This window comes from Aminobacter sp. AP02 (genome assembly GCF_003148805.1).
Lineage (GTDB): Bacteria > Pseudomonadota > Alphaproteobacteria > Rhizobiales > Rhizobiaceae > Aminobacter.
Map to the genome: position 1 here is coordinate 1 of NZ_QGGX01000012.1, position 57,111 is coordinate 57,111.

General features: G+C 61.4%; 55 protein-coding genes and 2 tRNA genes (1 of these 57 only partly in view). 35 read left to right on the forward strand and 22 right to left on the reverse strand.

From position 1 onward, the window contains the following. Positions 1-319: 319 nt before the first annotated feature. Positions 320-393, reverse strand: a tRNA-Gln gene (locus C8K44_RS16155). 114 nt (positions 394-507) lie between these two features. Continuing rightward, on the reverse strand, positions 508-1,452 hold the full coding sequence (locus tag C8K44_RS16160) for a YbhN family protein (protein ID WP_109576841.1): 945 nt from the start codon (positions 1,450-1,452) through the stop codon (positions 508-510). Positions 1,453-1,744: 292 nt separating this feature from the next. On the opposite strand from C8K44_RS16160, the gene C8K44_RS16165 reads away from it, so the two are divergent. Together C8K44_RS16165 and C8K44_RS16170 are read left to right on the forward strand one after the other, a co-directional pair. Continuing rightward, complete coding sequence (locus tag C8K44_RS16165; RefSeq protein WP_109576842.1) at positions 1,745-3,097, forward strand: Ppx/GppA phosphatase family protein; 1,353 nt, start codon at positions 1,745-1,747, stop codon at positions 3,095-3,097. Further along, positions 3,094-3,813, forward strand: coding sequence for an RlmE family RNA methyltransferase (locus C8K44_RS16170; RefSeq protein ID WP_109576989.1), 720 nt, complete (start codon positions 3,094-3,096; stop codon positions 3,811-3,813). Before C8K44_RS16165 ends, C8K44_RS16170 begins: the two co-directional genes overlap by 4 nt. Here the strand turns inward: C8K44_RS16170 and C8K44_RS16175 are convergent. Beyond that, complete coding sequence (locus C8K44_RS16175; protein WP_109576843.1) at positions 3,808-5,217, reverse strand: MFS transporter; 1,410 nt, start codon at positions 5,215-5,217, stop codon at positions 3,808-3,810. The two genes, C8K44_RS16170 and C8K44_RS16175, sit on opposite strands and share 6 nt — an antisense overlap. Before the next feature lie 317 nt (positions 5,218-5,534). On the opposite strand from C8K44_RS16175, the gene guaB reads away from it, so the two are divergent. After that, entirely contained in the window at positions 5,535-7,037 is a 1,503-nt protein-coding gene (gene guaB / locus C8K44_RS16180) for an IMP dehydrogenase (protein ID WP_109576844.1), read from the forward strand. A 5-nt stretch (positions 7,038-7,042) separates the two neighbouring features. Beyond that, positions 7,043-7,582: a hypothetical protein gene (locus C8K44_RS16185; protein ID WP_199227113.1), complete on the forward strand. Its 540-nt coding sequence runs from the start codon at positions 7,043-7,045 to the stop codon at positions 7,580-7,582. A gap of 52 nt (positions 7,583-7,634) precedes the next feature. On the opposite strand, the gene rnd is transcribed toward C8K44_RS16185, so the two are convergent. Together rnd and C8K44_RS16195 are read right to left on the reverse strand one after the other, a co-directional pair. Then, positions 7,635-8,792 carry a ribonuclease D gene (gene rnd, locus C8K44_RS16190; RefSeq protein ID WP_109576846.1) on the reverse strand — a complete coding sequence of 386 codons (1,158 nt, stop codon included), beginning with the start codon at positions 8,790-8,792 and terminating at the stop codon, positions 7,635-7,637. An 85-nt stretch (positions 8,793-8,877) separates the two neighbouring features. Continuing rightward, positions 8,878-10,122: an MFS transporter gene (locus C8K44_RS16195; RefSeq protein ID WP_109576847.1), complete on the reverse strand. Its 1,245-nt coding sequence runs from the start codon at positions 10,120-10,122 to the stop codon at positions 8,878-8,880. 195 nt (positions 10,123-10,317) lie between these two features. On the opposite strand from C8K44_RS16195, the gene C8K44_RS27315 reads away from it, so the two are divergent. Together C8K44_RS27315 and aspS are read left to right on the forward strand one after the other, a co-directional pair. Continuing rightward, positions 10,318-10,500 (forward strand): hypothetical protein, encoded by a 183-nt coding sequence (locus C8K44_RS27315; protein WP_146203948.1) that lies wholly within the window; start codon positions 10,318-10,320, stop codon positions 10,498-10,500. Positions 10,501-10,599: 99 nt separating this feature from the next. Continuing rightward, positions 10,600-12,390, forward strand: a complete 1,791-nt coding sequence (gene aspS / locus C8K44_RS16200) for an aspartate--tRNA ligase (RefSeq protein ID WP_109576990.1) — start codon at positions 10,600-10,602, stop codon at positions 12,388-12,390. An 87-nt stretch (positions 12,391-12,477) separates the two neighbouring features. Here aspS and C8K44_RS16205 read toward each other — a convergent pair whose 3' ends face one another. Continuing rightward, a complete protein-coding gene (locus C8K44_RS16205; RefSeq protein ID WP_199227122.1) occupies positions 12,478-13,671 on the reverse strand; it encodes a hypothetical protein in 1,194 nt (397 codons plus the stop codon). A 266-nt stretch (positions 13,672-13,937) separates the two neighbouring features. Between C8K44_RS16205 and parC the strand changes: the two genes are divergently transcribed. Both parC and C8K44_RS16215 read left to right on the forward strand, forming a co-directional pair. Further along, positions 13,938-16,244, forward strand: a complete 2,307-nt coding sequence (parC, locus tag C8K44_RS16210) for a DNA topoisomerase IV subunit A (RefSeq protein ID WP_109576849.1) — start codon at positions 13,938-13,940, stop codon at positions 16,242-16,244. 145 nt (positions 16,245-16,389) lie between these two features. Beyond that, positions 16,390-17,616 (forward strand): AI-2E family transporter, encoded by a 1,227-nt coding sequence (locus C8K44_RS16215; RefSeq protein ID WP_245417511.1) that lies wholly within the window; start codon positions 16,390-16,392, stop codon positions 17,614-17,616. On the opposite strand, the gene C8K44_RS16220 is transcribed toward C8K44_RS16215, so the two are convergent. The 4 genes from C8K44_RS16220 to hemB form a co-directional block, all read right to left on the reverse strand. Further along, complete coding sequence (locus tag C8K44_RS16220) at positions 17,613-18,521, reverse strand: DMT family transporter (protein WP_109576991.1); 909 nt, start codon at positions 18,519-18,521, stop codon at positions 17,613-17,615. The genes C8K44_RS16215 and C8K44_RS16220 overlap by 4 nt on opposite strands. Before the next feature lie 61 nt (positions 18,522-18,582). Next, positions 18,583-19,338, reverse strand: a complete 756-nt coding sequence (locus C8K44_RS16225; RefSeq protein ID WP_109576851.1) for an arginyltransferase — start codon at positions 19,336-19,338, stop codon at positions 18,583-18,585. 140 nt (positions 19,339-19,478) lie between these two features. After that, positions 19,479-19,949 carry an RDD family protein gene (locus tag C8K44_RS16230; RefSeq protein WP_109576852.1) on the reverse strand — a complete coding sequence of 157 codons (471 nt, stop codon included), beginning with the start codon at positions 19,947-19,949 and terminating at the stop codon, positions 19,479-19,481. Between the two features lie 102 nt (positions 19,950-20,051). Then, on the reverse strand, positions 20,052-21,083 hold the full coding sequence (gene hemB, locus C8K44_RS16235) for a porphobilinogen synthase (RefSeq protein WP_109576853.1): 1,032 nt from the start codon (positions 21,081-21,083) through the stop codon (positions 20,052-20,054). 143 nt (positions 21,084-21,226) lie between these two features. Here hemB and C8K44_RS16240 point away from each other — a divergent pair, with 143 nt between their 5' ends. From C8K44_RS16240 to C8K44_RS16315, 16 genes are all read left to right on the forward strand, one after another. Further along, positions 21,227-22,264: an enoyl-CoA hydratase/isomerase family protein gene (locus C8K44_RS16240; protein WP_109576854.1), complete on the forward strand. Its 1,038-nt coding sequence runs from the start codon at positions 21,227-21,229 to the stop codon at positions 22,262-22,264. Positions 22,265-22,290: 26 nt separating this feature from the next. Further along, on the forward strand, positions 22,291-22,683 hold the full coding sequence (locus C8K44_RS16245; RefSeq protein ID WP_109576992.1) for a DUF6163 family protein: 393 nt from the start codon (positions 22,291-22,293) through the stop codon (positions 22,681-22,683). A 215-nt stretch (positions 22,684-22,898) separates the two neighbouring features. After that, entirely contained in the window at positions 22,899-23,414 is a 516-nt protein-coding gene (locus C8K44_RS16250; RefSeq protein WP_109576855.1) for a MarR family winged helix-turn-helix transcriptional regulator, read from the forward strand. Between the two features lie 412 nt (positions 23,415-23,826). After that, a complete protein-coding gene (locus C8K44_RS16255; protein WP_109576856.1) occupies positions 23,827-25,080 on the forward strand; it encodes a L,D-transpeptidase family protein in 1,254 nt (417 codons plus the stop codon). Between the two features lie 187 nt (positions 25,081-25,267). After that, positions 25,268-26,569 (forward strand): serine hydroxymethyltransferase, encoded by a 1,302-nt coding sequence (gene glyA, locus C8K44_RS16260; protein ID WP_109576857.1) that lies wholly within the window; start codon positions 25,268-25,270, stop codon positions 26,567-26,569. A 196-nt stretch (positions 26,570-26,765) separates the two neighbouring features. Continuing rightward, a complete protein-coding gene (gene nrdR / locus C8K44_RS16265; protein ID WP_109576858.1) occupies positions 26,766-27,230 on the forward strand; it encodes a transcriptional regulator NrdR in 465 nt (154 codons plus the stop codon). A 3-nt stretch (positions 27,231-27,233) separates the two neighbouring features. Next, positions 27,234-28,355, forward strand: a complete 1,122-nt coding sequence (ribD, locus tag C8K44_RS16270; protein WP_109576859.1) for a bifunctional diaminohydroxyphosphoribosylaminopyrimidine deaminase/5-amino-6-(5-phosphoribosylamino)uracil reductase RibD — start codon at positions 27,234-27,236, stop codon at positions 28,353-28,355. Further along, positions 28,355-28,972: a riboflavin synthase gene (locus tag C8K44_RS16275; protein ID WP_109576860.1), complete on the forward strand. Its 618-nt coding sequence runs from the start codon at positions 28,355-28,357 to the stop codon at positions 28,970-28,972. The genes ribD and C8K44_RS16275 overlap by 1 nt, the downstream gene beginning before the upstream one ends. 115 nt (positions 28,973-29,087) lie before the next feature. Then, a complete protein-coding gene (gene ribH / locus C8K44_RS16280; RefSeq protein WP_109576861.1) occupies positions 29,088-29,552 on the forward strand; it encodes a 6,7-dimethyl-8-ribityllumazine synthase in 465 nt (154 codons plus the stop codon). Further along, positions 29,549-30,049 carry a transcription antitermination factor NusB gene (nusB, locus tag C8K44_RS16285; RefSeq protein ID WP_109576862.1) on the forward strand — a complete coding sequence of 167 codons (501 nt, stop codon included), beginning with the start codon at positions 29,549-29,551 and terminating at the stop codon, positions 30,047-30,049. Before ribH ends, nusB begins: the two co-directional genes overlap by 4 nt. After that, positions 30,046-31,248 (forward strand): MFS transporter, encoded by a 1,203-nt coding sequence (locus tag C8K44_RS16290; RefSeq protein ID WP_109576863.1) that lies wholly within the window; start codon positions 30,046-30,048, stop codon positions 31,246-31,248. Before nusB ends, C8K44_RS16290 begins: the two co-directional genes overlap by 4 nt. A gap of 154 nt (positions 31,249-31,402) precedes the next feature. Beyond that, complete coding sequence (locus C8K44_RS16295) at positions 31,403-32,314, forward strand: ABC transporter substrate-binding protein (RefSeq protein ID WP_109576993.1); 912 nt, start codon at positions 31,403-31,405, stop codon at positions 32,312-32,314. A 58-nt stretch (positions 32,315-32,372) separates the two neighbouring features. Then, positions 32,373-33,539: an ABC transporter permease gene (locus C8K44_RS16300; protein WP_109576864.1), complete on the forward strand. Its 1,167-nt coding sequence runs from the start codon at positions 32,373-32,375 to the stop codon at positions 33,537-33,539. Then, positions 33,536-34,474 (forward strand): ABC transporter ATP-binding protein, encoded by a 939-nt coding sequence (locus tag C8K44_RS16305; protein ID WP_109576865.1) that lies wholly within the window; start codon positions 33,536-33,538, stop codon positions 34,472-34,474. The genes C8K44_RS16300 and C8K44_RS16305 overlap by 4 nt, the downstream gene beginning before the upstream one ends. Next, positions 34,471-35,223, forward strand: coding sequence for an ABC transporter permease (locus tag C8K44_RS16310; protein ID WP_109576866.1), 753 nt, complete (start codon positions 34,471-34,473; stop codon positions 35,221-35,223). Before C8K44_RS16305 ends, C8K44_RS16310 begins: the two co-directional genes overlap by 4 nt. Positions 35,224-35,390: 167 nt before the next feature. Continuing rightward, positions 35,391-37,538 carry a sodium-translocating pyrophosphatase gene (locus C8K44_RS16315; RefSeq protein WP_109576867.1) on the forward strand — a complete coding sequence of 716 codons (2,148 nt, stop codon included), beginning with the start codon at positions 35,391-35,393 and terminating at the stop codon, positions 37,536-37,538. Between the two features lie 145 nt (positions 37,539-37,683). On the opposite strand, the gene C8K44_RS16320 is transcribed toward C8K44_RS16315, so the two are convergent. Beyond that, a complete protein-coding gene (locus C8K44_RS16320; RefSeq protein ID WP_199227114.1) occupies positions 37,684-38,217 on the reverse strand; it encodes an outer membrane protein assembly factor BamE in 534 nt (177 codons plus the stop codon). A 111-nt stretch (positions 38,218-38,328) separates the two neighbouring features. Here C8K44_RS16320 and C8K44_RS16325 point away from each other — a divergent pair, with 111 nt between their 5' ends. The 7 genes from C8K44_RS16325 to C8K44_RS16355 all read left to right on the forward strand — a co-directional run bounded on the left by C8K44_RS16325 (position 38,329) and on the right by C8K44_RS16355 (position 42,901). Continuing rightward, positions 38,329-38,871, forward strand: coding sequence for a ubiquinol-cytochrome C chaperone family protein (locus C8K44_RS16325; protein ID WP_109576868.1), 543 nt, complete (start codon positions 38,329-38,331; stop codon positions 38,869-38,871). 12 nt (positions 38,872-38,883) lie between these two features. Continuing rightward, complete coding sequence (locus tag C8K44_RS16330; RefSeq protein ID WP_109576869.1) at positions 38,884-39,438, forward strand: DUF177 domain-containing protein; 555 nt, start codon at positions 38,884-38,886, stop codon at positions 39,436-39,438. A gap of 105 nt (positions 39,439-39,543) precedes the next feature. After that, on the forward strand, positions 39,544-40,611 hold the full coding sequence (gene plsX, locus C8K44_RS16335) for a phosphate acyltransferase PlsX (RefSeq protein WP_109576870.1): 1,068 nt from the start codon (positions 39,544-39,546) through the stop codon (positions 40,609-40,611). Positions 40,612-40,623: 12 nt separating this feature from the next. Further along, positions 40,624-41,595, forward strand: coding sequence for a beta-ketoacyl-ACP synthase III (locus C8K44_RS16340; RefSeq protein WP_109576871.1), 972 nt, complete (start codon positions 40,624-40,626; stop codon positions 41,593-41,595). A 131-nt stretch (positions 41,596-41,726) separates the two neighbouring features. Then, positions 41,727-42,050: an integration host factor subunit alpha gene (locus C8K44_RS16345; protein ID WP_109576872.1), complete on the forward strand. Its 324-nt coding sequence runs from the start codon at positions 41,727-41,729 to the stop codon at positions 42,048-42,050. Positions 42,051-42,161: 111 nt separating this feature from the next. After that, positions 42,162-42,701, forward strand: a complete 540-nt coding sequence (locus C8K44_RS16350) for a MerR family transcriptional regulator (RefSeq protein WP_109576873.1) — start codon at positions 42,162-42,164, stop codon at positions 42,699-42,701. Positions 42,702-42,824: 123 nt separating this feature from the next. Beyond that, a tRNA-Pro gene (locus C8K44_RS16355) sits at positions 42,825-42,901 on the forward strand. A 174-nt stretch (positions 42,902-43,075) separates the two neighbouring features. Here the strand turns inward: C8K44_RS16355 and C8K44_RS16360 are convergent. From C8K44_RS16360 to C8K44_RS16390, 7 genes are all read right to left on the reverse strand, one after another. Beyond that, positions 43,076-43,327, reverse strand: coding sequence for a DUF1344 domain-containing protein (locus tag C8K44_RS16360; protein WP_199227115.1), 252 nt, complete (start codon positions 43,325-43,327; stop codon positions 43,076-43,078). A gap of 262 nt (positions 43,328-43,589) precedes the next feature. Next, positions 43,590-43,841 carry a hypothetical protein gene (locus tag C8K44_RS16365; RefSeq protein WP_109576874.1) on the reverse strand — a complete coding sequence of 84 codons (252 nt, stop codon included), beginning with the start codon at positions 43,839-43,841 and terminating at the stop codon, positions 43,590-43,592. 284 nt (positions 43,842-44,125) lie between these two features. Further along, positions 44,126-44,371: a DUF1344 domain-containing protein gene (locus tag C8K44_RS16370; RefSeq protein ID WP_109576875.1), complete on the reverse strand. Its 246-nt coding sequence runs from the start codon at positions 44,369-44,371 to the stop codon at positions 44,126-44,128. Between the two features lie 201 nt (positions 44,372-44,572). Continuing rightward, complete coding sequence (locus C8K44_RS16375) at positions 44,573-45,811, reverse strand: O-antigen ligase family protein (protein WP_109576876.1); 1,239 nt, start codon at positions 45,809-45,811, stop codon at positions 44,573-44,575. Beyond that, positions 45,808-47,343, reverse strand: a complete 1,536-nt coding sequence (locus C8K44_RS16380) for an undecaprenyl-phosphate glucose phosphotransferase (protein ID WP_109576877.1) — start codon at positions 47,341-47,343, stop codon at positions 45,808-45,810. The genes C8K44_RS16375 and C8K44_RS16380 overlap by 4 nt, the downstream gene beginning before the upstream one ends. A gap of 94 nt (positions 47,344-47,437) precedes the next feature. Then, positions 47,438-48,589: a glycosyltransferase family 4 protein gene (locus tag C8K44_RS16385; RefSeq protein WP_109576878.1), complete on the reverse strand. Its 1,152-nt coding sequence runs from the start codon at positions 48,587-48,589 to the stop codon at positions 47,438-47,440. Between the two features lie 6 nt (positions 48,590-48,595). Then, positions 48,596-49,162: a polysaccharide biosynthesis/export family protein gene (locus tag C8K44_RS16390; protein ID WP_109576879.1), complete on the reverse strand. Its 567-nt coding sequence runs from the start codon at positions 49,160-49,162 to the stop codon at positions 48,596-48,598. 201 nt (positions 49,163-49,363) lie between these two features. On the opposite strand from C8K44_RS16390, the gene C8K44_RS16395 reads away from it, so the two are divergent. Both C8K44_RS16395 and C8K44_RS16400 read left to right on the forward strand, forming a co-directional pair. After that, the gene (locus C8K44_RS16395; RefSeq protein ID WP_109576880.1) at positions 49,364-51,559 is read left to right on the forward strand and encodes an exopolysaccharide transport family protein; all 2,196 of its coding nucleotides are present in this window, start codon (positions 49,364-49,366) and stop codon (positions 51,557-51,559) included. Between the two features lie 136 nt (positions 51,560-51,695). Next, positions 51,696-52,226, forward strand: a complete 531-nt coding sequence (locus C8K44_RS16400) for a dihydrofolate reductase family protein (RefSeq protein WP_109576996.1) — start codon at positions 51,696-51,698, stop codon at positions 52,224-52,226. A gap of 32 nt (positions 52,227-52,258) precedes the next feature. On the opposite strand, the gene C8K44_RS16405 is transcribed toward C8K44_RS16400, so the two are convergent. After that, positions 52,259-53,455, reverse strand: coding sequence for a GNAT family N-acetyltransferase (locus tag C8K44_RS16405; RefSeq protein ID WP_109576881.1), 1,197 nt, complete (start codon positions 53,453-53,455; stop codon positions 52,259-52,261). An 88-nt stretch (positions 53,456-53,543) separates the two neighbouring features. Between C8K44_RS16405 and C8K44_RS16410 the strand changes: the two genes are divergently transcribed. Continuing rightward, the gene (locus C8K44_RS16410) at positions 53,544-54,590 is read left to right on the forward strand and encodes a polysaccharide deacetylase family protein (RefSeq protein WP_109576997.1); all 1,047 of its coding nucleotides are present in this window, start codon (positions 53,544-53,546) and stop codon (positions 54,588-54,590) included. A gap of 2 nt (positions 54,591-54,592) precedes the next feature. Here the strand turns inward: C8K44_RS16410 and C8K44_RS16415 are convergent, their stop codons facing one another. Further along, positions 54,593-54,811: a DUF2842 domain-containing protein gene (locus C8K44_RS16415; protein WP_109576882.1), complete on the reverse strand. Its 219-nt coding sequence runs from the start codon at positions 54,809-54,811 to the stop codon at positions 54,593-54,595. 168 nt (positions 54,812-54,979) lie between these two features. Here C8K44_RS16415 and C8K44_RS16420 point away from each other — a divergent pair, with 168 nt between their 5' ends. Then, positions 54,980-56,074 carry a COX15/CtaA family protein gene (locus C8K44_RS16420; protein ID WP_109576883.1) on the forward strand — a complete coding sequence of 365 codons (1,095 nt, stop codon included), beginning with the start codon at positions 54,980-54,982 and terminating at the stop codon, positions 56,072-56,074. Here the strand turns inward: C8K44_RS16420 and C8K44_RS16425 are convergent. Both C8K44_RS16425 and argC read right to left on the reverse strand, forming a co-directional pair. Then, positions 56,064-56,906, reverse strand: a complete 843-nt coding sequence (locus C8K44_RS16425; RefSeq protein ID WP_109576884.1) for an aminoglycoside phosphotransferase family protein — start codon at positions 56,904-56,906, stop codon at positions 56,064-56,066. The genes C8K44_RS16420 and C8K44_RS16425 overlap by 11 nt on opposite strands. A gap of 2 nt (positions 56,907-56,908) precedes the next feature. Next, positions 56,909-57,111 carry the final stretch of an N-acetyl-gamma-glutamyl-phosphate reductase gene (gene argC / locus C8K44_RS16430; protein ID WP_109576998.1) on the reverse strand. 736 nt of this gene lie beyond the right edge of the window, so 203 of the gene's 939 nt are visible here — the last part of the coding sequence; the start codon falls outside the window, past its right edge; its stop codon occupies positions 56,909-56,911.

Genomic DNA, 57,111 nt, shown 5'->3' on the forward strand with positions numbered 1-57,111 from the left:
TGTACGTCCGAAAACTTCGATGCCTTCATCGCTCTCCGCTCCTCTCCCAACCGGGAAACTACAGCGGAAAACTCCAATTCTGAACGGTCCAGTTTTCGGGGGTCAGAGCACAGGTCAATGGCCTTACGGGACCGCGTGGGGCAGATTCGTGCGGAACGGCGTTCCCGGTCAATACGAGAAGCTAAGTTGCGCCGGTAAATATCAGTGGAAGGTGGTTGAGTGAAACCCGTGAAGGTCCATGTGGGGCAACCACAGAGCTGTAACACTTAGCGTTCGCTAATGTTTTCTAAGTGTCTGATTCTATTAATAAAAAGAGTGCTGGCTGGGGAACCTGGATTCGAACCAGGACTAACGGAGTCAGAGTCCGTGGGTCTACCGTTAACCTATTCCCCAGCAGGCCGACTTTTCGCTTCGGCCGCGACGCTGTCTCGACAACGCCGCCGGTGCGCGCCTTGTAGCCACCGCCGGGAAATAGTCAACCCCGTTCGACGCGGCAATTTTCGGTTTTCACACTTCGCCTTGCTTATCGTTGCGTCCGAACTGCGAATGCTCGAAGGCAAGCACCGCGATGACGCCGAGGACAAGAGGGATGATGAGGTAGAAAAGCCGGAAAACCAAAAGGGCGGCCAGAACTGCTGCAGGATCCATTTCCGAAAGGCCGGTGAGAAAGACGACCTCGAGCACGCCGAGCCCGCCTGGCGCATGCGAGGCCTGCGCCACGGCAAAGGAAAAAAGGAAGATGCCAAGCACGATGATGTAGCCCGGATTGTGCTCGCTCGGCAGGGCGAAATAGATGATCGCGGCGGCCGCGAGAATCTCCAGCGGGCCGATGATCAGCTGGCGCGCCACGATTGGCAGTGCAGGATAGTGCAGGCGGAAGCTGCGGATGGCGAGCGGCTTCAGATGCAGCCAGCTGCCAAATACATAAGCGCCGACAAACGCCAGCATGGCGATGCCGAGTGCGATCCACCATCCTTCGTAATTGCCTTCGGTGTAGCGGTCGAGCAGGCGCGGTTCGAGCAGAATCACTACGGCGCCGACGAAAACGCTCGACAGCACGAAGGTGAACCAGCATATGCCGACCAGTATCCCGACTTCCTGGCCGCTGAGGCCCTTGGTGGCATAGGCGCGATAGCGGATGACAGCGCCCGAAAACACCGAACCACCGATGTTGTGCGACAGCGCGTAGGTGGTGAAGGAGCAGACGGTGACGAAGAACCACGATACGCGTTTGCCCAGATGCAGAAGCGCTATGTGGTCATAGCCGGCAAGGGCGGCATAGGCGACGATGGAACTGAGGGCCGAAAGCAGCCATCCATGCAAGGGGATGGCTGTGAGGCCGCTCCAGACATCGTCGAGGGAGATTTCGCGCCACTCGTGGTAAAGCAGCCAGGCAGAAACGGCGACGGCGCCAAGCCCGATGACGGGCCAGATAAAGTCTTTGATTCTCATGCGTAGCGCTAGGCAGTTCCTTTCGGTCTGGCGTTTCGATGCCTCGCGTTGGATATGCGTCCGCTCGCATGTCCGGTTCGTCTTTCAGCTTTGCCCCATCGACGCCGGCACTTCAACCCGAAGCACGGATTTCGGCTGCAGGGTCGGCGCGACGTGAATTGAGGCGACTTAAATTTCCGCCCGCGCGGGCCTTGGTGATCCGCCCGCGCGCTGATACTCTGCCGGCAACACAAGATGACATGCGCCTGCAGCGTCCGAAAAGGTTCGCGCGGCGCGAGAAGGAAGTTGCAAGGTGAAGGACCGCGAACCCGACGCTGGTGCGTCGGATGCGGGTGTCCCTGGGAATGTTTCGGCGCCTCACGGCGCGGGCCGATCTCAGAAAGGCCGCAAGGCCGCCGCGCGACCGGTAAACGGTCACGGCAATGGGGACGCTGCGCAACATAATGGAAAGACCAGGAAGAGGCGCAAGCGCCGACGCGGACGCAAGGTTTTTGCGCGCGATGGTGCTCAGGCCGGCGGCGCGCAGGCTGATCTGACCAGCCCGCAGGCGCTGACCCGGCCGAGCGTCGCGCCGGCCATGCCAAGCCCTGCTGCAAGGCAGGAGCAGGTCGAGCAACCGCGCCGTCTGCCGACTTCGGAGTTGCCGGTATTTGCCGCGCTGGATCTCGGCACCAACAATTGCCGGTTGCTCGTCGCCGTGCCCGGAAGACCCGGCCAGTTCCGGGTGATCGATGCCTTTTCGCGTATCGTGAGGTTGGGCGAGGGGCTGTCGGCCTCGGGGCGGTTGAGCCAGCCGGCGATGGACCGGGCGGTCGAAGCGCTCAAGGTCTGCAGCGACAAGTTGCGCAATCGCAAGATCAAGAAGGCCCGGCTGATAGCGACCGAAGCCTGCCGTACGGCTGCAAATGGCGCGGAGTTCATCGATCGCGTCGAGCGCGAGGCGGGGCTGAAGCTTGAGATCATCGACCGCCAGACCGAAGCACGGCTTGCCGTATCCGGCTGCGGCTCGCTGGTTGAGCGCGATACCGACGGGGTAGTGCTGTTCGACATTGGCGGCGGCTCATCGGAGATCGCGCTGATCGATGTGTCGCGTCATCGTTCGCCGCGGCTGGCGAATCACATCGTCTCCTGGACCTCGCTTCCGGTGGGGGTGGTCTCGCTCGCCGAACGTTTCGGCGGCCGCACCGTCACGCGCGAGATCTTTGCCGCGATGGTCGAGGACGTCGCTGGCCGCCTGCGCTCGTTTGACGGACGCGACCGGCTCAGCCATATCGTGTCGAGCCCGAAATTCCATTTGCTGGGAACGTCGGGCACGGTGACCACGCTTGCTGGCGTCCACCTCGAACTCGACCGCTACGATCGCCGTCGCGTCGACGGATTGTGGATGGACGGCACAAGCGTCGACCAGATGGTCGAAAAGGTGCTCGGCTGGGACTTTCACCAGCGCGTGGCAAACCCTTGCATCGGCGCCGACCGGGCCGACCTCGTTTTGGCCGGCTGCGCCATTTTGGAGGCCATTCGCGCGGTTTGGCCGTCGGAGCGGCTGCGCGTTGCCGATCGGGGCTTGCGCGAAGGCATTTTGAGCGAATTGATGGCCGACGACGGCGTGTGGCGCCGCAACTGGCGGAACGGACAGCGCACATGACCAAGAAACCAAAACCAGCGGTAGGTGCGGGCGCGACCCGTGTGCTCCGCACCAAGATCAAGAAGAAGCACGGGCTCAAGGAATCGTCGCGCCGGTGGCTCGAACGCCACATGAACGACCCTTATGTCCAGCGCTCCAAGGCCGATGGCTATCGCTCGCGCGCGGCCTACAAGCTGATCGAGATCGACGACAAGCATCATCTGCTCAAGTCCGGCATGAAGATCATCGATCTGGGTGCGGCCCCTGGTGGCTGGTGCCAGGTGGCGGCGGCCCGCACCAACTCGACGGCTGAAAATCCGCATGTCGTAGGCATCGATTATCTCGAGATGGACGCTGTGCCCGGCGCGCCCGTGCTGCTGATGGATTTCCTCGACAACGACGCCCCGGCACGACTGTCGGAAGCGCTTGGCGGCGCCCCTGACCTCGTACTGTCCGACATGGCCGCGCCGACGACCGGGCATCGCCGTACCGACCATATCCGTACCATGCACCTGTGCGAGGTTGCCGCCGATTTCGCCATTTCGGTGCTGAAGCCAGGCGGCCACTTTCTGGCCAAGACGTTTCAAGGTGGGACCGAAGCCGAGCTGTTGACGCTGCTCAAGCAGAATTTCCGTACGGTTCATCACGTCAAGCCGCCGGCGTCCCGCGACGAATCGGCCGAGCTTTACCTGCTTGCCAAGGACTTCAAGGGCAGGTCCGAGCCAGAAGCCTCATAGCTGCTGCGGCTCGTCTGCCGTGTTCCGCGGCAGGCGGTGTCCGGAGATGGCCTTGCCGGCGTCCGGAGCCATGCGCGCATACATGAACGCTGGCAGCAGCGAAATGGCGGCCACCGTCAGGAAGGCGAAGGTGAAGCCCGCGCCACCGATCGGTTGACCGGTAGTCAGCGACCAGATTTCAAGCGCGCCACCGCCCATTGCCACGCCCAGCGCAACCGATGTCTGTTGCGCCACCGCCGAGATGGCCGTGGCCTGGCCGCTCTGGGCAGCTTCTATGTCGCTGAAGACCAGGGCGTTCGACGAGGTGAAGAACAACGAGCGCAGGAAGCCTGCCAAAAACAGCACCGAAAGGATCACCAGATAGGGCGTCTGCGGCGTGAACAGCGCGTTGGCGGCCATCAAGCCCGCTGACACCACCGATGCGATCATCAGCACTGTGCGAAAGCCGACCGTCTTCAGGATCTTGGGCGCGACGAACTTCATCGACAACGCGCCCGCTGCGGTGGCGAAGGTGATCATGCCCGACTGGAACGGTGAAAGGCCGAAGCCGAGCTGAAACAGCAGAGGCAGGAGGAACGGTGCCGCGCCGACGCCGACGCGAAACAGCGAGCCGCCAACGATGGCGGTGCGGAAAACCGGGTTGGCGAAGAGCCTGAGGTCCAGCAGCAGGTAGGGAGCGGTGCGGGCATGGCGGACATAAAGCAAGCCCGAGACCACGCCGATGGCGATGGCGACGGCACCGACGCTCGGCGGCAATGCCGGCAGGCTGACCACCGACAGGCCGAAGACCACGCCCGATGCCGCGATCGCCGACAAGAAGAAGCCGGGCACGTCGATGGGCCGTGTCGCCTCGGGTGGTATCTCGGGCAGGAAAATCCCCGACAGCCAGATGCCGATGACGCCGATCGGAATGTTGATCAGGAAGATCCAGTGCCAGGTGAAGAAGGTGGTGATGAAGCCGCCGACCGGCGGCCCGATCAGTGGGCCGACAAGTGCGGGGATGGTCAGTGTCGCCATGGCGGCGACCAGTCCGCTCTTTTCCGTCGTGCGCACCAGAACCAGACGTGCCACCGGCGTCATCATCGAACCGCCCATGCCCTGGAGGAAGCGGGCGAGCACGAATTCGCCGAGTGAACCCGACATGGCACAGGCAATGGAGCCGAGCATGAATACGCCGATCGCCACGCGGAACACCAGTTTGGCGCCGAAGCGGTCGGCCATCCACGAGCTGATCGGAATGAAGATGGCGAGCGAAACCAGATAGGCCGTCAATGCGAGCTTGAGCGCTATCGGGCTCGTGCCTATGTCGGTCGCGATCGCCGGCAATGATGTGGCAATGACGGTCGAGTCCATGTTTTCCATGAACAAGGCGACGGCAAGGATCAGCGGCGTGGTTCTATTCAACGAAAGCGTCCGGCATCAAATCTATCACAGCGGCCGCTCGCTCAGCCGTCTTGCTGGGTTAGCATGGATATGCCAGCCTGTCCGCTGCCAGGACCTGCCGCTTCTGAAGGCCAGTCAGTCGAGCTACTGACCTCGCCTGCATAACGCAAGGTCTCGGCAGGGCGTTCCGGCGCGAACTGCGGCGATTGGCCTTCATCACGTGCTTTTCATCGGGGCGAAGACGTGTTACCAGCCACCGCCAATCCTGAAAGGGAAAAGACGAGTCGGCGCTGCATACCAATGGTTCCAGCGCCCTTTCATGCATTCCGAGGTTGGCCATGGCAAAAATCATCGAATCCTCCACCGGCGCTCTGGCGTTGACCTTTGACGACGTGCTGCTGCAGCCCGGTCATTCCGAGGTCATGCCTGGCGAGACCGACATCCGCACCCGCATTGCCGGCGATATCGACCTCAACATTCCGATCATTTCGGCGGCAATGGACACCGTCACGGAAGCGCGGCTTGCCATCGCCATGTCCCAGGCTGGCGGCATTGGCGTTATCCATCGCAACTTCACCCCGGCTGAACAGGCCGAGCAGGTCCGCCAGGTCAAGAAGTTCGAATCGGGCATGGTGGTCAACCCGGTTACCATCGGTCCTGACGCAACCCTGGCCGATGCTCGTGCGCTGATGCGGGCGCATGGCATTTCGGGTATCCCGGTCGTCGAAAACGGCGGTACCGGTGGACAAAAGACCGGGCGTCTCGTCGGTATCCTGACCAACCGCGACGTGCGCTTTGCCTCTGACCCGGCGCAGAAAGTCTACGAGTTGATGACCCGCGAAAACCTGATCACCGTCAAGGAGACGGTCGAGCAGGACGAGGCCAAGCGGCTCTTGCACCAGCACCGCATCGAAAAGCTGCTCGTCGTCGACAAGAACGGCAATTGCGTCGGCCTTATCACCGTCAAGGACATGGAGAAGTCTCAGCTCAACCCGAATGCGTCCAAGGACGGTCAGGGACGCCTGCGGGCGGCGGCCGCCACCAGCGTTGGCGATGACGGCTTCGAGCGTGCCGAGCGCCTGATCGATGCGGGCGTCGACCTGCTCGTCATCGACACCGCGCATGGCCATTCGCAGCGCGTGCTCGACGCTGTCGCCCGCGCCAAGAAGATCTCCAATTCCGTACGCATCATGGCCGGCAACGTCGCCACCGCCGACGGCGCCCAGGCGCTCATCGATGCTGGTGCCGACGCCGTCAAGGTCGGCATCGGGCCGGGCTCGATCTGCACCACGCGCATCGTCGCCGGTGTCGGCGTGCCGCAGCTGTCGGCTATCATGTCTGCCGTCGAGGCTGCTCAGAAGGCGGGCGTAACCGTGATTGCCGACGGCGGCATCAAGTATTCGGGCGATCTGGCCAAGGCGCTGGCCGCAGGCGCTGGCGCGGCCATGATCGGCTCGTTGCTCGCCGGCACTGAGGAAAGCCCGGGCGAGGTCTATCTGCACCAGGGCCGCTCGTTCAAGGCCTATCGCGGCATGGGCTCCGTGGGCGCGATGGCGCGCGGCTCGGCCGACCGCTACTTCCAGGCCGAGGTTCGCGACACGCTCAAGCTGGTGCCTGAGGGCATCGAGGGGCAGGTGCCTTACAAGGGTCCCGTGGCCGGCGTGCTGCATCAGCTGGCGGGCGGCCTCAAGGCTGCGATGGGTTATGTCGGCGGGCGCGATCTTGCCGATTTCCGCGAGCGTGCCACCTTCGTGCGCATTTCCAATGCTGGCCTGCGCGAGAGCCACGCCCACGACGTGACCATCACCCGCGAAAGCCCGAATTACCCCGGCGGGGTATGAGGCGAATGACCGTAAGGCTGCGGCGTCACGCGGCGGCTCTGAGTTTTGCCACGGCGGTGATGTTCATCGCCATGATCGCAATGGAGTTTCTTTATTTCCGCAGGCTGAGCGGCGGTTTGACATCGCTTGACCTGCGGTTTCTGGGCTTTTCCGAGACCGAAGGTTTCGCCTGGATCGCCGCGCTCGGACGTCGGGGTGCCGAGGCCATTCTTGTCTGGCACTACCTGACCTTCGATTTGGTGTTCCCCGCACTGCTGTCACTGACGCTCGCCAGTCTGATCCTGAAAGCCGGCGAGCAGCTGCCGCGCTTTGCAGCTCTGAGCCACACCATGCGCTCGGTCACGGCGCTCGTTTTGGTGTTGCCATACACGATTGCCGATTATGCTCAGAACATCGTTGTCGCGCGCATGCTTTCGGATCCGCCCTCGGCCGGCAGCAGGTCAATGGCTCTTGCCTCCGGACTGATCGTCGCCAAGTTCGCCTTGCTTGTTGTGCCAGTCGTGGCACTGGGGGCGTTCGTGCTGGCGGCACAACGAAGGCGGTAAGTCGATCCAGGCCTAGACGCAGTCGGTGGCGCGGCGAACGAGCCGCGCCAGTTCAGGCCTTGATTTCGAACACTGCGATTTTGCGTTTGTCGAAGCGGAGGGCGATTTCGCCGCGAACCAGCTTGAGTGCGGTCTCGCCGAATACCGAGCGGCGCCAGCCTTGAAGGGCCGGGACGTCGGCGGCCTCGCCTTCGGCGGCGATACGGTCGATGTCGTCGCCCGAGGCGAGCACTTTGGGGGCTACGCCTTCCTTCTCCGAAACCAGGCGTAACAGCACCTTGAGCAGCTCGGCCGCAGCGCTTGAGCCTTCCGGCGGCTGGAACGTCTTGGGCAGCCTGGGCATCTGCTCGCGCGGCATGTCGAGTGCCGCGGTGACGACGGCCAGCAGTGCCGTGGCCGATGACGACCGCTCCCAGCCCTTGGGCGTGGTGCGCAGTCGTGACAGTGCGGTGGCATCGCGCGGTGCCTGCTGCGCTATCTCGTAGATGGCATCGTCCTTCAGCACGCGCCCGCGCGGCACATTGCGTTCCCGCGCTTCGCGCTCTCGCCAGGCAGCGACCGCCTGGACTATGGCCAGTTCCTGTGGCTTGCGCAGGCGCATCTTCAGCCGCTTCCAGGCGTCTTCGGGATGCGGATCGTAGGTTTCGCGAGAGGTCAGCACCTCCATCTCTTCGTTGAGCCAGTGTGCGCGGCCTTCGCGCTCAAGCTCGGCGACGAGATGCTGATAGACTTCGACCAGGTGGGTCACGTCGGCGAGCGCGTAATCGAGCTGCTTTTCCGACAGCGGCCGATGGCGCCAGTCGGTGAATCGCGACGACTTGTCGATGCGTCCGCCGGTGATCTTCTGGACGATCTGTTCGTAAGAGACGCTGTCGCCGAAACCGCAGACCATCGCCGCGACCTGGGTGTCGAACACCGGATGGGGGATCAGGCCGCCAAGGTGAAAGACGATTTCGATGTCTTGCCGGGCGGCGTGAAAGACCTTGGTCACGGCCTCATTGGCCATCAGCGAAAAGAACGGCTTGAGATCAAGGCCGGGCGCGAGTGGGTCAATCAGCGCTGATACGCCGGGCGCTGCCATCTGGATGAGGCAGAGTTCCGGCCAGAAAGTGGTTTCGCGAATGAACTCGGTGTCTACCGTGACGAAGTTGGATTTTTCGAGAGCGGCAATGACGGTTTCGAGTTCGTCCTGGGTCGTTATTACATGCATAATATTGCTTTTGTCAGAACGCGTTATCTTTCCATTTCAGTCAGGCGACCTTTCGTCAAGGACCTGTAGCGCCAGCACGGAAAGTCTAGCCGGCGTCCGAACTGTTGGTTGGCCCGTTTCTGCGGGCAAGGCGCGCGAAGATAGGTGAAGTTCTCAGCAACGCGATGAAGCGGCCGCGATGGCCGGCAGGCACCGGTGAGCGCGATCCCATGCGGTAGACGATGACAGCCACGAACACGACATAGACCGCAGCGCTGAAGCTGAACAGCGCGTGCGGACCAAACTGCTCCATGACGATCGAGGCCACGAACGGGCCGGCAATGGCTCCGACCGAGTAGAACAGCATCAATGCGGCATTCACCAGGACGAACTCGCCCTTTTCGGCCCGGTCATTGGCATGCGCCGCCGACAGCGAATAAAGCGGCATGGCAAACGAGCCGAAGATGAAGATGAGCACAAAATTGGCCAGCGGTGAATTGCCGGCCAAAAAGACCAGCATCAGCGCCGAAGCCATCGCGCCAAACGTGGTGACCAGCAGCACCATGCGGCGATCCCACAGGTCGGACATGTAGCCGAGCGGATACTGGATCAAGGCGCCGCCAATGATGCCGACGCTGACGAAGGTGACGACATCGGTGACCGACAATCCGATTTGCTCGGCATAGATCGGGCTCAGGGTTCGAAAAGCGCTGTTGGTGATGCCGACGAAGATGCAGCCGATGCTGCCGAGCGGCGAGATCAGCCAGGCACGCTTGAGGTCGAGCTTGACGTCTTCTGGCGGTGTCGGATTGGACCGATCGCCGAGCGATACCGGCACGAGCGACAGTGTGATCATGATCGACATGATAGCGAAGATGGTGAAGCCACCCGCGCCGAAGACCGGTATCATGAATTGCGCACCGGTGACCGAACCGATGTCGATGATGCGGTAGATGGCAAGCACCCTGGCGCGGTCATGGTTGGAAACGCCCGAATTGAGCCAGCTTTCCATGACCGTAAACAGCCCGGCAAAGCAGAAGCCGGTGGCAAAGCGTATGACCGACCACATCACCGGATCGATGACCAGCACCAGCGTCAGGGTAGCCGACGCCGCGATGGCGGCGAGTGCCGCGAATGCCCTGACATGGCCGACAGCCTTCATGATGCGAGTGATGAACAGGCAGCCGAGCAAAAAGCCGATGAAGTAGAATGTGCCCATCAAACCGATGGTCGACGCCGTAAAGCCCTCCTGCGCGCCGCGCAGCGCAATCAAGGTGCTTTGCAGGCCGTTGCCGCCCAACAGGATGCCGGCGGTGATCAGGAGTGGGATGAGGGGGCGGATGGAGGACATTCGACAACGCGATAAAACGTGACTTGGCTATAGTTATGCTCATCGGTCAATGCCAGACAGCCACTGGCGCGACATAATCCGTCGGCTGCGCCAACGTATTGCCTCTGGAGCGACGATGGACATGCATCGGCGGGTCTCAAAGTGCACCGGAATATTCATGGCTGCTGAAAATGGCCGAGCAAGCAGCCTGCGAGCATGGTTATGCTGGTGTCTGCCACGATTCGCTCAGCTTCCAGCCAGGCACCGGACTTCCCCAACCGCCTGCGATATGAGGAGTTCGGGCGCATCGAGGATTTCCTGCCAGGACATTGCAGCGTCTGGCTGAAAAAAGGCTCTGTGCATAAGTCGATTGCCTGCTTGCCGGTGGCGCAACCTTGACAAAACCGGGCACGCATGCGCTTTTCGCGCCAAATTTCGGCCTGGGTGCAGCTGTCGCCCCGGCGTCACGTGACAACAGCCCAAACCGGAACATTTGCCATGCACCGTTACCGCAGCCACACCTGCGCTCAATTGAGGAAATCCGACGTCGGTTCAGCCGTTCGCTTGTCCGGCTGGGTGCACCGCGTGCGAGATCACGGGGGCCTGCTGTTCATCGACATGCGCGATCACTACGGCCTGACCCAGATCGTCGCCGATCCCGATTCGCCTGCCTTCAAGGTCGCAGAGACCGTGCGCGGCGAGTGGGTCATCCGCGTCGACGGCGAGGTCAAGGCGCGCATGGCGGAGGCCGTCAACGGCAACCTCCCGACCGGCGAGATCGAAGTCTTTGCCAAGGAAATCGAAGTCCTGTCGGCCGCCAAGGAGCTGCCGCTGCCGGTTTTCGGCGAGCCTGAATATCCCGAAGACATTCGCCTGAAGTACCGCTTCCTCGATCTTCGCCGGGAAACGCTGCACAAAAACATCGTCGCCCGCACCAAGATCATCGCCGAAATGCGCAAGCGCATGACCGACGAAGGCTTCACCGAATATTCGACGCCGATCCTGACTGCGTCGTCGCCGGAAGGCGCGCGTGACTTCCTGGTGCCCAGCCGCATCCATCCGGGCAAGTTCTTCGCGCTGCCGCAGGCGCCGCAGCAGTACAAGCAGCTTCTGATGGTCGCTGGCTTTGACCGCTACTTCCAGATCGCGCCGTGCTTCCGTGACGAAGACCCGCGCGCCGATCGCCTGCCGGGCGAATTCTACCAGCTCGACCTCGAAATGAGCTTCGTGACCCAGGAAGACGTCTGGAACACGATGGAGCCGGTGATGCGTGGCGTGTTCGAACAGTTTGCCGATGGCAAGCCGGTCACCCAGCAGTTCCGCCGCATTCCTTACGATACGGCGCTGCGCACCTATGGCACCGACAAGCCGGACCTGCGCAACCCGATCGAGATCCAGGAAGTCACCACGCACTTTGACGGCTCGGGCTTCAAGGTGTTCGCGGGCATGATCGCCTCGAACCCGAAGGTCGAGGTCTGGGCCATCCCGGCCAGGACCGGCGGTTCGCGTGCGTTCTGCGACCGCATGAACTCCTGGGCACAGGGCGAGGGCCAGCCGGGCCTCGGCTACATCTTCTGGCGCAAGGAAGGCGACAAGCTCGAAGGCGCTGGTCCCATCGCCAAGAACATTGGCGAGGAGCGCACCGAGGCGATCCGTCAGCAGCTCGGCCTGTCGGATGGTGACGCGGCGTTCTTCGTCGCCGGCGATCCAAAGAAGTTCGTCTCGTTCGCCGGTGCTGCCCGCACCCGCGCCGGCGAGGAACTGAACCTCGTCGACCGCGATCGTTTCGAGTTGTGCTGGATCATCGACTTCCCGTTCTACGAATGGCTGGAAGAAGAAAAGAAGATCGATTTCGCCCACAACCCGTTCTCGATGCCGCAGGGCGGTCTCGAAGCGCTGAACAATCAGGATCCGCTGACCATCAAGGCTTATCAGTACGACATGGTCTGCAACGGCTTCGAGATCGCTTCCGGCTCGATCCGCAACCAGCTGCCCGAACTGATGGTCAAGGCTTTCGAACTGACCGGCAAGTCGCGTGAAGAAGTCGAAGAGCAGTTCGGAGGTCTCTATCGCGCCTTCCAGTATGGCGCGCCGCCGCATGGTGGCATGGCCGCGGGTGTCGACCGCGTGATCATGTTGCTTGTCGGTGCAAAGAACCTGCGCGAAGTGACGCTGTTCCCGATGAACCAGCAGGCCCAGGACCTGTTGATGAACGCGCCCGCCGAGGCCACCCCGCAGCAGCTGCGCGAGCTTTCGCTGCGCATCGCGGTAGCTAAGAAAGAAGCTTAGGAAGTTCGCACAAGCGACTCTTTCGACTCACAAAAAAGCCCGGCATCGCTGCCGGGCTTTTTTCATTTAGGGGCGTAGCAACCAGGATCAATCCTGGTTGGCGGTAACCGTCAGGCCGAGCGTCTTGGGCAGGTCCTTTGGGTTCGACATGCCGCTTGCGGCCAAAAGTGCGAACGGAACCGGGGAGGCGGGCTTGGCGGCGATCTCGATCGACTTCGGGTTGTCGAGATAAGCCGTGACCGCCGACGTCACCTGGGTCGCCAGCTCCGGATTGTTGAGCTCCATCATCAGGAACGGCACGATCGCCTTGGCCTGGTTGGCAATGTCCTTGGCGGTCATGTTCTGCTGCTTGGCCAGATACTCCAGAACCTTGTTGGTCACCGAATCGTCGTCGAAACGAACGGTCGCGCCGTTGAAGGTCAACTGCTGCATCAGGCCGAGCATGGCGAGGCCCTGAGCCGAGTCGTCGCTGCCTTCCGGCTGCGCGGCCATCTTCTTTTGCAGTTCCTGCACCGACTTGAGGAAATCGAGCGTGTAGCCGCCCAGGTCGAAGGTCATGCCGAGCGTGCCGGCGTTGTCGACGGTGACGTCGTAGCTCGTCAGCGCCATGCGGCCGTCGGTCGGCTGCCAGCTACCCTCCATCTGGAAGTTGCCGCTGATGTTCTGGTAGCCGAGCGCATCGATGGCTGCCTTGGACTGCGGATCTTCGACAAGGCTGAGATCTGCGGTGAATTTCTCGGCCGAACCGGTGAATTCCATGGCTTTTCCATCGACGGGCGGCGTCACCTCAGCCTGGAAGTTCGTCATCTGGAAGGCTTGCTTGTCGCCGATCTTGACGCTGACATTGTCTAGGTTTGCGGTTTCGTACATCAAGAACGACGCGAGCAGATCGGTCGAGTCGGTGGCCGGCAGTGTTACATTGCCGAGCGTCAGCGGGCTGACTTCGATCTTAGCCGTGCCTTCGCTGAAGCTGTAGGGCTCGGTGGAGACGGTCTCGATCTTGTAGCCACGGTTCTCTTCGGTGATGCCGCTGAGGGTGACCTTGCCGATCGAAAACGGCTTGCCTTCGCCGACCACCGCAATGCTCGCCCCTTCGAGTACGGCGTTGGAAGCGTCTCCCGTTACGCTGGTCCAGCCGAGCGTCATGTTCTGCGCAGCCAGGACCGTCTTGAGTCGCTCGGCGACCGCGGTGGCGTCCTGAGCCAGTGCTGCATTGAGCGGAAGCGTGAAGAGGACTGTCGATAGAGCGAGCTTGCTGAATGCAGAGCGGTATTGCGTCATCATGGTTCCCTGAGACTGTGAGGATTCGTTCACGCCTATCCTGTCCGTCAGGAACTGGACTGGATAAAGGCATTGTTGCCACATTGGCCGCAATTCGCGCGAAAAGGCAATCGCTTGCGCGCAGCACACGCAAGAATGGTGAAGGGCTGGTTCTCCGCTTCCACGTCGTCGGCTTGAAACCAAATTTGTTCGCATGCGGCACCGCGACACTCTTGCATTCGCCAAATGCCCTTGTCGCGAATCAGGCGTTCCGCTAGTCAAAACCCATGGGAAAAGCGCTTTTGCCGCCCGGAAACGGTAGCGGCGACAACATTGAACCGGTCGATCTGAAGAAGGCGCTCGAAGAGCGCTATCTGGCCTATGCGCTGTCGACGATCATGCACCGGGCACTGCCCGACGTACGCGACGGACTGAAGCCGGTCCATCGCCGCATCATGCACGCCATGCGGCTGCTCAGGCTCAATCCGGACCAGGGTTTTGCCAAATGCGCGCGCATCGTCGGCGAGGTCATGGGTAAGTTCCACCCGCACGGCGACCAGTCGATCTACGACGCGCTGGTGCGCTTGGCGCAGGACTTTTCTGTCCGCTATCCGCTCGTCGATGGGCAAGGCAACTTCGGCAATATCGACGGCGATAGTGCCGCGGCCATGCGCTACACCGAAGCGCGCATGACCGAAGTGTCGGTCTCGCTGCTCGAAGGCATCACGGAAGACGCTGTCGACTACCGGCCGACCTACAACGAGGAAGACGAGGAACCCGTCGTCCTGCCGGGGGCATTCCCCAACCTGCTCGCCAATGGTTCTTCAGGCATCGCCGTCGGCATGGCGACGTCCATTCCGCCGCACAACGCGGCCGAGCTCTGCAGTGCGGCCCTCTATCTCATCGACAATCCGGACGCTTCCGTTACGGACCTGATGACGTCGCCGGGTGAGTGGGAACGTATCAAGGACGATCCCGAACTGCGCCTCGGCTGCAAGGTCCGCGGTCCTGATCTGCCTACGGGTGGCAGTATCGACGACGATTGGGTATCCATCGTCAACGCCTACGAGACAGGCCGTGGCGGCTTCCGCATGCGCGCCATGTGGCAGCAGGAAGACCAGGGCAGGGGCACCTGGAACTTGGTCGTCACGGAAATTCCCTATGGCGTGCAGAAGTCGCGGCTGATCGAGAAGATCGCCGAGCTGTTGATCGCCCGTAAGCTGCCGCTGCTCGAAGATATACGCGACGAGAGTGCCGAAGACATCCGCGTCGTGCTGGTGCCCAAGAGCCGCACCGTCGATCCGGGCCTGTTGATGGAATCGCTATACAAGCTCACCGAGCTCGAAAGCCGTTTTCCGCTCAACATGAACGTTCTGTCGCGTGGCAAGGTGCCGAACGTGCTGTCGCTCAAGGGCGTGCTGCGCGAATGGCTGGACCATCGGCGCGAGGTGCTGGTCCGCCGCTCGAAGTTCCGTCTCGGCGAGATCGAAAAGCGCCTCGAAATCCTTGGCGGCTATCTGATCGCTTACCTCAACATCGACGAGGTGATCCGCATCATCCGCGAGGAGGATGAACCCAAGCGTACGATTATGGCGCGGTGGGACCTGACCGACAATCAGGCCGAAGCCATCCTCAACATGCGCCTGAGGGCGCTGCGCAAGCTCGAAGAGTTCGAAATCCGCAAGGAATTCGATGCCTTGAGCACGGAGAAGAACCAGATCGAAGCGTTGCTGGCGTCCGACGCCAAGCAGTGGGCGACAATAAAGTGGGAAGTCAGCGAGGTTCGCAGGCACTACGGCCCCGACACAGAGCTTGGCCGCCGCCGCACCGTTTTTGCCGAAGCACCCGACCACGACCTGACCGATATCGCGCATGCCATGATCGAGAAGGAGCCGGTGACGGTTGTCGTCTCGGAAAAGGGCTGGCTACGGGCGATGAAGGGCCATCTGGCGGACTATTCTCAGCTCACCTTCAAGGAGGGCGACAGCCTCAAGCTGGCATTCCATGCCCAGACGACCGACAAGATTCTAGTCTTCACCACCGGCGGCAAGTTCTACACCATCGGCGCCGACCGCTTGCCGGGCGGCCGCGGCCATGGCGAGCCGATCCGCATCATCGTCGACATGGACAACGATCAGGACATCGTCACAGCCTTCGTCCACGAGCCCAAGCGCAAGCTGTTGCTCGTCAGTCACGAGGGCAATGGTTTCGTCGTTAGCGAAGGAGAGGTCGTCGCCAACACCCGCAAGGGCAAGCAGGTGATGAATGTAAAAGCGCCTGACGAAGCCAAGCGCTGCATCCCGCTCACGGGCGATCACCTTGCCATCGTTGGCGAGAACCGCAAGATGTTGGTCTTCCCGCTTGAGCAGATCCCTGAGATGACGCGCGGCAAAGGTGTCAGGCTTCAGAAATACAAGGACGGCGGCGTGCTCGACATGAAGACCTTCACCATGGAGAGTGGGCTCAGTTGGCTGGATTCGGCGGAGCGCACCTTCACGAGGTCTCGCGAGGAACTGCTCGAATGGATCGGCGCTCGTGCCACCGCGGGCCGGATGGTTCCCAAGGGGTTCCCGCGCACGGGGCGTTTTGGCTAGGGCGAAATGAAGCGTCGAGCGAGATGCGGAGCGGCAAAGTTTTCGTGCGCGGCACCTCGTAAGCCTCTATGATCTCCCCATCGGCTGCCCAACCAGCGCCGGGCGTTAACACGGGTCCATTGCAGGGCCGAGGAGATCTAGGCCTTTGAACGTGACCAATCCCCGCAAACCGGAGCGTGAGCCGAGGCTTTTCGGCCCATCCCAGCCCATGCGTGCGGCACTGCTGCCGCCGCTTTCGGCTGCACGCTGGCTGCTGGTGCTGATCGTCGCGGCGGGCATCTATTTCTTCCATGGCTTTTTGGTGCCGGTGCTGGCAGCGCTGGTCATCGCCTTTGCCAGCTGGCCGCTCTATCGCCGGCTTCTGACGGCGGTCGACGGCAACAGGACCATTGGCGCAACGCTGGCGTTGCTGTTCATTATCGCCTTCCTGGTCGTTCCAATCTCCTTTGCCGCGACATACGCCGTCAACGAGATCCGCGAATGGGTCGGCTGGGCCGTCGAGACCAATCGCCATGGCGCGGCAACGCCGGGATGGATATTGAACCTGCCAGTCGTCGGTGAGTGGGTGAACGAGCAGTGGACCCGCTACGTCGGCCATCCAGGCGCGATCGGCGAACTGATCCAGCTCGTCAGCGGCGCCAATATCGGCAGCATCTATCGCGGCGTCCTTGCCGCCGGCGGCAGCGCCTTCGGTATCATCCTGACGTTGTTGTTCATGCTGATCGCCTTGTTTTTCACGTACCGCGACGGGGAATCCTTTGTCGCCCAGCTGGACAGCTTGGGGGAACGCATCTTTCCGATGCGCTGGGAGCGCATCTCGCGCGTCGTCCCGGCGACCATCAGCGCCACAGTCACAGGCATGACGCTGATTGCGATTGGCGAAGGCGTGGTGCTGGGCGTGGCCTACTGGCTTGCCGGAGTGCCGTCGCCGGTAACACTCGGCGTGCTGACCGGCTTCATGGCGCTTATTCCTGGTGGCGCGCCTTTGTCGTTCAGCCTGGTCTCGGTTTATCTGATTGCCAGCGGCTCGCCGATTGCCGGCGTCGCCCTTTTTGCCTGGGGTTCGATCGAGCTCTTCATCGTCGACAAGACGTTGCGCCCCAAGCTTGTCGGCGGGCCGATCAAGCTGCCGTTCCTGCCGACCTTTTTTGGCCTCATCGGCGGCGTCAAGACGATGGGCTTCCTGGGCCTATTTATCGGCCCGGTGCTGATGGCATTGCTGGTCGCTATTTGGCGCGAATGGATTCGCGAGGTCGAGCTGAACGACGAAGCGGCGGTGATCGGTGCCAACGTGCTTGCGGAAAGCGATACGACGCGCAGCGTCGGCACAATCGCGGATGACCTGCCATCCAAGCAAACGAAGGCTGGCTAGGCCGAACTGGCCGCTTGCGCCGCCTGCTGAACGGCAGCTTTTGTCCTTCGTCTGCGGCCTTCGCCAAGCTGCCAGGCCGAGTGAGCGACAAGCGTGACGATGAGGATCGCGCCGCCAATGAGGCTGTTGCGTGTCGGCACCTCGGCAAAGATCATCCATACCCAGATCGGCGCAAGCACCGTCTCAAGCAGGTAGAACATCGCAACTTCCGGTCCGGAGATGTATTTCGGACCGTTGGCGAGGCAGAAAAACGAGATTGGCATGATCACGGCTCCGTTGAAGATGATCCACCAGGGCGCTTCGACCTTGAAGCCTGTCTTGGAAACCATGAAGGCGGCGACCAGGCAGGGTAGCAGAACGCCGACAAGAGCGGTGAAGCCCATGTCCTTGCCGCTGGCGCGCGAAATGGTGATGGCCGAGGCGATGCAGAAGGCAGAGCAAACAGCCATCAGGTCGCCGAACAGATGCCCAGTGCCGATGGAACTGCCGACGATGATGAGCACGCCCCCGACCATCGCCAACATGGCAAGCATGGTCACCGGCCGTGGTCTTTCCCGGAGGAAAATCCACGACAGCGCTGCCGCGAACACGGTGTTGAAGGCCAGGATGAACACAAGGTTGGCCGTTGACGTGTTGTAGACGGCGGTGATGAACGAAATCGAGCCGATACCGTAGAGACTGGCGACCACAAGGCCGGCGCGCCCGGGGATGAGTTGCGGCGCGTTGCGGCTGAACGAACGCCAGACCAGCCAGATGATGATGGCGGCTATGAATGTCACGCCGCTGCGCATCATCAGGATCGACCAGGTGTTGCCATCGGCAAGCTTGATCAATGGAATGTCGACCGTCAGCGCCAGCCCGCCAAGGCCAGTCAGCAGCAATCCCTTGGAATGGTTCGATTGAATGTCTGCCACGATTTTCCCTGCCAGATGGTCGACGGCAGCGTGGAAAACGGGCCGGACGGGCTCAGATTTTACTTTCGAAACGCTCCCAGCCCTTCATGCCGAGATGTTCCTGCGGAGTGAAGCGCACCTTATAGTTCATTTTGCGCGAACCGTTGACCCAGTAACCGAGATAGACGTGGGGCAGGCCCATGGCGCGCGCGCGGGCAATGTGGTCGAGGATCATGTAAGTGCCAAGTGACCGCTCGTCCATTTCCGGATTGTAGTAGGAATAAACCATCGACAGGCCGTCCGACATCTTGTCGGTCAGCGCCACTGCCATCAACTCGCCCTGGCCCTGGCCGGTGATGAAGGTATCAGGACCGCGCCGGCGGTATTCGATCACCTTGGTGTCTACGTGAGTGTCTTCGACCATCATGGCGTAGTCGAGCACTGTCATGTCTGACATGCCGCCCTTGCGGTGGCGGGCATCGAGGTAGGATCGGAACAGGGAATATTGTTCGGTCGAGGGCTCGGCGTCGTGCATGGCGCCGACAAGGTCCGAGTTGCGCTCGATGACCCTGCGCATGTTGCGCGTGGCCTTGAACTCCTGGGCCAGGATGCGGACCGACACGCAGGCCCTGCAGGTTTCGCAGGCCGGCCGATAGGCGATGTTCTGCGAGCGTCGGAAGCCGCCTTGGGTCAACAGGTCGTTCATCTCCGGCGCCTTGTCGCCCACGAGATGGGTGAAGACCTTCCGCTCGAACTGGCCCTCAAGATAGGGGCAGGGGGACGGCGCCGTCAGGAAGAATTGCGGAGAATGGGTCGGATGCTGCGTCATCGAGCGTCAGGAAGACTCCCAATCAATGTTCCCTAGCTTGGCGCTGCCTGCGAAAAATTCAACATGAATGTGAAGGCAAGTGCATACTTTGCCTTCACATTTTGGCACGAATGCCGGTTTTGACTCGCCGAACGGCAATTTTAGCTGTCGCTGCGGCTGACCACAGTGCCCAGCAACAGGTCATGCAGCGTGCGCTTGCGATCGGAAAACAACGTGACCAGCAGCACCAGCGGCGTCAAAACCACGTTGCCGGCCCAGAAAAGTACCGAATGAACGACTGCAAGAAGGCCATCCACCGGCCTGCCGTCGAGGCGGTCGAGTCGAATGCCCATCATGCGCATGCCGGTGGTCGCCTGGTTCGGCCCGCCGAGCGTCGACCAGATGTAGAGCAGGGCGACTGCCGGAAACAGGATGCCGAACAGCGCCCAGCCGAGGCCGAGTGTCAGGATGCCGAGAAACAGGATGATGATAGCGAAGGGGATCATCAGCAGACCGACGATGAGATAGTCGATCAGGAACGCCAGGATGCGGCGCGTGCGCACACCGTCATAGGCGCGCGTATCCTCAAGCCTGTTGGTGATGATTTCGCCGTCCAGAACGCGTGCGGTCATTGTATCCTCTAAGGCGGGCAAGATTGCCCGCGCACGAATTCAAATGGGAGAATTGGGTCACGATTTCAAGAATGAAGGTCGTGGTGCGGGGCTCGAGAGGGATCATCCCTTGAGCATCTGGGCCACTTCGGGCGCGAAATAGGTCAGGATGCCATCGCAGCCGGCGCGTTTGAAGGCCAGCAGGCTCTCCAGCATCGCCTTGTCGCCGTCGATCCAGCCATTGGCGCCCGCCGCCTTGATCATCGAATACTCGCCCGACACCTGATAAGCGAAGGTCGGCACCCGGAACTCTTCTTTCAGCCGGTGGATGATGTCGAGATAAGGCAAGCCGGGCTTGACCATCAGCATGTCCGCACCCTCGGCGAGATCCTGCTCGGCCTCGCGCACCGCCTCGTCTGAATTGGCGTGATCGATGTAGTAGGTCTTCTTGTCGCCCTTGAGCAGTCCCTGCGTGCCGATTGCCTCGCGATAGGGGCCATAGAAGGCCGAGGCGAACTTCGTCGCATAAGACATGATCGCCACGTCCTGGAAGCCATTGTCGTCGAGCGCGTCGCGGATGGCGCCGATGCGGCCGTCCATCATGTCGGAGGGTGCAATGATGTCGGAGCCCGCGGCGGCCTGCAGCACTGCTGCCGCTGCCGCCTGGGCAACCGTCTCGTCGTTGACGATGATGCCGTCGCGCAGGATGCCGTCATGGCCATGGCTGGTGAAAGGGTCGAGCGCGACGTCGGTAATGATGCCGATTTCCGGCACCGCGGCCTTGATGGCGCTCGTGGTGCGGTTGATCAGGTTATCTGGGGCGAGGATGTGCGCGCCGGTCTGATCCCGCAGGCTCATGTCGACATTGGGAAAGGTGGCAATCGCAGGGATACCGAGTTTTGCCGCGCGCTCGGCTTCCCTGACGGCGAGATCGACGGACATGCGGAAAACGCCGGGCATCGCCGGAATGTCTTCCCTGCGGTTCTCGCCGTCGATGATGAAGATCGGCCAGATGAGGTCGTCGACGCTCAGGTGGTTTTCCTGCACGAGGCGACGCGACCAGTCGGCCTTGCGCATGCGGCGCAGGCGGCGGCTGCCGGTAATTTCGTCGACGCTGCGTGCGCTCGCTGGCTTGGCTGAGGTGAACTTGTTCATCGGTCGTCTCCGCAATTGTGCGGTTTTTAGCATGCCGGTTTGCTCAAGACCAAGATGCCGGATGAGACCTGCGGCATTGACGCACCCCGGCACTCCACATTAGCTCTGCACACTCAGCCTGAATGTGAGGGATTCCAGTGGACATGGACTTTGGCGGCGACGACGAAATCCGCTTTGAGCGGTCCGGGGCGGCCGGCATCGTCACGCTGACCCGGCCCAAGGCGTTGAATGCGCTGACGCACAAGATGGTTCTGGCGCTGTCTCGGGCGCTCGCCGCATGGCAGGTGGACCGCGACGTGGCAGTCGTCGTCCTGAAGGCCGAGGGCAGGGCGTTTTGTGCTGGCGGCGACATCTTGAAGGTCTATGAGGCTGGGCGCTTTGGCAATGCCCCTGTCGATTTCTTCGCTGACGAATACCGTCTCAACGCGCAGATCGCGCGGTTTCCGAAACCTTACGTCTCGCTCATCGACGGCATCGTCATGGGCGGTGGCGTTGGCCTCTCGTTTCATGGCTCGCATCGTGTGCTGACCGAAAACGCGCAATTCGCCATGCCCGAAGTCGGCATCGGCTTCTTTCCAGACGTCGGCGGCAGCCATCTCTTGCCGGACCTTGGTGGCTATTTCGGCATGTATCTAGCGCTGACCGGCAACCGAATCCGCTATGGCGACGCACTTTGGTCGGGCCTTGCGACACATACCATTTCGGCGGACGGGCAGATCGGACTTCTGGAGCGTCTTTGCGAAACCGGCGAGCCGGAAGCGGTGCTGCGCAATTTCTTCAGGCCTGCCAAGCGCGAGACCGAACGCGACGCGCTCGAAGCCATCGCCCTCCTTTTTTCCAAGCCCACCCTTGGCGATGTCATCCAAAGCCTCGAGGCGGACAAGAGCGAGTTTGCCGTAAAGACGCTCGCGACCATGCTGACGCGTTCGCCAACCAGCCTCTCCGTCACCTTCAGGCAGATCAGGGCTGGGCTGACCATGTCGATGGACGATTGCATGCGCATGGAGTTCCGCATCCTGAACCGCATGCTCGTCGGCCGCGACTTCTATGAGGGCATCCGCGCAGCGCTGATTGACAAGGGTTCTACGCCGCAATGGCAGCCAACACGGCTCGCCGATGTCGATCCCGTCGAAATCGACCGCTACTTCGAAACGCTCGGCGATGGGGAGCTCGCCCTGTGAACGACAATGCAGGCCGGTTGCGCGAGATGCACCCCTCCGCGATAGAGAATGCGTTTGCCTTGTTCCTGCGCGTGGTGGCCGTCTATTGCCTGCTGTTCGGCATCCTCTATTGGGTTCGCCTCATCGGCGTTTATGACGGAGCGCTATGGCGCTTCGACCTCATGCCCCTTCACTGGCAGGTCGCCGCGGTAACCTTGTCGGCCTTTTTCCCGTTCGCTGCCATTGGCCTGTGGATGCTGTCGTCGTGGGGACCAGTCATCTGGTTCATTTGCGCTGTTACCGAAATTATCATGTATGCCGGCTTCCCCGACATGTTCGGCAGCCGGCCGCTGATCGTCGCTGCTCATGTTTCGGTGGCCTTGATTTACGCCGCCTTCCGGATCGCGTTGCACCTCCAAAGACGCCGCGCCGCCCAGTAGCCAACGCTTTCAGGGCGTTGCGGGCCATCCCATAAAATACAAGGTTAATTATTCTTACTCGGAAGGGTTTTCATTAACCCTCTTTCGAAACCAGTGGCTGGTAAGCCCTTGTTAAGCCTGACGTTTAAGTCGAATTTTATGGGTATTCGATAAGTTCGCGATCAAGGTGACATCAAACAAAAAAGTCACCAGGCGACAACAGAGAGGCAAAGACAATGATCAATTCGCGTCAGGTGGCTAAGCCCGCCATGGTTTCTGAGGACCGTAACGAAGCGATCCGTTCGCTTTACATGGAATCCCTGCAGCTGGTCGAAAGACTTCATCGCCGTCTTCTTGACGTTATCAAGGATGAGTTCGACCGCAACGGCCGCAGCGACATCAATGCGATCCAGGCGCTGCTGCTGTTCAACATCGGCAATGCGGAACTCACCGCCGGCGAATTGCGCTCGCGCGGCTACTATCTCGGCTCGAACGTCTCCTACAATCTCAAGAAGCTTGTGGAGCTTGGCTTCATCAATCACCAGCGCTCGCGCATCGACCGTCGTTCGGTTCGCGTCAGCCTGACGCCCAAGGGCCAGGACGTGGCCGAAGTCGTGGCTGGCCTCTACGATCGCCATGTCGGCTCTATCGAGCATGTCGGCGGCATCAACACCGACGAGTTCAAGCAGATGAATCGCGCTCTGCAGCGCCTCGATCGCTTCTGGAACGACACCATCGCCTATCGCATGTAATCCAGCAGGCAAGGGGAATAGGCAGTTAGGCGGCAGGGCATTTGGTCGGCGAGTTAGCCTATGCCATGCTCCATTTCTGACTGCCCTGCAGCCTAACTGCCCTATTCCCTCTTCCCAAAGGAACGACCTCCAGTCGCAGGGCCGGTTGCAGAAATGCACCGGCCCTTCCTTTTTTGGCTCCAGGCGATGCAATAGAAGGCGCTCCAGCCATGTTGCCGCCATATTCGAATGACTATCGAAAAACTGTGATGTGCCAGATTTGCCCGTTCGGCCGTCAGCAACTCGTGCGCTGAAGTCGCGTTTCACGCGTTATTGATGCCGGGTTATGGTTGGCTAATTGTTAAGTATGGTCGTCATATCGTGGTAGGAAATTTCCTGCCTGGTTGGTTGCGCGAATATGTCTGGAACGTCCATGAAAACTAGCCGCCGTTTCTTTCTCTCCGGTGCAGGTGCAGTCGCCGTTGCCGCCATATCCGGCGCCGCCAGCGCTCAAGACGTGATCGGCGAAGTGCTGGGTTCGTCGCGCCGTGGCAACTGGGACGACCAGTTCGACGCGCGCGTCAGCCAGGGCGACAAGGTCGTCTCGACGCTGCCGATCTTTTCGCCTCAGACTGTCGGCTTCGTGCAGCAGGCGATGGGCCAGTATCAGAACATCGTAGCCCAGGGCGGTTGGCCGGAAGTGCCGGCAAACAAGAAGCTGAAGCTTGGCGATGAAGATCCCGATGTCGTGGTGCTGCGCAAGCGCCTGATGGTTTCAGGTGACCTGTCGCCGCGCGCTGGCCTTTCCCAGTCTTTCGATACGTATGTCGACGCAGCGCTCAATCGTTTCCAGGCCCGTCACGGCCTGCCGTCCGACGGCGTCATGGGCAAGTACACCTACGCTGCGATGAACATCTCCGCCCAGGTTCGCCTCGGCCAACTCCAGACCAATCTCGCCCGCATCCAGGCGCAGGCGGGTACGCTTGGCAATCGCTACGTCAACGTCAACATTCCCGCAGCGCAGGTTGAGGCGGTCGAAAACGACCGCATTGTGCTGCGCCACACCGCCATCGTCGGCAAGGTCGATCGCCAGTCGCCTATCGTCAATTCGAAGATCAACGAGATCGTCGTCAATCCATACTGGAACGCACCGGTGTCGATCGTCCGCAAGGACATCATCCCGCTGATGCGCAAGAACCCGAACTATCTGACCGACAGCAAGATTCGCCTGTTTGCGCCCGATGGCAGCGAAGTTGATCCGATGAGCGTCGACTGGTCGACGGAAGAAGCGGCGAAGTACCGCTTCCGCCAGGATCCGGGCGCCAACAACGCCATGGCCTCGGTCAAGATCAACTTCCCGAGCCCCGATGGCGTGTACATGCACGACACGCCGCAGCAGAGCCTGTTCGGCAAGCTGATGCGCTTTGATTCGTCGGGCTGTGTTCGTGTGCAGAACGTGCGCGACCTCGTCACCTGGATCCTGCGCGACACGCCGGGCTGGAGCCGTCAGCATTTCGAACAGACGATCAAGTCGGGCGAGAACACGCCGATTCCCGTCACCAACCCCGTCCCGGTCTACTTCACCTACATCTCGGCCTGGTCGACGGGCGACGGCGTCGTCCAATTCCGCGACGACATCTACGGACGCGACGGCGTCGACGAGTTGCAGATCACTTCTGCGCTCTGAGCCAGGCATATCGATCAAAAAAGCCGTCCTTCGGGGCGGCTTTTTTCGTTGTGCGGGTCGTTTGGTCCAAATGCGACCACGAAATTTCGCACGGTACGTGGCGACGCTGGGGCAAGTATGTTAATGGCCCGCCGAACTTCCCCGATGCCCCTCCGGACCAGTCCCCGGACCAGCAAGGATCAGAACGATGGCCGCTTCGAAACACCTCGAAACCTTCTTTGGAACCCCGCTCGAGGAGGCCGATCCGGAGATCTTCGGCTCGATCCGCAATGAGCTCGGCCGCCAGCGCCACGAGATCGAACTGATCGCCTCGGAAAACATCGTCTCCCGCGCCGTTCTCGAGGCGCAGGGATCGATCATGACCAACAAATATGCCGAAGGTTATCCCGGCAAGCGCTACTATGGCGGCTGCCAGTTCGTCGACGTTGCCGAAGAGCTCGCCATCGAGCGCGCCAAGAAGTTGTTCGACTGCAAGTTCGCCAACGTCCAGCCGAACTCCGGCAGCCAGATGAACCAGGCCGTGTTCCTGGCGCTGCTGCAGCCCGGCGACACCTTCATGGGCCTCGACCTGAATTCGGGCGGTCACCTGACCCATGGCTCGCCGGTCAACATGTCCGGCAAGTGGTTCAAGGTCGTCTCCTACGGCGTTCGCAAGGACGACAATCTACTCGACATGGACGAGGTTGCGCGCCTTGCCCGCGAAAACAAGCCGAAGCTGATCCTTGCAGGCGGCACTGCTTATTCGCGTATCTGGGACTGGAAGCGCTTCCGCGAGATCGCCGATGAGATCGGCGCATATCTGATGGTCGACATGGCCCACATTGCTGGCCTGGTTGCCGGTGGCGTGCATCCGTCGCCGCTGCCGCACGCCCATGTAGTCACCACCACCACGCACAAGTCGCTGCGCGGCCCGCGCGGCGGCATGATCCTCACCAACGACGAAGACATCGCCAAGAAGATGAACTCGGCCGTGTTCCCCGGCCTGCAGGGCGGCCCGCTGATGCATGTCATCGCCGCCAAGGCAGTCGCCTTCGGCGAGGCGCTCAGGCCCGAATTCAAGATCTATGCCGCCAATGTGGTCGCCAACGCCAAGGCCTTGGCCGCAAGCCTCAAGGACACCGGGCTCGACATCGTTTCGGGTGGCACCGACAACCATCTGATGCTGGTTGACCTGCGTCCCAAGAACGCCACCGGCAAGCGCGCCGAGGCAGCCCTTGGCCGCGCCAACATCACTTGCAACAAGAACGGCATTCCTTTCGACCCGGAAAAGCCCTTCGTCACCTCGGGCGTTCGTCTCGGCACCCCCGCAGGTACGACCCGCGGCTTCGGCGAGGCCGAATTCCGTGAGATCGGCCAGCTGATCACTGAAGTGCTGGATGGCCTCAAGGTGGCCAATTCCGACGAGGGCAACGCTGCCGTCGAGGCGGCGGTCAAGCAAAAGGTCGTCAGCCTGACCGAACGCTTCCCCCTCTATCCGTATCTCGGCTAAGGCGTTGAACCGGGGAGGGCGCTAAGCCATCCCCTAGCAAGTTCCGAGCCCCACCCCGGAAAATCCTGGGTGGGGCTTTCGCATTTCGGCGGCCTGATCGCCCAGTGCGGATTCCGCACCAAGGGATCATGGTTTCGATTTCCTGGCCGATAGGTTAAGCCTTCACCGTCGAGGATTCGAATGACAAGGCTGAACGATGCGTTGCCCATATTGCCAATCTGAAGACACGCAAGTGAAGGACTCGCGTCCGGCCGAGGATGGGGCTGCGATCCGCCGCCGGCGCATCTGCCCGGTCTGCGGTGGCCGCTTCACCACATTCGAGCGCGTTCAACTCCGCGACCTCGTGGTGCTCAAGAAGTCCGGTCGCAAGGTTCCGTTCGACCGCGACAAGCTTGCCCGTTCGGTCGAGATCGCGGTGCGCAAGCGCAATGTCGATCCAGAGCGCATTGAACGCGCTGTGACCGGCATTGTCCGCCAGCTCGAAAGCTCGGGTGAAAGCGAAATCCCTTCCGGCGAGATCGGCCGGCTCGTCATGGAAGCGCTGAAGTCGCTCGACGACGTTGCCTATGTGCGCTTCGCCTCGGTTTACCGGAATTTCCGCGAGGCCAAGGACTTCCACGAAGTGCTGGGCGAGCTCAAGGGCGACGAGGAAGCCAGCTGAGCGATGGTCTACGACGGATCCGAGCAGGACAGAATTGACCGCCGTTTTATGGCAGCAGCCCTCAGGCTGTCGCGAAAACACCTCGGGCTGACGTCGACCAATCCGGCAGTCGGCACGCTTGTCGTCCGCGACGTTGGCAATGGTCCCATTATCGTCGGGCGTGGCGTCACCGCTGTCGGAGGCCGGCCGCACGCCGAAGCAGAAGCCTTGGCCGAGGCGGGCGACCTGGCGCGCGGCGCCACCGCCTATGTGACGCTGGAGCCCTGTGCTCATCATGGCCGTACTCCGCCTTGCGCCAACGCGCTGGTAAGTGCGGGCATTGTGCGCGTTGTTGGCGCCGCCAGCGACCCGGACCCGCGCGTCTCCGGCAAGGGGTATGCGATCCTCCGCGCTGCCGGCGTCGAGGTTAAGGAGGGCGTCCTTGCCCGCGAGGCCTCCAACCAGCTCGCCGGATACATGAATCGATCCGTGAGAAAGCGCCCGGAAGTGATTCTGAAACTTGCGCTTTCCGCCGATGGCATGATCGGCAGGCGCGGCGAGGGACAGATCGAGATTACTGGCCCGATTGCCCGTCGCCTGGTCCACGTCATGCGCGCCGAAACCGATGCGATCCTGATCGGTATCGGTACCGCCCTTGCCGACGATCCTGAGCTGACCGTGCGTTTGCCGGGGCTGAGGGCGCGTTCGCCTGCACGCATTGTGCTCGACAGGCTTGCCCGGTTGCCGGCAACTTCGAAGCTCGCACGCTCGGCCAATGATGTACCGGTGTTCGTCGCTGCCTGTTCGGAAATCGATACGCTCAACAAGGCAGAGCTCGAGCGAGCCGGCGTGAAGTTCCTGGCAACCGAAACTTACGACGGGCGCGTGGCACTTCCCGAACTGCTCGAGGATCTGGGCAATCATGGCATGTCGCGCATTATCGTCGAAGGTGGCGCCGATACGGCACGCGCCTTTCTCGATGAAGGCCTCGTCGACCGGATCGCGCTGTTTTATGGGCCCGAGGCGATCGGCACCGACGGCATTGCGGCGCCTATAGGTCGCGACCATATACCGGCAGGGTTCGAGCTGGTGCGCGAGGCGCGCTTCGGCGAGGACAGCTTCGCTGAATGGATAAGGGAAATCTGATGTTTACCGGGATCGTCACCGACGTGGGTACAGTCGCGTCAGCAGCTCAGCTCGACCAGGGTGTACGCCTGCGCATCGACACCGCCTACGATCCGAGGACGATCGACATCGGGGCTTCGATTTCCTGCTCCGGCGTCTGTTTGACGGTGGTTGCCCTTCCGGAAGCCACGTCGAACGCCCGCTGGTTCGAGGTCGAGGCCTGGGAAGAGGCACTGCGCCTGACCACGGCGAGCGACTGGACCGCCGGCCGCAGGATCAATCTTGAGCGCGCGCTCAAGATCGGTGATGAACTCGGCGGGCACATCGTTTCAGGTCATGTCGATGGCATGGCCGAGATCGTGGCGCGCGAGGACGAGGGCGAAGCCGTACGTTTTCGTTTGGAAGCGCCGCGCGAACTGGCGAAGTTCATCGCACCCAAGGGCTCTGTCGCCCTCGACGGCACGTCATTGACGGTCAACAAGGTCGAGGGCACGCGTTTCGACGTGCTGCTGATCCATCATTCCCTGCAGGTGACGACTTGGGGCGAGCGCAAGGTCGGCGACCGCGTCAATCTCGAGATCGACACCATGGCGCGCTATGCCGCGCGCCTTGCGGAGGCCGCGAGCCAAGGCCTCTGAGGCTGAGCTGCGCTGTAGGTTGGTTGGCCAGCGGTTTCCTGCCACAGCGCTTAACACTTCGCTTGCGAACTCACCCGGTTCGGCCTAAGTCAGCCGCTCCTGCCGGAGATTTGACATGGCCAACGACAAGAAACTTAAGCTCCTCATCGTCGAGGCGCGCTTTTACGATGACCTTTCGGATGCGCTGCTGGATGGCGCCAAGTCCGCTCTGGATGCCGCCGGCGCGTCCTACGATGTGGTGACAGTTCCCGGCGCTCTTGAAATTCCGGCCGTGATCTCGTTTGCGCTCGACGCAGCCGACGACGAAGGCACCGAATATGATGGTTACGTTGCGCTTGGCACCGTCATCCGTGGCGAAACCTATCACTTCGACATCGTCGCCAACGAATCCTGCCGTGCCCTGATGGATCTGTCTGTTGCGGAATCGATCTGCATCGGTAACGGTATCCTGACTGTCGAAAACGACGATCAGGCTTGGGCACGCGCCCGCCGTACCGAAGGCGACAAGGGTGGCTTCGCTGCGCGCGCCGCACTGACCATGATCGCCGTGCGCGAAAAACTTGGAGCAGCACGCTCGTGACGTCTCCCGAAGATAAAGGCCAGCCGACCGTCCGCCAAGCCAACAAGCGCGGTGCCGCCCGTCTGGCCGCCGTGCAGGCGCTGTACCAGATGGACGTGGCCGGCAGCGGCCTGCTCGAAATCACCGCCGAATACGAGGCTTTCCGCCTCGGCAAGGAAGTCGACGGCGCGCTCTACCGCGAGGCCGACGCGCAGTGGTTCCGCGCGATTCTCGCCGGTGTCGTCGAAAACCAGAAAATCGTCGATCCGGTCATCCGCCAGGCTCTGACCGAGGACTGGCCGCTGTCGCGGCTCGATTCGACCCTGCGCGCCATCCTGCGCGCCGGTGTCTACGAACTGATGAAGCGCCAGGACGTTCCGGTGGCCGTGATCGTGTCGGAATATGTCGACATCGCCAAGGCTTTCTATGCCGACGACGAGCCCAAGCTCGTCAATGCCGTGCTTGATCGCGTGTCGCGCAAGCTGCGCGGCGAAGGTAAGGGCAAGGACGCATTATGACCGGTGGCGAACGCGACGCGCGGCGAACTGCTTACATTCTCGCCGCATCGCAAGCCATCATCGGCTCCGCCGCCCCGATAGCTTTTTCGCTTGGTGGCCTGGCCGGTTACTATCTCCTGGGCGCCGACAAGTCGTTGGCAACCGCCCCGATCACCGGTTTCAGCGTTGGTCTGGCACTTGGTGCGCTTCCAGCGGCTGCGATCATTCGCAGCCTTGGGCAGCGTTACGGCTTCATGTTCGGCACCGCCGTCACCGCAGTCGGTGGCGCGATCGCCACATTGGGCCTGTTCCGCTCGGAATTCTGGCTGTTTGTCTTTGGCTTGCTGATGCTGGGTGTCGGCAGTGCCTTCGTGCAGCAATTCCGTTTCGCTGCGGCCGACAACGCGCCTCCCCAATTCAAGGCGAATGCGATCTCGTTCGTGCTCGCTGGCGGCATCATCACCGCCATCCTCGGCCCACAGATCGTCATCTTCACGCGCGAGCTGTTCGCGCCTGTCATGTTCGCCGGATCTTTCGCGGCCATCATTGGCTTAGCCGCCGTTGGCGCCGTCATCCTGTCGTTTCTGAGGGTGAAGGGCAGCGCGGAAGCGCATGAGGCGATCTCGCAGGCCGACGCGCGTCCGTTGCTCGAAATCATCACCCAACCGCGTTTCGCCGCCGCGTTGGTCTGCGCTGTCGGCAGCTATGCCCTGATGACCTTTGTCATGACCGGGGCGCCGCTCGCCATGGTTGGCTGCGGGTTTTCGCCCGACGAGGCGACGCTGGGCATATCCTGGCACGTGATGGCGATGTTTGGTCCAAGCTTCTTCACTGGCCGCCTGATCCAGCGTTTCGGTGCTGAGCGCATAGTGGCACTGGGCCTGTTCCTGCTGATCGGCTGTGCTGTCGTTGCGCTCTCGGGCATCGCCTTGTGGCAATTCTGGACGTCTTTGATCCTGCTCGGCCTCGGCTGGAATTTCGGGTTCATTGGGTCGACCGCCATTGTTTCCACGGCCTATCGCCCGTCGGAAAAGGGCAAGGTCCAGGGATTCCACGACTTCGTTTTGTTCAGCACGGTTGCAGTGGCATCGCTGATGTCGGGTGCGATTTACAACGCCTACGGCTGGGACATGCTGGCCTGGATCGTTTTCCCGGTCTCTGCCGTTTGCCTGGCGGCGCTCGCGGCTCTCTCGCTGATGCGTCAGCGTCAGATCATCTGACAGGAGGATGTCGGCAATCAAGGCTGCCGATTTCTTCGAACTACAAAAAAATATTGCGCAGGCCCTGCGCATTGTGAAACCGTATGCCCCGACGGAAGCTGGCCGCCATGCTCATATGCGCCACCGAATTCCGGGAACGAGAAGGGGCTTCACCATGCGTCAGACCAGTACAATCGCCGCAGCGATAATTGCGCTCGGCCTTGCCACCAGCGCGGCATGCGCCCAGGTGGTGGTATCGTCCAAGATCGACACTGAAGGCGGCGTGCTCGGCAACATCATCAAGGCGGTGCTTGACGCCAACAACATCGCCACCACCGACCGCATCCAGCTTGGCGCGACGCCCGTGGTGCGCAAGGCAATCACGGCCGGCGAGATCGACATCTATCCCGAATATACCGGCAATGCCGGCTTCTTCTTCGAAAAGGCCGATGATCCGATTTGGAAGGATGCTGCCAAGGGTTTCGAGACAGCCAAGAAGCTCGACTACGACGCAAACAAGATCGTCTGGCTGTCGCCGTCGCCGGCCAACAACACCTGGGCGATAGCGCTACGCAAGGATGTGGCCGAGACCAACAAGCTCGCCACGCTGAGCGACTTCGGCAAGTACGCTGCCGGCGGCGGCACTGTCATCCTCGCGGCCTCGTCAGAGTTCGTCAATTCCGCCGCGGCCCTTCCGGCCTTCCAGACGACCTACGGCTTCACGCTCAAGCCGGAACAGCTGATCACGCTTTCCGGCGGTGACACGGCCGCCACCATCGGGGCTGCCGCCAACCAGACCAACGGCGCCAACGCCGCCATGGTCTATGGCACGGACGGTGGCATCGCACCGTCGGGCTTGGTCGTTCTCGCCGACGACAAGGGCGTGCAGCCGGTCTATCAGCCGGCCCCGATCATCCGCGAGGCCGTCCTGAAGGAGCACCCGCAGATCGAAGCCCTGCTCAAGCCGGTGTTCGAGAAGCTCGATCTCGTCACGCTGCAGGAACTCAACGGCCGCGTTCAGGTCGGCGGTGAGCCAGCCAAGGCTGTTGCCGAAGATTTCCTGAAGAAAAACGGCTTTCTGAAGTAAGCTTCTTCGGCGCGCTTCGTCAGGAGCGCGCCGGCGGAACCGGGGACGCATCGCAGTCGTGGGCATCAGGTTTGACAAGCTTGGCGTGGTGATCGCCGGGATCACTGCCTATGGCGCCTTCGTGGCGCCATTCGCCACTTTTCGCGCCAACCGCATTGTATCAGGTGAGCCTCGTTCGATCATCGAGGCGTTGCCGTCACCAATGGGCGTGGCCCTGCTGTTCGTCCTTGTAGCGGCAGGACTTGTCTCGCTGTTCAAGACGCCGTTGGCCATCCGCCTCGGTGCCAGCGTCGTCGCACTTGCGTCGCTCGCCCTGCTGATCGGCGTCGCCGGCAGCCATTTGACGCCGGAGGGCAACACCTTCGCCCGTATCTCGCCGGCTTCCGGCTTCTGGTTGTTGATCTTTGCCTTCACCCTTTTGCTCGCCGACGTCCTGACCAGGTTGCAATTGTCGCCGGTCGGGCGTGTTGTCGTGCTTGGCGTAGCGGCCGGAGCAATTTGGCTGCTGCTCGCTTCCGGTCAGTGGGACAGCCTGTCCATCCTCAAGGAATATGCCAATCGGGCCGACAGTTTCTGGAACGAGGCGAGGCGCCATGTCGAACTGGCGCTCGGCTCGCTGGCCGTCGCCGTCCTTGTCGGCCTGCCGCTCGGTATTTTGTGCCACCGTGTCGAGGCGCTCCGGGCGGGCGTGCTCAATGTGCTCAACATCATCCAGACGATCCCCTCCATCGCGCTGTTCGGCATCCTGATTGCACCGCTAGGCTGGGTTGCGGCAAATGTTCCGGGTGCTTCGTCTCTGGGCATTCGCGGCATCGGCGCGGCGCCTGCCTTCGTCGCGCTGTTTCTCTATTCGCTGCTGCCCGTGGTGGCCAACACCGTCGTCGGGCTCGCCGGCGTGCCACGCGCGGCCAATGATGCGGCACGCGGCATGGGCATGACGGGCTGGCAACGGCTGTGGAATGTCGAGTTTCCGCTCGCCTTTCCAGTCATCCTCACCGGCATCCGCATCGTTTTGGTCCAGAATATCGGCCTTGCGACCATTGCCGCGCTGATTGGCGGCGGCGGCTTCGGCGTGTTCGTCTTCCAGGGTGTCGGCCAGACAGCGATGGACCTGGTTCTGCTCGGCGCGGTTCCCACCGTGGCGCTGGCGTTTGCCGCAGCCATCATCCTTGACGCGGTCGTTGAACTTGTGGCGACCCGCAGATCCATGGCGGTCACGGCATGATCGAAATCGAAAACATCACCAAGCGTTATGGCGATACGGCCGTGGTCGACGACGTTTCGATGGTCATCGAGCCGCGCGCGCTGACGGTGATCGTCGGCACCTCGGGCTCGGGCAAGACGACGCTTTTGCGCATGATCAATCGCCTGGTCGAGCCAACGTCGGGCACGATCAAGCTCGACGGCAGGGACAATCGTTCCGTGCCCGGCCACGAGCTACGCCGCAGCATCGGCTACGCCATTCAGGGCAATGGCCTGTTTCCTCACCGTACGGTGGCGCAGAATATCGGCACTGTCCCTTCGTTGCTCGGTTGGGATGCTGCGCGGATCAAGGCCCGTGTCGATGAACTCTTGTCGCTGCTGCAACTGGACCCGGTGGCTTTCGGCCCTCGCTACCCCCACGAACTGTCAGGTGGTCAGCAGCAGCGTGTCGGCGTCGCCCGCGCGCTCGCCGCAGAGCCCAACGTGCTGTTGATGGACGAGCCGTTCGGCGCGCTCGATCCGATCATCCGCACCAAGGCGCAGGAAGACCTTCTGGCGATCCAGAAGCGCTTCGGCACCACGATCATCCTCGTCACCCATGACATGGAAGAAGCCGTTCACCTTGGCGACCGTATCGCCGTCATGGATGCTGGCCGCCTCGTTCAATATGCTACGCCCGCCGAGATTCTGGCCAGACCGGCCAACGATTTCGTCGAAACCCTGATCGGCGCGTCCGACCGACCGTTCAAGCTTTTGTCGCTTGGGGCGGTCGGCGAAGCGGTGGAACCCGGCCAGGCTGCCGGCGAGGCCATACGTGCCGAGGCAACCCAGCGCGACGCGTTGGCCGAACTGCTCTGGTCCGGCCGATCCGCCATGCCGGTGACGTCGGACGATGGCACGACGCTTGGCAAGGTTACCGTCGAAGGTCTCGTCAAGCGTGCCGCGAGGCCTCAATGAAGGCCTGGATTCCGCTCCTGCTGCGGCTTGCCGTACTGGCTCTGCTGATCGCCTTCCTGACCAACCCGTTGTGGTTCGAGCCGTTGCTCAAGCCGCTGACGCAGAATGGCGCGCCCGCGATCTACAATCAGGGCAGTCTGCTTTCCTTGGCGCTCCAGCATCTGCGAACGGTCGCCATCGCCACGGCGGCTGCAATCGTCGTTGCCGTGTCTCTCGCCATCCTCGTCACGCGCCCGGCTGGCGTCGAGTTCCTGCCGCTGTCGCGAAGCCTGGTCAACATCGGCCAGACTTTTCCGCCGGTCGCCGTGCTGGCACTCGCTGTTCCCGCCGTCGGCTTTGGTGAAAAACCGACGCTGATCGCGCTGTTCCTCTATGGCTTGCTGCCGATCTTCGAGAACTCGCTGACCGGCCTCACCACCACGCCTCCCAGCGTGGTCGAAGCGGCGCGCGGCGCCGGCATGACCGGTTGGCAGCGACTGTTCAAGGTCGAACTGCCCCTGAGCGTGCCGGTCATGCTCGCCGGCATCCGGCTTTCGGTGGTCATCAGCCTCGCCACTGCCACCATCGGCTCGACGGTTGCCGCCAAGACGCTCGGCGAGGTCATCATTGCCGGGTTGCAATCCAACAATCTGGCCTTTGTCCTGCAGGGCGGCCTGATCGTCGCGGCACTCGCAGTGCTGATCTACGATGCGCTTTCTGCTTTGGAGCGATATGCGGCACGGCGCATGGGGCAGGGTATCTCAGCCTAACGTGCAAGTTGCTGCCGAAAGCCGGGAAAAACCTTAGCGATATCTTGACGTTCGATGCCCTGTTTCGGATGCTCCCGTCAGGGGCCGGATGCCGCAGTGAGGCTGCCGGTCTCGTTCACTCGCCCGGGGAGGGGAATTCCGGGCACAATCAGGGAAGAGAATTGGCAATGACAATGCTTTACGTCGTCATCGCCTGCGGCCTGCTATCTGTCCTTTACGCCATATGGGCGACGCAGTCGGTGCTTGCATCCGACCAGGGCAATGCGCGCATGCAGGAAATCTCCGCCGCCATCCGAGAAGGTGCGCAGGCATATCTGGCGCGCCAATACACCACCATCGCCATCGTCGGCGTCGTCGTGTTCCTGCTCGCCTGGTGGCTGCTTTCCGCAACCGCGGCGATCGGCTTTTTGATTGGTGCAGTGCTTTCCGGTGCCGCGGGTTTCATCGGCATGCATGTTTCGGTTCGCGCCAATGTGCGCACCGCGCAGGCCGCTTCCAACAGTCTCGCTGCCGGCCTCGACATAGCCTTCAAGTCGGGCGCCATCACCGGCATGCTGGTGGCGGGCCTCGCTCTGCTTGGTGTGTCCGTCTATTACCTCATCCTGACCGGCCCGATGGGGCACGCGCCTGCTGACCGCATTGTTATCGACTCGCTGGTCTCGCTCGGCTTCGGCGCCTCTCTGATTTCGATCTTCGCGCGTCTTGGCGGCGGCATCTTCACCAAGGGTGCTGACGTTGGCGGCGACCTCGTCGGCAAGGTCGAAGCCGGAATCCCCGAGGACGATCCGCGCAACCCCGCAACGATCGCCGACAACGTCGGCGATAATGTCGGCGACTGTGCCGGCATGGCTGCCGACCTGTTCGAAACCTATGCGGTGACCGTGGTCGCCACCATGGTGCTCGGCGCCATCTTCTTTGGCGGCACCGAAATCCTGTCCAGCGTGATGCTCTACCCGCTCGCAATCTGCGGCGCGTGTATCATCACCTCGATTATCGGTACCTTCTTCGTCAAGCTCGGCGCCAATGGCTCGATCATGGGCGCGCTCTACAAGGGCCTGATCGTCACCGGCCTGTTGTCGATCGTCGGTCTCGGCGCGGCAACGTCGCTGACAGTGGGCTGGGGTGAGATCGGCACCGGGGGTGGCGTGCTGATTACGGGCAAGAACCTGTTCATCTGCGGCCTCATCGGCCTTGTGGTGACCGGCCTGATCGTCGTCATCACCGAATACTACACCGGCACCAACAAGCGCCCGGTCAACTCGATCGCACAGGCTTCGGTCACCGGCCACGGTACCAATGTCATCCAGGGGCTCGCGGTTTCGCTCGAATCGACAGCACTTCCTGCGATCGTCATCGTCGGCGGCATCATTTCGACGTTCCAGCTCGGCGGTCTCTACGGCACCGCGATCGCAGTAACCACCATGCTCGGCCTTGCCGGCATGATCGTGGCGCTCGACGCCTTTGGCCCGGTCACCGACAATGCCGGCGGCATCGCCGAAATGGCCGGCCTACCCAAGGAAGTGCGCCACTCCACCGACGCGCTCGACGCGGTCGGCAATACCACCAAGGCGGTCACCAAGGGCTATGCCATCGGTTCGGCGGGCCTTGGCGCGCTCGTGCTGTTTGCCGCCTACAGCTACGACTTGCAGTATTTCGCGGCCAATCCGACACAATTCCCGTATTTTGCCGACATCGGAACGGTCTCGTTCGACCTGTCGAACCCGTATGTGGTTGCCGGTCTGATCTTCGGCGGCCTCATTCCCTACCTGTTTGGTGGAATCGCCATGACTGCTGTCGGTCGTGCGGCAGGCTCGATCGTCGAGGAGGTGCGCAAGCAGTTCCGCGAGGATCCCGGCATCATGAAGGGCACGTCGAAGCCCAATTATGCCCGCGCCGTCGACCTGCTCACCAAGGCGGCGATCAAGGAGATGATCATTCCTTCGCTGCTGCCGGTGCTGGCGCCGCTGGTCGTCTATTTCGGCGTGCTCATGATCTCGGGCTCCAAGGCCTCGGCGTTCGCCGCCCTCGGCGCCTCGCTGCTCGGCGTCATCGTCAACGGCCTGTTCGTCGCCATCTCGATGACCTCGGGTGGCGGTGCCTGGGACAACGCCAAGAAGTCGTTCGAAGACGGTTTCACCGACAAGGACGGCGTCAAGCACATGAAGGGTTCCGAAGCCCACAAGGCCTCGGTTACCGGCGACACGGTCGGCGATCCCTACAAGGATACCGCTGGTCCAGCAGTGAACCCGGCGATCAAGATCACCAACATCGTCGCACTTTTGCTCCTGGCCGTGCTGGCGCATAGCGCAGCTTGAACCATAGACGACCACGCACTGTGGTGAATGAGCCCCGTCCGCATCGTGCGGGCGGGGCTTTTTAATTCAGGCCACTAAGCAAAGAAAAACCCGCGGAATTGCTTCCGCGGGCTGTTGCCTGAGATTCCTGAAGTCCTTGGGCGGCTTAGGGGCCGCCGAAGATGTTGCTTGCGGCGCTCGAACCCATCTTGCCTGCACCAGCAAGCAGCTGGCCGAGGAAGTTCTGGTCCTTGCCGCCGGTAGGTGTCGTGCGCGAGATGAAGTCGAACACCTTGCCTTCCTGCAAGCCGTAATTCGCAATGTTGGTCACGCGGCCATCGGCGCCGAAATAGACGGCAAGCACGCGCTGCTCGATGAGCTTGGGCTTGGCGAAGGCGACGGTGCGCTTGCGCGTCTGGGAGATGTAGTAGAACACCTCGTTGTCGAAGGTCGCCGTCGTGGAAGGCGTTCCAAGCGCAAGCAGCACCTGCTCGCGGCTCGAACCTACCGGCACGGAATCGACCGACTGTTGATCGATGACATAGCCCTGGGTCAGTGTTTCACTGGGGGTAAGGTCGCCAAAAGTCTTCGAGGTGTTGCACGCCGAAAGCGCGGCAGCCGCCACGACCAGCGATACAGCGCCTGCCGGACGCAACGAAAATGGCATCTTGAATTTCAGCGAGTGCAACAACAACTCCATCCTGTCGTGCCAGCGCCCTGCTTGCGCGAGGCCGCAAAACCGGTAAACCAGCTTGCGCGCCGATGCAACAAGGCCACTTTGCGAAACGGGTCCCCGGGAGACCACCCTCAAATGTTCCAGCGTCTGTTTGGCCGTCAACGCCAAGCCAATCGCGCCATCACCGAGGCGCTCTATACGCGAATCGTGGCGGCTGCGCGGCAGGAGCCATTTTATTCTGCGTGGAACGTGCCCGATACGCCGCTTGGCCGTTTCGAGATGCTTTCGCTGCACATGTTCTTGTTTCAACACCGCTTGCGGGGCGAGACAGGGGCATCGGCCGATATTGCGCAGTTGCTGATCGACGAGTTCTTCCTCGATGTCGACCATTCCCTGCGCGAACTGGGCATCAGCGACGTCGGCGTGCCAAAGCGGATGAAAAAACTGGCGAAGATGTTCTACGGCCGCACCGAATCCTACAAGGACGCGCTTGAGCGCGACGATCACGCGGCCCTTGCCGCAGCCCTTTTGCGCAATGTTCGTCCCGAGGTGAAGGAATGGCCTGAAGCAGCGGCCCTTGCCGAATATGTCTTTGCGGCGAATCGCACCCTTGCCGCGCAGCCTTCGGAAGACATATGTGCCGGCAAACTGACGTATCCGGCGCCACAGGCAGCCTGAAGGAGGCCACCCATGAAGCTCGTCGAAACCTCAAGCCCGGTGTCCTTCCCGGTGAACGTCGCTAGGCTGCCGCAAAAAGGCATGTCGGCCGTCGTCGATGCCGACGCGTTCCAGCGCGCGGCACTTGCCGAGGCGCACGGCCTGTTGTCGGTCGAGCGCTACAAGGCGGATTTGCTGGTTACCAAGTGGAAGCGCAACGGCGTCAAGGTCAGCGGTCGGGTCAAGGCCCAGATTACCCAGGCTTGCATTGTCACCCTCGAACCGGTGGAAGCGACCATTGACGAGGACGTCGAAGGCGTTTTCCTGCCCGAGGATTCCAAGCTCGCAAGGCGCGGATTCAATGAGGCCGGCGAGATCCTGCTCGACGCGGAGGGGCCCGACAGCCCCGAAACCTTTACCGGCGACACGATTGACGCGGGCGCCCTTGCCGAGGAGTTCTTTGGCCTCGCCATCGATCCTTATCCGCGCAAGACAGGCGCTACTGTTGCCAACCCCGATGACGGCGACATCGAGCCGATAGAGAGTGAATTCCAGAAAAAGCTTCGTCTAATTTCCAAGAAGCTTTGAAAACGCCCGCCGTTTCGCGTAATCCCGGTTGTGCGCTCATCCAGAGCCGCTATTTTCGCCGGACTTTTGCGTGCCCTTCGACGCCAACAGTGAGATGACCGACGCGTGATCAAGATTTCCATTGATGCCATGGGTGGCGATCACGGTCCTTCCGTGATCATTCCTGCTCTGGCCAAGGTCGCCACCAGGCGCACCGACATTCGCTTCATCATCTACGGTCGCGAAGAAGTGGTCCGACCCGAACTTGCCAAGCAGCCGCGGCTCGCGCCAGTCAGCGAGTTCGTCCATTGCGAGGTGGCCGTGCGTATGGACGACAAGCCGAGCCAGGCGCTGCGCCATGGCCGCTGGAAGTCGTCGATGTGGAAGGCGATCGAAGCGGTCAAGTCCAACACGTCGGACGCGTGTGTCTCCGCCGGCAATACCGGCGCGCTGATGGCAATGTCGAAATTCTGCCTGCGTACCATGGCGACCATCGACCGCCCGGCGATCGCTGCCCTTTGGCCTACGACGCGTGGTGAAAGTGTGGTGCTGGACGTTGGAGCCACCATCGGAGCCGACGCCCACCAGCTCATCGATTTCGCCATTTTGGGCACAGGCATGGCTCGGGCATTGTTCGGTATCGAACGGCCCACGGTTGGACTGCTCAATGTCGGCGTCGAAGAGATCAAGGGCCAGGAAGAGGTCAAGGAAGCCGGGCGCATGCTGCGCGAGGCCAACATGGCTTCGATGAACTACCAGGGCTTCGTTGAAGGCGACGACATTGGCAAGGGGACGACGGATGTCGTTGTCACCGAAGGCTTTGCGGGCAACATCGCGCTCAAGACCGCCGAAGGCACGGCGCGCCAGATCGCGGGCTACCTGCGCGAAGCGATGAGCCGCACGCTGATGGCCAAGATCGGCTACATCTTTGCCAAGGGCGCGTTCGACCGCCTGCGCGAGAAGATGGATGTGCGCCGGGCCAATGGCGGAGTTTTCCTCGGGCTCAACGGTATCGTGGTGAAAAGCCACGGCGGGGCTGACGCGGATGGTTTCGCGGCCGCCATCGAAATGGCCTATGATATGGTTCGCAACCGGCTGCTCGATCGCATCGAGGCCGATCTCGACCTCTTCCACGCACGCAACCCGCATGCGGCGATGGGACGACCAGCCGCTGCGGTCGAAGATCAGGAATAGGATTTTTTCAAAGTGATCAGATCAGTTGTGCGCGGCATCGGTTCAGCGCTGCCCCGCCGCATCATGAAGAACGCCGATTTCGAAGGCATGGTCGAGACATCGGACGAGTGGATCGCCCAGCGCACCGGCATTCGCCAGCGCCACATCGCCGCCGATGACGAAACGACGGCATCGCTCGGTGAGGCGGCAGCGCGTGCTGCGCTGGATAATGCCGGCCTGACGCCTGCCGACATCGACCTGATCGTGCTGGCGACGTCAACTCCCAACAACACCTTCCCGGCGACCGCCGTCGAGATACAGAACCGGCTTGGCATGCGCCACGGCTTTGCGTTCGACATGCAGGCAGTATGCAGCGGCTTTGTCTATGCCGTCACGACGGCCGATCTCTACATCAAGGGCGGCCTTGCGAAGCGCGTGCTTGTCATCGGTTCCGAAACCTTCTCGCGCATCCTCGACTGGTCGGACCGCTCGACCTGCGTGCTTTTCGGCGACGGTGCCGGTGCACTCGTTCTCGAAGCCGCCGAGGGACAAGGCACCATCGCCGACCGTGGGGTGTTGGCCGCGAGCCTGCGCTCCGACGGCACGCACAAGGACAAGCTCTATGTCGACGGCGGCCCGTCGACGACCGGCACTGTCGGTCACCTCAAGATGGAAGGCCGTGAAGTCTTCAAGCACGCCGTGGGCATGATCACTGACGTGATCGAGGACGTTTTCACCCAGGCCGACATCTCCGCCGACGATCTCGACTGGTTCGTGCCCCACCAGGCCAACAAGCGCATCATCGACGCTTCGGCCAAGAAGCTCGGTATTCCTGAGGACAAGGCCGTGGTCACTGTCCATCTCCACGGCAACACCTCCGCCGCCTCGGTGCCTCTGGCGCTTTCGGCCGCCGTTGCGGATGGCCGCATCAAGAAGGGCGACCTCGTGATGCTCGAGGCCATGGGCGGTGGCTTTACCTGGGGTGCCGTGCTCGTCAGGTGGTAGTTCGGGCATCGCGGCAGTGCCTGAACGACGTTCTCGGAAAGGTCATGGCATCGGTCCTTGACCTTGACGGATCAATTACTTAACCTCCGGCGCGTTTGCTAAATTGTTGTTTTTGAGGATGGGACCGTCGCATGGGGGGAAAGACACTTACGCGTGCCGATCTCGCTGAATCCGTCTACCGGAAAGTCGGCCTTTCCCGTACGGAGTCGGCGCAGTTGGTCGAAACGGTTCTCGACGAAATCTGCGAGGCAATCGTGCGCGGCGAGACGGTCAAATTGTCGTCTTTCGCCACGTTCCATGTCCGCGACAAGAATGAACGCGTGGGTCGCAACCCCAAGACCGGCGAAGAGGTGCCGATCCTGCCGCGCCGCGTCATGACCTTCAAGGCGTCCAACGTACTGAAGAGCCGCATCCTGCGGGCGCATCAGGGCGGCAAGTCCAAGGCCGCCAAGTAACTTTTTCCGCTCTAACCGGTTGATAGCCTGGTGCGTGATTCGCGCCGGGCTTGAATGTTGTCGCGCAAACCGCTGAAATGAATCACGAATCGTTTTGCGAAAGTGGCGACCATGGACAAGAGCCCCGACGCCTTCCGCACCATCAGCGAAGTGGCCGAAGATCTGGACCTGCCGCAGCACGTGCTGCGCTTTTGGGAAACCCGCTTTACCCAGATCAAGCCGATGAAGCGCGGCGGCGGGCGACGGTATTACCGGCCGCAGGATGTCGAGTTGATCAAGGGCATCCGTCACATGCTCTACGAGCAGGGCTACACCATCAAGGGTGTACAGAAGCTCCTGCGCGACAATGGCAACCAGTTCCTTGTCGCCATAGGCAGCGGCGATCTCAAGGCCGTCGAAGCCATCGCCCAGCGCAAGCAGGCCGAGGCGCCGCTGACGCCTGCAGCACAGCCGCGTGCGGTCGACGAGGAGATGCTGTTGGGCGAGGCCAGGGCCAAGCCCAGCCGGCGCTTCTTTGGCCTCGGCAAGGGCGATGACGACGGGCCGGTAGCGGCCGACTCAAGCAAGCTCTCCCGAGACAACAGGGCGCTCCTGCAGGAAGCGCTGTTTGATCTTCTCGAGTGCAAGCGCCTGCTCGACCAGGTGCGCTAGGCATTCGGTGGTGCTTTTTGGGCCGCAGAAATCGCGTGCCAATTCCGAATGAAGAAGTTTGGCGGGAAAGCTGCCGAAGTGGGTTGACCGGGACGGTATTATCAAGATACATCGCGACCGGTCCGGAGTGTAGCGCAGCCCGGTAGCGCACTTGACTGGGGGTCAAGGGGTCGTCGGTTCGAATCCGGCCACTCCGACCAAATTTCCCTTCCCCTAACAATCGACTGAAAGTGAACCAGCCAGCCGGCAGGTTCGGCTGGAAAAGTCAGTCGCCACCTCCTGCAAAACACGCCCTGCCTGCCACAAGAAAACGCCACAGGCGCGGTTGCGCCCATGGCGTGGTGTTCTGCTGGGGCGTAACTATCGCCGCTGCATTACATGTAGGAGCCAACCAGCACGGAGTCGATCTTCGTGCCATTGTCATGCTCGTCGATTGCTACCCGCTTGCCTGGAGCAAGTTGCGGCGGGATCGCGACGTCGCGCGGAATAGTATAGCTTTCGCCGTTGGTGAGCGTGATGACGCGAACCGCGGGGTTGAACTTCGCGACGACGCCATCGACCTCAGTGGCAAGTGCTGCGCCCGACATGAGGGTAAGCGCTGCAGCAGCAAGGATGAGCTTTTTCACTTTTCGTCTCCTATGTCCAAATATTGCAAGCATGGGTTGGGAGGTTCCATTGCTTTTGACCATGGAGTAACGTTTGGCGTCGGCGTTTGTTACACGGATATAGGTAAACTCACTACACGAGTCATTCACGGTTTCTTGTGAGCCGACCTGGTCTCCACAGTATTGAAAAAGCCATGAACGTTTCCGTCCATGGCTTTTGATTTCGTCTGGCCGATTTCCCCGTCGCTGGTGCTTTCAGGGAATCCCTGGACCGGGCGGGCCGCTAGCGCCAAAGAGAGCGGGTCAAGACACTGGTCACATCGCCACCATCGTCCCGGGACGTGATGGTGACATTTTGGCCGACCTGGATGGCAGGCAGCGGCACCCAACGGGGAATTGTGTAACTTTGACCGTTCTGCAGCGTGATGACGCGAACCTGGGGGTTATATCTGGAAACGACACCATTTGTGACATCGGCGAATGCTGAGCCTGACGTCAGGACGATTGCTGCAACCGCAAGAGCAAGTTTCCTCATGGCATTTCTCCTTGGAGTGGCCAAACGGAAGGGTGAGAGCTGGTGCTTCCGCTCACTGACCTTCGGAGAAACGGGCTATGTCCGAAAAAGTTACGATCAGACCGGTCACTTCGATACACGAAGCGATCACGCTTTGTTGTGACTTGGCCGCCGACGCGCATACTCGAAGCATTGGAGCTTCAGAACCGAGTACGATTTTCGCGTCGAAAACGCGAAAAGCCATGGGCGGGAGGGGCCCATGGCTTTCGGCAGGTCGCGAAAGTTATCGCGTATTTGGTCTCTGCTTAGAGCGCGCGAAGTACCGACGTCACCTGATCGGCATCGTCGCTCTTGGTGTTGATCGTGACCTTGTCGCCGACCTGCACCTGCGGGAGACCGATGTGGCGCGGAATGGTATAACTCTTGCCATTTTCAAGAGTAATGACGCGAACATCCGAGTTAAACTTGGCAACTACGCCCTCAGAAGCAGAAGCAAGAGCCGATCCGGTCATGATTGCGATGGCCGATGCTGCGAGGATGATCTTTTTCATTGTAGTATTCCTTTCATCTTTCGGTAGCGAAGCGTATTTTTATTTCGCTGTTTCGCTTACCACCTCCAGATAGGCGCCTACCTTTCCGGATTCCATAGGCTGGACGCTCACTCTGATTCACAAAGCGGTCACGCCGAGTTGAGCCGGCAAACGGTGCCGGACCGTTCACAGTTTCAGGGCGTTGTGTGCAACGCCGTCGAGTCAGCGGGCTTGAAAAGCCAAGGCGCGCCGGTGGCGTACTTCCAGGGCTATCGAGCCCCAGATCAGGCCGAGCAGCAGGTAGAAGTGGCGCCAATGGTCGGTGTCGATTACCGTGCCGAGCGCGACGTGGCCGAGGAAGACGACATAGGCGCACAGCAGATAGGGCTGCCATGGCCGGTTGCGCAGCAGGATGCGGAACCCGGCCGCGGCGGTCCACACGATCAGCAGGAGATAGCTGGCGAATCCGAGCCAGCCATAGTCCATCAATGCCTTGAGCCAGATGTTGTGGGTGTCTTCACCGTATAACTGACCGAAGAGGAGGGCGCCGATGCCCAACGGCTTTTCCGTGGCCCACAGGAAGCCGATGCCGTAGCGGGCGAAACGGCCGAGGCGCGCACCGTCGTACTCCTGGACCAGTTGGGCACGGGTCGTGAACAGCTCGGCGATGCTCGGGATCTGCAGCATCACCAGCAGTGCGATCGTCAGCAGCGCCACGGCGGCAATGCTCATGACGACGATCCTGAGCCGAAACTTGCCGCTATCGCTCTGCAAAAACAGGAAGCTGGTGAGCAGTATGGCCGAGACGCCGAAAAGTCCCCATGCACCGCGCGAAAACGACAAGAAGATGCCACCGGTGACGATGAGCAGCGGCATCGCATAGATCGCCATCTTCAACGGATTGCCGGTCAGCACGCGGTAAAGAAGATAGATGCCGGGCAAGGTAAGGAAGGGCCCGAATACGTTCGGGTCCTGGAAGGCACCGGCGGCGCGGTCGAATTTGGTAAACATCTCGGCACCGGGCATCGCGCCGAAATAGCCAAGGATGCCAAGCACGGAGGTAACGACGGCCGAGATGACCCAGGACAGGAAAATGACCCTGAATAGCCTGGGATCGGCTTCGGTAACCGCTGCAAAGAAGATCGCCGTGAAACCGAGGAACAGCGACACCGCTAGGTAGAGCGGCGTGTTCATCAGATTTTCCATCTGCGTCATGGCAATCATGCCGCCGATGTTGAACGTGACGATCAGCACGACCAGCGGGGTGATGGCGCGCGAAATGCGCAGGCCAAAAAGCGACCATACCGCGATCAGTCCCGCCATGTAGAGCTCGTAAGGTGCGGGCTCGCGGATGACAAAACCCGACAGCAGCACGCCCAGCGCGATGGCACCGGTAGAGATGAGCCCGATCAGCTTGGCGTTGATCGCAGCTCGCGGCAGCTCATAGCTGATCGCTCTCAATAGGCGTTTTCCGTGTTGAGGAGGCGGATCGGTGTCAAGAACAGGATCTTGATATCGAACCAGAGCGACCAGTTCTCGATGTAGTATAGGTCGAACTCGGTACGCTTTCTGATCTTCTCGTCGGTGTCCATCTCGCCGCGCCAGCCATTGATCTGCGCCCAGCCGGTGACACCGGGCTTGACCTTGTGGCGCGCGAAGTAGCCGTCGACCACTTCGTTGTAGAGCAGGTTGTGCGACTGCGCGGCCACTGCGTGCGGGCGCGGCCCCACCAGCGACAGGCTGCCGAACAGCGCATTGAAGAACTGCGGCAGTTCGTCGATGGAGGTCTTGCGGATGATGCGGCCGACACGGGTGACGCGCGGATCGTTCTTGGTCACGCTCTTGCGGGCCGTCGGGTCGGACTGGTCCGTATACATGGAGCGGAACTTGTAGACCTCGATCACCTCGTTGTTGAAGCCGTGGCGCTTCTGCTTGAACAGCACCGGCCCCTTGCTGTCGAGCTTGATGGCGATCGCGGTTGCAAGCATCGCCGGCGAAAAGACGACGATGCCCAACAGGCTGAAGACGATGTCGAAGGCGCGCTTGGCGACTGAATCCCAGTCGTTGATGGGCTTGTCGAAGATGTCGAGCATCGGCACGGCGCCGATATAGGAATAGGAGCGCGGCCTGAACTGCAGCTGGTTGGAGTGCGCGGAAAGCCGGATGTCGACCGGCAGTACCCAGAGCTTCTTGAGCAGTTGCAGCACGCGGGTTTCCGCTGTCAGAGGCAGCGACACGATCAGCATGTCGATGCGCGCGATCCGGGCAAATTTCAACAACTCCGATACGGTTCCGAGCTTCGGATAGCCGGCGACGATCGGCGGCGAACGCCTGTCATCGCGATCGTCGAAGATGCCGCAGATGCGGATGTCGTTGTAGGGCTGCTGTTCGATCGAACGGATCAGCACTTCGGCGGCTTTGCCACCGCCAACGATGACGGCTCGCCGTTCCATGCGTCCATCGCGGGCCCAGCGCCGAATGAAGCGTGCCATGATCAGGCGCAGGCCGATCAGCAATGCCAGTCCAAGCACGAACCAGCCGCCGAACAGGAGGCGCGAATAATCTGACGAAACCTTCATGAAGAAGGCCGTCAGGGCCATCAGCGCGAAGGCGGCAGCCCAGCAAAGGGTGATGCGCCCGACGGTGGCGGTAGGCCGCATCAGCGATTGCGGCTGATAGCAGTCCATGACTTCGAAGAACACCACCGCTGCGAGGGACGCGGTCAAAATGACGAGCGGATACTGCCAGCCGAGATGGCCAAGGAAGCCGACGTGATAGACGTAGAGTGCCAACCCGGTGATGAAGAGCAGGGCGAGTTCCGCGAGGCGCAAGGCGCCGCTGACCATGACCGGAGACATGGTGTCGCGCCGGTATTGTGCTGCCACTTCCTGGGCGACGCTGCTGAGCTTGGCGGTGTCGGATTTTTCGCCGTCGCCGCTAGCCGCCTTGACGGCTTCCGGGCTGAAGCGGCGCTTCGGGTCAAATTTGGTCATTGTCGTCGATCTGTTCGGGTCGCCGGTTTACCAGATCGACATAACAACGATGAGCTAAGAAACCCTTGAACAGGGAGGAACCTGCCGGTGCTGCTCAGCCGCTTCGAGGGGCAAGAGCGGAAAAGTAGGCTTTCTCGACGTCGTGAGCCATGACCGCGACCCCGAACCGCGATTTCAACTCGCACGTATCGGGCATCCAACCTGCGTATTCCGCAGGCGATTGCAACGCTGCAAGCATCTTCTGGCTGATCTCTGCCGCGTCAGGGGTGACCAAGGCAGGGGATGACGATCCCAGAATTTCAGGAATGCCGCCAACGGCGGTCGCAATGATCGGCTTGCCTGCGGCAAGCGTCTCCAGCACGATATATGGCATTGCTTCCGCACGGGACGGCACCACGACGAAACGGGTGAGTGCAAAGGCCTGGCGCGCCGGCATCGGCGCCATGAAGCGCACGTTACCCCCGAGGTCCAGCCTTTTTACCTGGGCCCGATAGCGTGGCAGGTCGTCGCCGTCGCCAACCATGACCGCTGTCACATTGCGGCCAAGATGCGTTTGGACCTTGTCCAGCGCATCGATGAAGAGGTCAGGTCCCTTCAAGTCGCGCATCATGCCGATATAGAGAAAATCGGCGGCGTCTGGCAGCGCAGGAACCGGTTCGAACTCCACGTCGCGCAAGCCGTTGTAGACCAGGCTGGTTGGAACCAGTGGCTTGCCAACCTTGCGGATGAACGTTCGCCGCTCATAGTCGGAGACGAAAAGCAGGTGGTCGGTGAACCGTTCCATCAGGCGTTCGAGCCCGAAGAACAGCTTTCCGGTCATCGTCGTCTCGTCATAGTGCAGGGAGCCGCCATGCGGCGAGTAGAGGCGGGCCACGCAATACCTTGAAACCCGCAACAGTGAGCCGAACGCACGCGCATAGACGCCCCCCTTGGCGCCGTGCCCATGCAGCACGTCCGGCCGCAATTCCTTGATGATCTTGTAGGTGCGCCAGCCCGCTGCGATATCGCCCGGGCCGATATGGCGCTGCATCGACGTACGCCTGATGCCGAGCGCCAGCATGGGCCTGATCGCTTCGAACAGGCGTTCTTCGTGTTCTCCGCCGGTGCTCGAATCGCAAACGATGCCGACCTGATGGCCAGCTGCGACCTGGGCCTCGGTCAGATCGCGCACGTGCCTGAAGATGCCGCCGACAGGCGACCTGAAGCAGTGGACGATCCGAAGCTTGCGGGGCGGGTTCTGCTGCACGGCGTGTTAGAACAGCCGCTCGCGGACATAGACCGTGTCGCCGGGCAGGAGAGGGTCGGTGGTCAGCACGCGACCGGTCATCACCTTGCCGTTGATGTCGCGGGTGATGTCGACGTCGCTCTGGTTGGCGCGGGCGCTGTAGCCGCCGGCCATTGCGACCGCTTTTTGCACTGTCAGCCCAGGAACATAGGAGTATTGGCCAGCGGCACCTACTTCGCCCATGACGAAGATTGGCCGGTAGCGGTCGACTTCGACCGAAACGTCCGGATCGCGCAGGTAACCTTGGCGCAGCTTGGTGGCCAAGGCTTTTTCGACTTCCTGGGCAGTGTAGCCGCGTGCCGGCACGCCACCTACGAGCGGGAAGGAAATGTAACCCGACTGGTCGACGCTATAGGTGTTGGACAGGCCCTCCTGTTCGAACACCGTGACGCGAATGCGGTCGCCGGCGCCGAGCCTGTAGGGCTGGTCGAGCACTTCATGAAAAGCAGCGGGTGCTGGACGATAGCTCGAGCAGCCGCTGGCAATCAGCATGGCTGCGAGTAGCGCATGGCAAAGGGGAAGGGAGCATTTCATTTAGGCAGACACACCTTCGACTGCTTGCCGCCACGCTGCGGAATATCGGTTCGCGATTGTTATCGTCTTGTTAGGGTTAATGCTCGGTAAAGGGAGGCGTGTTCTAGGGATGTCTCAGGCTAGGTGCCGTGCGACGGCGTTAACACCTGGGTTACCATGTTTGTTTACCGTGCACCTGCTCAGCCTCGGAGTAGGAATTGCATGTCTGGCGTCCAATCCAGTGCCGGTGATGTCGATGTAGATCTCGGCCAGCTCTTCGCCAGTCTCGCGAGGAACTGGCTGCGCCTGGTGCTGTTCTCCGTGGCGGTCACCGGTTTGGCCTTTGTGCTTGCCTCGCTGGCGACGCCACAATACCGCGCCGAAACGCGCCTGCTGATCGAAACACGCGAGTCCGTGTTCACGCGCCCGGACGGCAGCGGTGACAATGAGCGGCCCATCCTCGACGAGGAGGGGGTCACCAGCCAGGTTGAAGTCATCGGTTCCACCGATATCCTCAAGCAGGTCGCAAGGAAGCTCGATCTCGCCAGCCGCCCGGAGTTCGACGCGTCATCCGAAATGTCGACGATTACACGTCTGCTGGTCATCGCCGGGCTCAAGAGCGATCCGAACGAGTTGCCGCCCGAGGAACGCGTGCTCAAGGCCTTCCGCGAAAGGCTGACTATCTACCGCGTTGAAAGATCGCGCGTCATTGTCATCCAATTCTCTTCGGAGGATCCCAAGCTTGCCGCTGCCGTGCCGAATGCCATTGCCGAGGCCTATCTCGACTTCCAGCGCAGCTCCAAGCTCGAGTCGAGCACGGAGGCTACCGACTGGCTGAAGCCCGAAATCGCGGACCTGAACCAGCGCGTCAAGGACGCCGAAGCGCGTGTCGCAAGCTTCCGGTCGCAGTCTGACCTGCCGGTCGGGCAGAACAACTCGGCCCTTGCGACCCAGCAACTTTCCGAGCTTTCCAGCGAATTGTCGCGCGTTCGCGCCAACCGTTCGGCCGCCGAGGCCACGGCCCAGAGCGTGCGCCAGGCCTTGAAGAGCGGCGGTTCGATCGACGCAGTGCCGGAGGTGCTGTCTTCGGGCCTCATCCAACGCCTGCGCGAACGGCAGGTCCAGCTAAGGTCCGACATCGCCGACCTTTCGACCACGCTGCTTCCCAACCATCCGCGTATCAGGGCTCTCAACGCTCAGCTTGCCGATCTGAACGCCCAGATTCGTACGCAGGCAGAAAAGGTCCTGGCAGGCCTGGTCAATGAGGCTGCAAGTGCTGGTCTTCGCGAAAAACAGCTGGTGGCCGACCTCAACAGGTTGAAGGTGGAATCGGGACGCGTATCGGAACAGGAAGTCGAGCTTCGGGCCCTGGAGCGTGAGGCAGCCGCACAGCGCGCCTTGCTCGAATCCTATCTCACTCGCTATCGCGAGGCCGCCTCGCGTCAGGATCGCAACTATCTGCCGGTGGATGCGCGTGTCTTTTCGAGCGCGATCGTACCTTCCGAAGCATATTTCCCAAAGGTTGTGCCGATTGTCGGCGCGGCTTTCGTCGGTTCGCTGTTGCTGATGGCGATTTTCACCCTTTTGCAGGAACTGTTCTCCGGACGCGCCATGCGCCCGGCTGCAGGTGCGCGCATAACGCAAGTCACCCAGGTGGCAATGCCTGTCCGTCGCGTGGCAATCCAGCCGGACGAGGGCTCGCCGCGTCAGTGGGCTGAAGCGCCTGACGTTTCGGCTGAGCTTGCTGAAAGCAATGTCGAAGAGCCGACGATTGCCATCAAGGAAGAAATGCTCGATTCAGCGCCGCCGGTGCCTGCCGCTCATGCAGGCATCAGCATCGAGGCAGCTGCCGAGTGGCTCATCGCCGGTGGTGCTGCCCGTGCCATCTTCGTTTCGCCCGAAGGTGACGATGCTGCCGCAACCGCAGTGCTGGTCGCACGCGAGGTGGCTGATGCGGGCTTGCGTGTCTTGTTGCTCGACCTGACCGCCACCGGTGCCGCATCGCGGCCAATGCTCGATGGCGGCCGGTATCCGGGCATCACCAATCTTCTTGCTTCGGAGGCTCAATTCACTGACGTTATCCGTGCCGACCACTATTCGGATTGCGATGTGATGCCCGTTGGCACTGCTGATCCAGCACGCGCCATGCGTGCTGCCGACCGCTTGCCGATCATCATGGAGTCGCTGACGACAGCCTATGATCTGGTTGTGGTCGAGTGCGGACCGGCTGATGCCGACGAGATCAGGCGTCTTGTCGGTAACGGCACGGAAGTGCTCGTCAGCTTCCTGCACCATGACCATGAGATCGCCGACGCGGCTGATGGCCTGCGCGCCGGCGGCTACGACGACGTCATCCTTGTTACCCCGGTAGGCCATGACCTTCCGGGTTCACCGCAGCCGACACGTGAGGCTGCCTAGTATCCAGAAAGCGCACGGCTTCAGCCTTGGCGCTGGCGCGCGAGGTCACCCTCTCTAACAATCTCTGATTGTTCACCCGCTTCTGCTTCCCGCCGGTTCGAGCTATCCTGAGGGAGTTGTGACGGAGGATAGCATCGTGGCGAAGCTCGTCTTCGGAATGAACCAGTCCTTGGACGGCTACGTGGACCACATGAAGTTTGGGCCAAGCCCAACGCTTTTCCGTCACTTCATCGAGCAGGCGCGAGACCAGGTGGGCAGTGTGTACGGCAGCCGCCTGTACGAGCTCATGCGCTATTGGGACGAGGATCATCCCGAGTGGGACGAGGCGCGGCGCGACTTCGCGGCCGCGTGGCGGAACCAACAGAAGTGGGTCGTGTCACGCTCTTTGAAGTCTGTTGGCCCCAACGCTAAACTCGTCGCCGATGACATCGGGGCGTCGATACGCGGAATCAAGGCTCAGTTCGCGGGCGAGATTCAAGTCGGCGGACCCGACTTGGCACGAAGCCTGTCTGAGCTTGGCCTTGTCGATGAGTATCGCCTCTACCTCCACCCGGTCGTGCTTGGAAGCGGCAAACCATTCTTCGCCGGCCCCCAGCCAAGGCTCCGCCTAGTGGCCAGCGATCGAATTGACGAGGACGTGATCAGGCTGACGTATGTTCCTGCTTGATCGCTACGGCGACCATGTGATCCTGACCTAGGTCAGTCGTCCCCGACGGGCGCGGACTTGCCGCGCACGCCTGATCTCAGTCGCTTGACAAGCGGCCATAGCGTTGGGTTGTTCTTGATCGCGCCTTTGATGCGCGAAGTGGATTTCAGGCCAAGCGCGTAGAGGCGGCCTTTTGCGGTCAATGGCACCAGTACGTCTGCATGCCGTATCTCGATATCGCACCACTGACGCTTGTAGGGTTCGTCGCCGACGCTGAAGTCGTAGACGGCGTAACCCTGGCGACTGGCTTCGGCAATGTTGTCGAAGAACAGATATTCGCCTGGGCTGGCATAGGCCAGTTCGTCATCGGCGATGGCACCGAATTCGCAGATCAGGCGGCTGCCGGCGCGACTTGTGCCGGTGATTGCGCGGTATTTGCCAGCGACCTCCAGCCCATGCAGCACAAAAGGCGGCTTGTCGTGTTGCAGCGCACCGACAAACAGCTTGCGGAAGAAGCTGCGCACTTCGGCGTCGGCAAACACGTCCGTGATGCCCATAGACCCGAAGCGCTGCTGCTTCATGGCGAAGAAGGCATCGATCATGGCGTTCGCGTCGGCGGCGTTGGCCGCTGTCGTGCGCCGCGCGCCACCAACGGAATCGTATTTCCGCTGCTGGCTGCGATGCCGCTTGCGCTTCCTCGTGCCGTTTGTCCGCGCGAGAACTGTCTCAAAGCCGCCGTCGAGATTGACCGCTAGGGCCACGTTCGGGCTCGGAGCGGACGGCAGCTTGAGCAGCGGGTTGGGTAGGCCGTCGAAACTGGCAACCAGGCGGTCGAGCGCGACAAGGTCAACATCCTGCCGGGCTCGGCCTATCGCGCTGATGAGGGCATCAATGTCATGCGTGGTTGCTGTCGGCAGCCATTCCCTGTCCACAGCCGGAAAATTGCCGTTGGCATGCGTGCCGCCCAAGAAGCGCGCAATACGGAAGGGACCTTCGCGACGGACTTCAAGCGCGACTGAGACTACGGGGCGCCCGTTGGCGCTCAAGGTTGCAACGAAGGCGTCTGGGTTGTTGGTGTTCATCCAGGCAGACACCCACACCGGGCTCTGGGCCGGTGCGTAGATGGTTGTGAAACTGCCGTAGCGCTTGAGGGTTTCGATTGAAACGGCAACGATCTCCGCAGTCAAAGCGGTACCCGCAACCTGACGCAACAATACGTTGTTTTCGCTGGGCGCAGGAGCGTCAACCATACTTCAATCCTTGCCGGCTATTCATCGGCAGCTGGAGCAGTCCTCGGCATGCTCGATGCGGCCGAACCTAGGCGCCAAAGGTGAAGGAATGATCGACGTAGCCCGAAAGCTGGCCTTCCTGCTGATCGGACATGCTGGTCTGAGCGCGCTCGCCAAGCCTTTGGTTGGCAGCGTCGGCGCCATTCTCATGCTTCATCGCGTGACTGCTCTGCTTGAGCGGCCCGAAAGCCCCAATCGCCATCTCAGCATCACGCCACAATTTCTCGATGCGCTGATCGGCGAGATGAAGCGCATGGGCTATGCCTTTGTCTCGATGGACGAGGCGGTGGCGCGATTGCGCATGGCAAATGGCGGTCGGTTTGCGGCATTGACCGCAGACGATGCCTATCGCGACAACCTGACCGAGGCGCTGCCAGTTCTGGAAAAGCATGCCGCCCCCATCGCAATCTACGTCGCCCCGGGACTGACAGGTGGCGAGGTCGATCTTTGGTGGGAAGTGCTCTATGACATAGTCTCGGCGGGCAAGCCGATCGCGGTCACCATGCCCGACGGCAAATTGAAGCTCGATTGTTCCACGCCCGAAGGTCGCGCGGCGGCGTTCCGCCGCTTGTCAGACCACATCGCAGGCGAATTGCGTGAAGAAGAACAGCGTGCGGTCCTGCGTGGTTGGGCCGATATGGTCGGCGTCGATGCTTCCGCCCCGAACCGTACGCTCTTGATGAACTGGAACGAGATCAGGCGTTGCGCGGCGCATCCGCTGGTCACGATCGGCGCGCATTCGGTCCATCACTACAATCTCAAGCGGTTGAGAAAGGAATCTGCGCTGCGGGAGATGTATCGTTCACGCGACATGATCGAAGCCGAGCTTGGCCGCTCACCTGTCCATTTTGCCTATCCCTATGGCTATGCTGCGGCAGTTGGATTGCGTGAAACCGACCTGGCGCGCGAGGCTGGCTTTGTCTCGGCCGTCACCACGCGCCATGGCGTTCTCAGACCCGAGCATGCCGACAGCCTGCACGCGCTGCCAAGGCTTTCGGTCAACGGTCGCCACCAGGAACTGGCAGTGATGCGCGCCATGCTGTCGGGCGCGACGACTTTGGCGGCAAATCGTGGCCGGCGACTGGTGACGGTGTAGGCCTACCTGTTCGCGGATTTGGATGGCTTGACCATCCATTTGATGATCCACATGGCAGGCAGGATCCAGAGCAGTCCGCTGAAGAAGAAGAAGGCCAGGTGCACGATCGGGCCGGACTGGGACAGTTGCGCGACCGCCACCATGGTTGCGATCAGCGCATACACGACCACCAGCAGCACCAGCAGCACGGTTCCGATCAGCTTCTTGACGCGAACGGGCATTTCTTGATCCTTTATCCAGGCTTCGCATAAATGCTCCGGGCAGCCGGCGCAACCGGCGAGGGGGCGTGTGGATGCGGCGCGACTGCGTGTCGCGCGGGCTGAACTTGCCAGCGAAGCCGCTATGGTCCACCAGTCCGGCGGGTTTCGAACGAGCCGGGAACGATTGCCATGTCCACGATGACCAACATTGCAGCACCGCTTGTCCGACGCGACAGGGAATTGCGCGATCGTGCGCTCGTTCGCGGCTGGCTGTATGTCGTGCTTGTCGTCCTGTTTGCGCTGGTCATGGTCGGCGGCGCCACGCGCATGACCGGCTCTGGTCTGTCCATCACCGAATGGAAGCCGATCCACGGCGTCATCCCGCCGCTCAACCAGGCGGAATGGCAAGAGGAATTCGAAAAGTACCAGCAGATCCCGCAATACCAGCAGGTCAACAAGGGCATGACTCTTGACGAGTTCAAGGGCATCTTCTGGTGGGAGTGGGCGCACCGGCTGCTTGCCCGCGGCGTCGGCTTCCTTGTCGCCATTCCGCTCGCCTTCTTCTGGATCTCGGGCCGTCTCGAACGCCGGCTGAAGCCGCGTCTGGTAGGCCTTTTGGCGCTGGGTGGCCTGCAAGGTGCCATCGGCTGGTGGATGGTTGCTTCGGGACTATCTGAACGCGTCTCGGTCAGCCAGTACCGCCTGGCGATCCACCTGACCTTTGCTTGCATCATCGTCACGGCGGTCGCCTACATCGCACGCGGGCTGGCGACCTATTCGCAAGCGCCCGCCGATCGGGGCGTGCAGCGCTTTTCGGGCATCATGGTGCTGCTGGTAATGTTCCAGATTTATCTCGGCGCGCTGGTGGCCGGCCTTCACGCCGGTCTGTCCTACAACACCTGGCCGTTGATGGACGGCGCCATCATTCCCGGCGACCTGCTGATCATCGAGCCGGTCTGGCGCAACTTCTTCGAAAGCCCCAAGACAGTTCAGTTCATCCACCGCATGTTCGCCTACACGCTACTGGTGGTCGCAGTCTGGCACGCTATCTCGACAATGCGGGCCGCACCCAGGACGACGCATGCGCGCCGCGCCTGGATGCTGGTTATCCTCATTCTCGCTCAGGCCGCTATTGGTGTCGGAACGTTGCTGATGCAGGCGCACATGCATTGGGCATTGCTGCATCAGGGCCTTGCGCTGATCGTGCTGATCTTCGCCACCGCCCATTGGCGCGGCACCAAGGGGCCTTACCCCTTGGAAAACGACGTCGAGATCAGAAGCTAGCTCGCACGCCGCGAATCGCCGCTACCACGGCGAGTTCGCTGTTTTCGTCAGCGTCGTTACGGTCTTCGGCATGCCAGGATGCCGACAGGCAGCCCCAGGCAATCGCGTGATCGAGGATAGTGTCGGGACGTTGGCCAAGCGTCTTGGCGAAACTCTCCGCCATATACGCGATGCGCTCGGGATCGACGCAGAGATCCCCGTGGCGATCGAGCGGATTGTAAAAGAAGTTCGCCGTGTCGAAGCCTGGATCGCCCAGGATGCCCTTGGGATCGATCACAAGCCAGCCGCGTTCACCGAGCAAGATGTTGTCATGATGCAGGTCACCATGCAGCACGCGCAGTTCGTGTGGGTTTGTCAGCAGGCGCTCCGCAACGACAGCGGCTTCTGGATACGGACTTTCCACTCCTGCGTCGCGATCAAGCATAGCCTTCTTGAAAAGGCTGGCGAAACGCTCCCTGAGCGGCTGCAAATCGGCCGGAGGGGAAACATCCGAGGGCGAACGCAGCGTCGCCATCACCTCATTGGCAATGTCGGTCGCGTGCCGGTCGCCATGTTCGTTCAATTCATCGACAAGAAGCCGGTCGCCGGCATATTCGAGCAGCATGTCGTGCCGGTCGAAGCCCAGCAGCCGGACTGCGCCAACGCCGTCGCGCCATGACAGATAGTGTGCACCACGCAACTCGTCGGCGACGTCGTCGAAGGGCTTGAGGGCCTTGACCACAGCAGGGCTGCCGTCGGCAAGCCGCACCTTCCAAATGCGGCTCGAAAACGTTTCGGCTATAAGCTGGGGGGCGCTGACATTCCAGCGAACCGGAAAGACAGCTTGATCCATTCTCAGTGCTTGAGCCCGAGCATCAGGTCCATGTTCTGGACCGCGGCACCCGAGGCGCCCTTGCCGAGATTGTCGAGCAGGGCAACGAGATTGACCTGACCTTGGCCTTCGGTTCCGAAGACATAGAGTTTCATCCGATCGGTGTCGGCAAGCTCCGTCGGGTCGAGGCGGTCGAGCTTGGCGCTCGTGGCCAATGGCACGACTT

Coding starts and splice junctions, on each gene's coding strand:
- guaB (WP_109576844.1), top strand. CDS start 5,535: ATGGCAAAAATCATCGAATCCTCCACCGGCGCTCTGGCGTTGACCTTT.
- C8K44_RS16325 (WP_109576868.1), top strand. CDS start 38,329: ATGTTCCAGCGTCTGTTTGGCCGTCAACGCCAAGCCAATCGCGCCATC.
- C8K44_RS16330 (WP_109576869.1), top strand. CDS start 38,884: ATGAAGCTCGTCGAAACCTCAAGCCCGGTGTCCTTCCCGGTGAACGTC.
- hemB (WP_109576853.1), bottom strand. CDS start 21,083: ATGAACAAGTTCACCTCAGCCAAGCCAGCGAGCGCACGCAGCGTCGAC.
- parC (WP_109576849.1), top strand. CDS start 13,938: ATGGGAAAAGCGCTTTTGCCGCCCGGAAACGGTAGCGGCGACAACATT.
- C8K44_RS16410 (WP_109576997.1), top strand. CDS start 53,544: ATGATCGACGTAGCCCGAAAGCTGGCCTTCCTGCTGATCGGACATGCT.
- C8K44_RS16205 (WP_199227122.1), bottom strand. CDS start 13,671: ATGACGCAATACCGCTCTGCATTCAGCAAGCTCGCTCTATCGACAGTC.
- C8K44_RS16295 (WP_109576993.1), top strand. CDS start 31,403: ATGCGTCAGACCAGTACAATCGCCGCAGCGATAATTGCGCTCGGCCTT.
- C8K44_RS16370 (WP_109576875.1), bottom strand. CDS start 44,371: ATGAAAAAGATCATCCTCGCAGCATCGGCCATCGCAATCATGACCGGA.
- C8K44_RS16405 (WP_109576881.1), bottom strand. CDS start 53,455: ATGGTTGACGCTCCTGCGCCCAGCGAAAACAACGTATTGTTGCGTCAG.
- C8K44_RS16420 (WP_109576883.1), top strand. CDS start 54,980: ATGTCCACGATGACCAACATTGCAGCACCGCTTGTCCGACGCGACAGG.
- C8K44_RS16160 (WP_109576841.1), bottom strand. CDS start 1,452: ATGAGAATCAAAGACTTTATCTGGCCCGTCATCGGGCTTGGCGCCGTC.
- C8K44_RS16315 (WP_109576867.1), top strand. CDS start 35,391: ATGACAATGCTTTACGTCGTCATCGCCTGCGGCCTGCTATCTGTCCTT.
- C8K44_RS16395 (WP_109576880.1), top strand. CDS start 49,364: ATGTCTGGCGTCCAATCCAGTGCCGGTGATGTCGATGTAGATCTCGGC.
- C8K44_RS16170 (WP_109576989.1), top strand. CDS start 3,094: ATGACCAAGAAACCAAAACCAGCGGTAGGTGCGGGCGCGACCCGTGTG.
- C8K44_RS16195 (WP_109576847.1), bottom strand. CDS start 10,122: ATGTCCTCCATCCGCCCCCTCATCCCACTCCTGATCACCGCCGGCATC.
- C8K44_RS16230 (WP_109576852.1), bottom strand. CDS start 19,949: ATGACCGCACGCGTTCTGGACGGCGAAATCATCACCAACAGGCTTGAG.
- C8K44_RS16255 (WP_109576856.1), top strand. CDS start 23,827: ATGAAAACTAGCCGCCGTTTCTTTCTCTCCGGTGCAGGTGCAGTCGCC.
- glyA (WP_109576857.1), top strand. CDS start 25,268: ATGGCCGCTTCGAAACACCTCGAAACCTTCTTTGGAACCCCGCTCGAG.
- C8K44_RS16310 (WP_109576866.1), top strand. CDS start 34,471: ATGAAGGCCTGGATTCCGCTCCTGCTGCGGCTTGCCGTACTGGCTCTG.
- C8K44_RS27315 (WP_146203948.1), top strand. CDS start 10,318: ATGGTTATGCTGGTGTCTGCCACGATTCGCTCAGCTTCCAGCCAGGCA.
- C8K44_RS16390 (WP_109576879.1), bottom strand. CDS start 49,162: ATGAAATGCTCCCTTCCCCTTTGCCATGCGCTACTCGCAGCCATGCTG.
- C8K44_RS16305 (WP_109576865.1), top strand. CDS start 33,536: ATGATCGAAATCGAAAACATCACCAAGCGTTATGGCGATACGGCCGTG.
- C8K44_RS16365 (WP_109576874.1), bottom strand. CDS start 43,841: ATGAGGAAACTTGCTCTTGCGGTTGCAGCAATCGTCCTGACGTCAGGC.
- C8K44_RS16415 (WP_109576882.1), bottom strand. CDS start 54,811: ATGCCCGTTCGCGTCAAGAAGCTGATCGGAACCGTGCTGCTGGTGCTG.
- nrdR (WP_109576858.1), top strand. CDS start 26,766: ATGCGTTGCCCATATTGCCAATCTGAAGACACGCAAGTGAAGGACTCG.
- C8K44_RS16380 (WP_109576877.1), bottom strand. CDS start 47,343: ATGACCAAATTTGACCCGAAGCGCCGCTTCAGCCCGGAAGCCGTCAAG.
- C8K44_RS16350 (WP_109576873.1), top strand. CDS start 42,162: ATGGACAAGAGCCCCGACGCCTTCCGCACCATCAGCGAAGTGGCCGAA.
- C8K44_RS16320 (WP_199227114.1), bottom strand. CDS start 38,217: ATGGAGTTGTTGTTGCACTCGCTGAAATTCAAGATGCCATTTTCGTTG.
- ribD (WP_109576859.1), top strand. CDS start 27,234: ATGGTCTACGACGGATCCGAGCAGGACAGAATTGACCGCCGTTTTATG.
- C8K44_RS16185 (WP_199227113.1), top strand. CDS start 7,043: ATGACCGTAAGGCTGCGGCGTCACGCGGCGGCTCTGAGTTTTGCCACG.
- C8K44_RS16425 (WP_109576884.1), bottom strand. CDS start 56,906: ATGGATCAAGCTGTCTTTCCGGTTCGCTGGAATGTCAGCGCCCCCCAG.
- aspS (WP_109576990.1), top strand. CDS start 10,600: ATGCACCGTTACCGCAGCCACACCTGCGCTCAATTGAGGAAATCCGAC.
- C8K44_RS16275 (WP_109576860.1), top strand. CDS start 28,355: ATGTTTACCGGGATCGTCACCGACGTGGGTACAGTCGCGTCAGCAGCT.
- ribH (WP_109576861.1), top strand. CDS start 29,088: ATGGCCAACGACAAGAAACTTAAGCTCCTCATCGTCGAGGCGCGCTTT.
- C8K44_RS16250 (WP_109576855.1), top strand. CDS start 22,899: ATGATCAATTCGCGTCAGGTGGCTAAGCCCGCCATGGTTTCTGAGGAC.
- C8K44_RS16240 (WP_109576854.1), top strand. CDS start 21,227: ATGGACTTTGGCGGCGACGACGAAATCCGCTTTGAGCGGTCCGGGGCG.
- C8K44_RS16345 (WP_109576872.1), top strand. CDS start 41,727: ATGGGGGGAAAGACACTTACGCGTGCCGATCTCGCTGAATCCGTCTAC.
- C8K44_RS16290 (WP_109576863.1), top strand. CDS start 30,046: ATGACCGGTGGCGAACGCGACGCGCGGCGAACTGCTTACATTCTCGCC.
- C8K44_RS16245 (WP_109576992.1), top strand. CDS start 22,291: ATGCACCCCTCCGCGATAGAGAATGCGTTTGCCTTGTTCCTGCGCGTG.
- rnd (WP_109576846.1), bottom strand. CDS start 8,792: ATGCATGTAATAACGACCCAGGACGAACTCGAAACCGTCATTGCCGCT.
- C8K44_RS16225 (WP_109576851.1), bottom strand. CDS start 19,338: ATGACGCAGCATCCGACCCATTCTCCGCAATTCTTCCTGACGGCGCCG.